43 protein-coding genes and 2 pseudogenes are annotated in these 43,496 nt (G+C 68.6%); 18 read left to right on the top strand and 27 right to left on the bottom strand.

What is annotated here, in order from left to right; translation table 11 throughout:
• Positions 1-416 (bottom strand): annotated as a pseudogene (locus A5789_RS37210) (esterase family protein); the annotation flags it as partial.
• 272 nt (positions 417-688) lie between these two features.
• On the opposite strand from A5789_RS37210, the gene A5789_RS06015 reads away from it, so the two are divergent.
• Positions 689-1,756, top strand: coding sequence for an alpha/beta hydrolase family protein (locus A5789_RS06015; protein WP_231956634.1), 1,068 nt, complete (start codon positions 689-691; stop codon positions 1,754-1,756).
• A 12-nt stretch (positions 1,757-1,768) separates the two neighbouring features.
• Here the strand turns inward: A5789_RS06015 and A5789_RS06010 are convergent, their stop codons facing one another.
• Positions 1,769-2,374, bottom strand: a complete 606-nt coding sequence (locus A5789_RS06010) for a dihydrofolate reductase family protein (protein ID WP_063019283.1) — start codon at positions 2,372-2,374, stop codon at positions 1,769-1,771.
• A 24-nt stretch (positions 2,375-2,398) separates the two neighbouring features.
• On the bottom strand, positions 2,399-3,208 hold the full coding sequence (locus tag A5789_RS06005) for a metalloregulator ArsR/SmtB family transcription factor (RefSeq protein WP_064906709.1): 810 nt from the start codon (positions 3,206-3,208) through the stop codon (positions 2,399-2,401).
• A gap of 814 nt (positions 3,209-4,022) precedes the next feature.
• Between A5789_RS06005 and A5789_RS37655 the strand changes: the two genes are divergently transcribed.
• Positions 4,023-4,328, top strand: a complete 306-nt coding sequence (locus A5789_RS37655; protein ID WP_227462814.1) for a hypothetical protein — start codon at positions 4,023-4,025, stop codon at positions 4,326-4,328.
• Between the two features lie 158 nt (positions 4,329-4,486).
• Here A5789_RS37655 and A5789_RS05995 read toward each other — a convergent pair whose 3' ends face one another.
• The 3 genes from A5789_RS05995 to A5789_RS05985 all read right to left on the bottom strand — a co-directional run bounded on the left by A5789_RS05995 (position 4,487) and on the right by A5789_RS05985 (position 6,417).
• Positions 4,487-5,077, bottom strand: a complete 591-nt coding sequence (locus A5789_RS05995; protein WP_082940490.1) for a hypothetical protein — start codon at positions 5,075-5,077, stop codon at positions 4,487-4,489.
• Between the two features lie 243 nt (positions 5,078-5,320).
• On the bottom strand, positions 5,321-5,509 hold the full coding sequence (locus A5789_RS05990) for a hypothetical protein (protein WP_064906711.1): 189 nt from the start codon (positions 5,507-5,509) through the stop codon (positions 5,321-5,323).
• Positions 5,506-6,417: an alpha/beta fold hydrolase gene (locus A5789_RS05985; protein ID WP_064906712.1), complete on the bottom strand. Its 912-nt coding sequence runs from the start codon at positions 6,415-6,417 to the stop codon at positions 5,506-5,508. The genes A5789_RS05990 and A5789_RS05985 overlap by 4 nt, the downstream gene beginning before the upstream one ends.
• 103 nt (positions 6,418-6,520) lie before the next feature.
• On the opposite strand from A5789_RS05985, the gene A5789_RS05980 reads away from it, so the two are divergent.
• The gene (locus A5789_RS05980) at positions 6,521-7,093 is read left to right on the top strand and encodes a TetR/AcrR family transcriptional regulator (protein WP_030515804.1); all 573 of its coding nucleotides are present in this window, start codon (positions 6,521-6,523) and stop codon (positions 7,091-7,093) included.
• A 188-nt stretch (positions 7,094-7,281) separates the two neighbouring features.
• On the opposite strand, the gene A5789_RS05975 is transcribed toward A5789_RS05980, so the two are convergent.
• A complete protein-coding gene (locus A5789_RS05975) occupies positions 7,282-8,148 on the bottom strand; it encodes an alpha/beta fold hydrolase (RefSeq protein WP_064906713.1) in 867 nt (288 codons plus the stop codon).
• Positions 8,149-8,152: 4 nt separating this feature from the next.
• Positions 8,153-8,947: a dienelactone hydrolase family protein gene (locus tag A5789_RS05970; RefSeq protein WP_064906714.1), complete on the bottom strand. Its 795-nt coding sequence runs from the start codon at positions 8,945-8,947 to the stop codon at positions 8,153-8,155.
• Between the two features lie 168 nt (positions 8,948-9,115).
• Between A5789_RS05970 and A5789_RS05965 the strand changes: the two genes are divergently transcribed.
• Positions 9,116-10,096, top strand: coding sequence for a YafY family protein (locus A5789_RS05965; RefSeq protein ID WP_064906734.1), 981 nt, complete (start codon positions 9,116-9,118; stop codon positions 10,094-10,096).
• A 57-nt stretch (positions 10,097-10,153) separates the two neighbouring features.
• Positions 10,154-10,780 carry a hypothetical protein gene (locus A5789_RS05960; RefSeq protein WP_064906715.1) on the top strand — a complete coding sequence of 209 codons (627 nt, stop codon included), beginning with the start codon at positions 10,154-10,156 and terminating at the stop codon, positions 10,778-10,780.
• Positions 10,781-10,829: 49 nt separating this feature from the next.
• Here the strand turns inward: A5789_RS05960 and A5789_RS05955 are convergent, their stop codons facing one another.
• The 4 genes from A5789_RS05955 to A5789_RS05940 form a co-directional block, all read right to left on the bottom strand.
• Positions 10,830-11,822 carry a M56 family metallopeptidase gene (locus A5789_RS05955; protein WP_064906716.1) on the bottom strand — a complete coding sequence of 331 codons (993 nt, stop codon included), beginning with the start codon at positions 11,820-11,822 and terminating at the stop codon, positions 10,830-10,832.
• A complete protein-coding gene (locus tag A5789_RS05950) occupies positions 11,819-12,217 on the bottom strand; it encodes a BlaI/MecI/CopY family transcriptional regulator (RefSeq protein WP_030515798.1) in 399 nt (132 codons plus the stop codon). The genes A5789_RS05955 and A5789_RS05950 overlap by 4 nt, the downstream gene beginning before the upstream one ends.
• A 107-nt stretch (positions 12,218-12,324) precedes the next feature.
• The gene (locus A5789_RS05945) at positions 12,325-13,071 is read right to left on the bottom strand and encodes a hypothetical protein (RefSeq protein WP_064906717.1); all 747 of its coding nucleotides are present in this window, start codon (positions 13,069-13,071) and stop codon (positions 12,325-12,327) included.
• A 400-nt stretch (positions 13,072-13,471) separates the two neighbouring features.
• A complete protein-coding gene (locus tag A5789_RS05940; RefSeq protein ID WP_063019435.1) occupies positions 13,472-14,926 on the bottom strand; it encodes a hypothetical protein in 1,455 nt (484 codons plus the stop codon).
• 71 nt (positions 14,927-14,997) lie between these two features.
• Between A5789_RS05940 and A5789_RS05935 the strand changes: the two genes are divergently transcribed.
• Positions 14,998-15,885, top strand: coding sequence for an IclR family transcriptional regulator (locus tag A5789_RS05935; RefSeq protein ID WP_063019433.1), 888 nt, complete (start codon positions 14,998-15,000; stop codon positions 15,883-15,885).
• Here the strand turns inward: A5789_RS05935 and A5789_RS05930 are convergent.
• On the bottom strand, positions 15,882-16,928 hold the full coding sequence (locus A5789_RS05930; protein ID WP_063019430.1) for an alpha/beta hydrolase family protein: 1,047 nt from the start codon (positions 16,926-16,928) through the stop codon (positions 15,882-15,884). The genes A5789_RS05935 and A5789_RS05930 overlap by 4 nt on opposite strands.
• 249 nt (positions 16,929-17,177) lie before the next feature.
• Between A5789_RS05930 and A5789_RS05925 the strand changes: the two genes are divergently transcribed.
• From A5789_RS05925 to A5789_RS05915, 3 genes are all read left to right on the top strand, one after another.
• Positions 17,178-18,602, top strand: a complete 1,425-nt coding sequence (locus A5789_RS05925) for a condensation domain-containing protein (protein WP_064906718.1) — start codon at positions 17,178-17,180, stop codon at positions 18,600-18,602.
• Positions 18,603-18,709: 107 nt separating this feature from the next.
• Positions 18,710-20,164, top strand: coding sequence for a glycosyltransferase family 39 protein (locus A5789_RS05920; protein WP_193615493.1), 1,455 nt, complete (start codon positions 18,710-18,712; stop codon positions 20,162-20,164).
• Between the two features lie 10 nt (positions 20,165-20,174).
• Positions 20,175-21,107 carry a glucosyl-3-phosphoglycerate synthase gene (locus tag A5789_RS05915; RefSeq protein ID WP_064906720.1) on the top strand — a complete coding sequence of 311 codons (933 nt, stop codon included), beginning with the start codon at positions 20,175-20,177 and terminating at the stop codon, positions 21,105-21,107.
• Here A5789_RS05915 and A5789_RS05910 read toward each other — a convergent pair.
• Positions 21,082-23,163 carry an acyltransferase family protein gene (locus A5789_RS05910; RefSeq protein ID WP_064906721.1) on the bottom strand — a complete coding sequence of 694 codons (2,082 nt, stop codon included), beginning with the start codon at positions 23,161-23,163 and terminating at the stop codon, positions 21,082-21,084. The two genes, A5789_RS05915 and A5789_RS05910, sit on opposite strands and share 26 nt — an antisense overlap.
• Before the next feature lie 188 nt (positions 23,164-23,351).
• On the opposite strand from A5789_RS05910, the gene A5789_RS05905 reads away from it, so the two are divergent.
• From A5789_RS05905 to A5789_RS05890, 4 genes are all read left to right on the top strand, one after another.
• A complete protein-coding gene (locus tag A5789_RS05905; RefSeq protein WP_063018990.1) occupies positions 23,352-23,951 on the top strand; it encodes a TetR/AcrR family transcriptional regulator in 600 nt (199 codons plus the stop codon).
• Between the two features lie 9 nt (positions 23,952-23,960).
• Positions 23,961-24,425 carry a nitroreductase family deazaflavin-dependent oxidoreductase gene (locus A5789_RS05900; protein WP_064906722.1) on the top strand — a complete coding sequence of 155 codons (465 nt, stop codon included), beginning with the start codon at positions 23,961-23,963 and terminating at the stop codon, positions 24,423-24,425.
• Positions 24,426-24,485: 60 nt separating this feature from the next.
• Positions 24,486-26,909 (top strand): beta-glucosidase, encoded by a 2,424-nt coding sequence (locus A5789_RS05895; protein ID WP_227462812.1) that lies wholly within the window; start codon positions 24,486-24,488, stop codon positions 26,907-26,909.
• Positions 26,910-27,023: 114 nt separating this feature from the next.
• Positions 27,024-29,087, top strand: a complete 2,064-nt coding sequence (locus A5789_RS05890; protein WP_155525646.1) for a neutral/alkaline ceramidase — start codon at positions 27,024-27,026, stop codon at positions 29,085-29,087.
• 9 nt (positions 29,088-29,096) lie between these two features.
• Here the strand turns inward: A5789_RS05890 and A5789_RS05885 are convergent, their stop codons facing one another.
• On the bottom strand, positions 29,097-29,711 hold the full coding sequence (locus A5789_RS05885) for a TetR/AcrR family transcriptional regulator (protein WP_064906725.1): 615 nt from the start codon (positions 29,709-29,711) through the stop codon (positions 29,097-29,099).
• Between the two features lie 100 nt (positions 29,712-29,811).
• On the opposite strand from A5789_RS05885, the pseudogene A5789_RS05880 reads away from it, so the two are divergent.
• Positions 29,812-30,644 (top strand): annotated as a pseudogene (locus A5789_RS05880) (alpha/beta fold hydrolase).
• A gap of 25 nt (positions 30,645-30,669) precedes the next feature.
• Here the strand turns inward: A5789_RS05880 and A5789_RS05875 are convergent.
• The 4 genes from A5789_RS05875 to A5789_RS05860 all read right to left on the bottom strand — a co-directional run bounded on the left by A5789_RS05875 (position 30,670) and on the right by A5789_RS05860 (position 34,113).
• Complete coding sequence (locus tag A5789_RS05875) at positions 30,670-31,737, bottom strand: DoxX family protein (protein WP_064906726.1); 1,068 nt, start codon at positions 31,735-31,737, stop codon at positions 30,670-30,672.
• Positions 31,738-31,820: 83 nt separating this feature from the next.
• Positions 31,821-32,306: a universal stress protein gene (locus A5789_RS05870; protein WP_227462811.1), complete on the bottom strand. Its 486-nt coding sequence runs from the start codon at positions 32,304-32,306 to the stop codon at positions 31,821-31,823.
• A gap of 9 nt (positions 32,307-32,315) precedes the next feature.
• The gene (locus A5789_RS05865) at positions 32,316-32,747 is read right to left on the bottom strand and encodes a MarR family winged helix-turn-helix transcriptional regulator (RefSeq protein ID WP_030515781.1); all 432 of its coding nucleotides are present in this window, start codon (positions 32,745-32,747) and stop codon (positions 32,316-32,318) included.
• Positions 32,740-34,113 (bottom strand): MFS transporter, encoded by a 1,374-nt coding sequence (locus A5789_RS05860; protein WP_030515780.1) that lies wholly within the window; start codon positions 34,111-34,113, stop codon positions 32,740-32,742. Before A5789_RS05860 ends, A5789_RS05865 begins: the two co-directional genes overlap by 8 nt.
• Before the next feature lie 106 nt (positions 34,114-34,219).
• On the opposite strand from A5789_RS05860, the gene A5789_RS05855 reads away from it, so the two are divergent.
• The gene (locus A5789_RS05855) at positions 34,220-35,638 is read left to right on the top strand and encodes an amino acid permease (RefSeq protein ID WP_064908281.1); all 1,419 of its coding nucleotides are present in this window, start codon (positions 34,220-34,222) and stop codon (positions 35,636-35,638) included.
• Position 35,639: 1 nt separating this feature from the next.
• Here A5789_RS05855 and A5789_RS05850 read toward each other — a convergent pair whose 3' ends face one another.
• The 5 genes from A5789_RS05850 to A5789_RS05830 all read right to left on the bottom strand — a co-directional run bounded on the left by A5789_RS05850 (position 35,640) and on the right by A5789_RS05830 (position 38,665).
• A complete protein-coding gene (locus A5789_RS05850; RefSeq protein WP_064906727.1) occupies positions 35,640-36,293 on the bottom strand; it encodes a hypothetical protein in 654 nt (217 codons plus the stop codon).
• Between the two features lie 30 nt (positions 36,294-36,323).
• On the bottom strand, positions 36,324-36,881 hold the full coding sequence (locus A5789_RS05845) for a TetR/AcrR family transcriptional regulator (protein WP_030515777.1): 558 nt from the start codon (positions 36,879-36,881) through the stop codon (positions 36,324-36,326).
• A gap of 131 nt (positions 36,882-37,012) precedes the next feature.
• A complete protein-coding gene (locus tag A5789_RS05840) occupies positions 37,013-37,294 on the bottom strand; it encodes a hypothetical protein (protein WP_030515776.1) in 282 nt (93 codons plus the stop codon).
• A 163-nt stretch (positions 37,295-37,457) separates the two neighbouring features.
• Positions 37,458-37,673 (bottom strand): hypothetical protein, encoded by a 216-nt coding sequence (locus tag A5789_RS05835; RefSeq protein ID WP_036524801.1) that lies wholly within the window; start codon positions 37,671-37,673, stop codon positions 37,458-37,460.
• Between the two features lie 191 nt (positions 37,674-37,864).
• Entirely contained in the window at positions 37,865-38,665 is an 801-nt protein-coding gene (locus A5789_RS05830) for an SAM-dependent methyltransferase (protein WP_064906728.1), read from the bottom strand.
• A gap of 431 nt (positions 38,666-39,096) precedes the next feature.
• Here A5789_RS05830 and A5789_RS05825 point away from each other — a divergent pair, with 431 nt between their 5' ends.
• A complete protein-coding gene (locus A5789_RS05825; RefSeq protein ID WP_030515774.1) occupies positions 39,097-39,327 on the top strand; it encodes a DUF397 domain-containing protein in 231 nt (76 codons plus the stop codon).
• Between the two features lie 126 nt (positions 39,328-39,453).
• Positions 39,454-40,353, top strand: a complete 900-nt coding sequence (locus A5789_RS05820; RefSeq protein WP_064906729.1) for a helix-turn-helix transcriptional regulator — start codon at positions 39,454-39,456, stop codon at positions 40,351-40,353.
• A 108-nt stretch (positions 40,354-40,461) separates the two neighbouring features.
• Here A5789_RS05820 and A5789_RS05815 read toward each other — a convergent pair whose 3' ends face one another.
• A complete protein-coding gene (locus A5789_RS05815; RefSeq protein WP_227463053.1) occupies positions 40,462-40,740 on the bottom strand; it encodes a hypothetical protein in 279 nt (92 codons plus the stop codon).
• A 545-nt stretch (positions 40,741-41,285) separates the two neighbouring features.
• On the opposite strand from A5789_RS05815, the gene A5789_RS05810 reads away from it, so the two are divergent.
• The gene (locus tag A5789_RS05810) at positions 41,286-42,128 is read left to right on the top strand and encodes an acyl-CoA thioesterase domain-containing protein (protein WP_064906730.1); all 843 of its coding nucleotides are present in this window, start codon (positions 41,286-41,288) and stop codon (positions 42,126-42,128) included.
• 18 nt (positions 42,129-42,146) lie between these two features.
• On the opposite strand, the gene A5789_RS05805 is transcribed toward A5789_RS05810, so the two are convergent.
• Both A5789_RS05805 and A5789_RS05800 read right to left on the bottom strand, forming a co-directional pair.
• Positions 42,147-42,971 carry a hypothetical protein gene (locus A5789_RS05805; RefSeq protein WP_064906731.1) on the bottom strand — a complete coding sequence of 275 codons (825 nt, stop codon included), beginning with the start codon at positions 42,969-42,971 and terminating at the stop codon, positions 42,147-42,149.
• A 102-nt stretch (positions 42,972-43,073) separates the two neighbouring features.
• Positions 43,074-43,496 (bottom strand): CdaR family transcriptional regulator (locus A5789_RS05800; RefSeq protein ID WP_197516558.1); only part of this gene is annotated, 423 nt, incomplete at its 5' end.

Here is a 43,496-nt window from a genome sequence, read left to right as displayed (position 1 = left end):
TCGGCGCGCCAATCGGTGAAATAGCTGCTGGCACCGCCGAACGGCACCACCACGTTGACCTGCTTGTCGGCGAAGAATGCGGCGATATCGGTGCGATCGGCCCAGCTGCCGTCGCTGATCCCGCCGTTGGCTCCGTTGAGCAGATACAGCGTCGGCGCCGGCCGGTCCGGGTCGGCGGCGCGAATCAGTTGCACGCGAGTCACATTGCGCATGGCCGCCGAGTACACCCCGATATCGAGGATCCGGTCGTCGCGCCGGTGGATGTCGCTGATGTGCGAACCGTCGGGTGCGCCGGCCTCGGCGGGATCGGCGATCGCGCGCTCGTTCGAGGCGGTGATCGCCGCCGCCACGGTGATCACGGCCGACAGCACGGCGACGGCACGGGCGATGCGCATTCTCGGCGGACGGCTGACCATCCTCGCACTCCGATCTCGACATGTGTTCGCGGCCCGACTCCCCGACGGCCGACCACAGTCAACGACGCCGGCCGCTGCCCCGGCACCCGATAGCGCGGAATTTGTGGCCATTACCAGAGCGGGCGCGTCCGCGCTGGCATACGGGCCAAAGCCGGCACGCGGCGATTGCCGGGTAGCACCGCGGCGGCCTATCGTCGGCGCCGGCGGTTCCGCGGTTTCGGACCCAGGAAAGGCGGCGCGTGAATTCTGCTGTGTTGCATGGGAATTCTGGTGTGTCGCAGGGCATCGGCCGCATTTCGGTGCGGCTGGCCGCGGCGCTGTCGATGACGGCCGGACTCGCCTGCGGTTCGGCCACCGCCCAACCGCCCGCCACCGCACCCGATTCGCCTGTGCCCGCCTCGGTTTCGGCCACCCAAGCCCTGACGGACGCCCGTCCCTCCGCCGACGGGTCCGTCCTGACGACGGTCACGCCAGGTTCAGCACGCGCCCTCACGGTCACCGTCCATTCCGCGTCGATGAACATTCCGATCCGGCTGGAAGTGCTTCCGGCGCCGGACCGCTCGCGGCCGGCACCCACGGTGTACTTGTTGAACGGCATCGACGGCGGCGCCGACGGAAACTGGATCAACCGGACCGATATCGCGCAGTTCTTCGCCGACAAGCAGGTGACCGTGGTGGTGCCGTTCGGCGGTGCCAGCAGCTATTTCACCGATTGGCGCGCCGACGATCCGGTGCTGGGCCGGCAGCGGTGGCGCACCTTCCTGACCAAGGAATTGCCGCCGATCATCGACTCCGGATTCGGCGGTACCGGGGTGAACGCGATCGCCGGAATATCGATGGCGGGGACGTCGGTCTTCCAGCTGGCACTGGCCGCGCCGGGTTTGTACAAGGCGGTCGGCTCGTACTCCGGATGTGTGCGCACCAGCGACCCGCAGGGGCAGTTGATCGTCGACGCCGTGGTCGGAAATCGGATGGGGAACACCGTGAACATGTGGGGGCCGCCGACGGATCCGGCGTGGGCGGCCAACGACCCCTATGTGCACGCGGATCGCTTGCGCGGCACCGCGATCTACGTCTCCACCGGCACCGGAATCCCGGGACCGCTCGACACTTTCCAGGGCGCACACGGTGACGCGACGCAGCTCGCCTATCAACTCGTTTTCGGTGCGGCACTCGAAGGCGTCACGAATCTCTGCACTCACCAGTTGCACGACCGCCTGCAGCAACTCGGCGTGCCCGCGACCTTCGATTTCCGGCCGACCGGCACCCACTCCTGGGGCTACTGGCAGGAGGACCTGCACACCTCGTGGCCGCTGTTCGCCGACGCCCTCGGTGCGTGAGAGCTGCCCGAGTCAGCGCACGCGATCGTAGACGACGGCCATCTCGCCCAGTTCACCCGTTTCCTGGTGGGACAGTGACCATGTCGTCGCCGGCAGGCCGTCGTCGAACAGGCGCGGTCCGCCACCGGCGATCTCGGGGCAGACGATGAGGTACAGGCGGTCGAGCAGATCGGCGGCGAGCAGGTCCTTGATGACGCTCGCGCTGCTGTTGACCAGGATGTCGCCGGTGCCGGTGCCGGTGCCGCGCAGCTCGGCGATCACGTCGGCGGCGGGGGCGTTCACGATGCGCGTGCGGTCCCAGGGTGCGTCGGTCAGCGTCCGGGACAGCACCACCTTCTCCGTATCGACCAGCCACTTCGCATATCCGCGGTCGCGCGGGTCGGCGGTGTCGTCGGCGGCGACCGAGGGCCAGAAGCCGAGGAAACCCTCCGCGTTGAGCCGGCCCAGCACCGCCGTTGTGGCGTTCTCCCGCATCCGGGTGAGGTGATCGCGCGCGACCTCGGTGGTCGCATAGCGAACGATGGGGCCCATATCGGCGGGGCCGCCGGGGCCGCGGTACCGGCCGTCGAGGGTGATGCTGAGGTTGGCGGTCACTCTGCGGGCATGCGTGTCGCTCATGGCGGGCTCCTTTGTTTCGTCTGGTTATTCGGTGGACGTGGATGCGCCGACGGCGTCGGCGAGGTTGTCGAGGACTGCGGCCCAACCGGTTTCGATTCCGGCGATGAAGGCGGCCGCGTCGGCGGTCGTGTCGGTGATGGTCGATGCCAGGTGCAGCCGGGTGCCTTCGGCCGTCTCGGTGAGGGTGAGGGTGTAGCGGCCGGTGAAAGCCACCGCGCCCGCGTCGTCCAGGACGGACAGTTCGAAGACGAGGCGTTCGTTCTTCTCCGCCGCCAGCACGTGCCCCTGCGAGCGATACCGCTGCCCCTCGGGGTCGCGATAGTCCAGGACGGCCCGGCCGCCGGCTGCGGGTTCGAGCACGCATTCGGTGATGCGCATGGGCGCCGGCGCCCACCAGGCCGCCAGCAGATCCGGATCGACCCAGTGCCGCCACACGGTGCTACGTGGCGCGGCCAGGGTGCGCTCGAAGCTGAACGTCCGCCCGTCCGCCCACCGATCACGGTGCGCCGCAGCGGTTTCCGCGTCGATCGCCGCGCGGTAGCGGGCAACCACGTCCCGCTCGCCGGCATGCGCCTCGGCCGTCTCCGCAACCTCGCGCAGCCGCCGAGCCAGCTCGTGCAGCGGTCCCGCCTCGAGGGCGTACACCCGTCGTTGCCCCAACGGAAAGACGGTGACCACCCCCGCCCGAGCCAGCGTCTGCAGATGTTTGGTCGTCTGCGGCTGCCGCAACCCGGTCGCCTCCGCCAATTCCCCGACCGAGCGAGGTCGCTCGGCCAGCAGCTCGACGATCCGCCATCGCGCACCGTCGCCCAGGGCGGAGAAGATCTGATCCATGAGCTAAGTATTCACTTCAAAGAATATTCTTGTCAAGGAATATCTCGGGCCGTCCGCCGATGGTGTCGGCGCCTGAGAAGGTCTGTCGGGCGTTGCTCGTACATTCGTTCGCGACAAGATGGTGTCGGGCGCGATGGAATCCATGATGATGTCGGCGCCGGCGTCGTCGGTGTACCGGTGCGTCGCCTCGACGACATCGTCGTGGTCGGTGAAGATGACCGCGGCGGCGCCGGCTGCCAGCAGAGTGGCCCTCTTGGCGTGGCGGGTGACGGCGAGGGGGATTGCGCCGATCTGATTATCGAGGCGCGGTATTCGAAGCGGGGGCTACGTATCACGTCGGCGTCGTGTGCCGAGTCGCCGACCGAGATCTTGGGTCCGCTCGAACGCTATGACATTTGGCCCTGGTGGCCTGCCTGCACGGTGTCGCATGGTTGTCGTATGACCGGTGTGCTCGGGAGCGCGGGTGCCGCGGCAGTGGGAATAGCGGCTACGGTGGCCTACCGGCGCCTTCTGGCGCCTCGACTGATGACGTGGGGTGCGACCGCTGACGAAGTTGCCGGCCCCTTTCCTGGTGGCGACTTCGTCCCTGAGGGCGAGCGGGGAGCAACCATGGCCGTCACCATCGAGGCGCCCGCAGAGCAGGTATGGCCGTGGCTGGTTCAGATGGGTTGGGACCGCGGAGGCTTCTATTCCTGGGACCTCCTCGACAACGCGGGCCGTCCCAGCGCCCGGGAGGTTCACCCGGAGTGGCAGGGCCTCGGCGTCGGGGACCGTATGAAGTGCCTCGGCCTTCCCTCTTATGCGGTGGTAACCCTTGAACCGAACCGATTCTTGGGGCTGGCTCTACTGGCTGGCCGATCTCCGGGGACAGTTGCTCGATCCGAGCCGGCCGCGGCCCTCGGCCTATATGGAGGGGTTCTGGGGCTTTCGCCTGACCGAGCTGCCTGGCCGACGCACCCGCCTGGTCATCGGCGGCTACCAAGCCGCCCGCCCCAAATGGTTCGAGCGGTTGATGTACGACTGGGCCTTTCCCGTGGTGGTGTGGATCATGCAGGCGCGCATGCTGGCCGTGCTGAAGCGCAACGTCGAGAGGACGGCCTCTGCGCTCTCGATGGCCTGAGATCGACTCGAGCCGTTGGGCATCCATGGACCGTCTGTCCATGCCGATGAGCGAGCGGTCCGCCGGCCCGGCTCGGCTCGGTCGATCAGGCCTGGGCGTGAACTGTCAGCGTGGGATCGGAATCCGCTGGCTCGCAACGACTGTCGGTCGATATCCGTTCACCCCCGTGTTTCGGCGTCCTTAGCGATCGTGCGCAACGTGGCCCGCATTATGTGCGCCACGAACGGGCGGATCAACCACCAGTACCGCAGAAATCGCCGCCGCGATACAGGATCGGTGGTGACGGTGCGAACCTCGTAGCCGAGCAGGCTGGCATGCTCGCCATAAGCGGTGACGGTGAAGTTCGCCGCGATCTTCCCCCATCCCGGCTCGGCGAAGCCGGCAAAGTCCGCCTGTGGTACGTCGCGCCATTCGATATCCGGCCGCCAGAATTTGCCGACCGCACCGAACGCGATCTCACGTCCCGGGATCTCGCCGAGCAGCAGCCAGCCCGGCAGCCCGACCCCCTCACCCACCACCAGTCGCTGTGGAGGGGGGACCGCCCGGCCGCTCCAGCGCGCGGGCAGCCCGCGAACCCACATCGAGACCGTCGTCAGCGGCGTACGCACGCTCAGTAGATCCAGGCCGCGTGCTGCCTGATAGGTCGCACGCGGATCGGCGTGCACCACCAGATGCTCGATCAGGTCGGCGTCGAAGGCCGGCACCGCGGACTCGATAAGCATGGGGCCGACACCGGATCCCGTGGTCATAGATCCATCGTCGGCACAGTTCCGCAGTCGCCCCAGGGCCGAAGGTAACCTCGCCCTGAGACCTTGGGAGGAGATATTCGACCGATCGTTCTCACCAGCTGTTCAGTACATCCGATATTGCCGCGTTCCGGTCGTTCGGGAGCCGATCGAGGTTGGAGCCCCTGGCCCTGCTGGATCTGCTCGACGTGCACATCGAGCTGCCGCAACCCAGCCGATGTCATTGCACGCCAATTTGATTAGATGCTATCGGCCGGACCGGCGAACGCTGCGACCCAGCGCCGAGGACGCCGGCCCCGTGCGTTCCCGCAACTCGGATATCGAGAGTTCACCCAGGGGAGAATGTCCCTGCTCATGGCCGGACGTCTCGCTGCCGACGCGGTTGTCCACCTCGGCGTCGGCGACGGCGGGCGGGATCAGCGCGACAGGCGTCACTTGTGGTCGATCCGTCCGATCGGGTCGGCGGTTCCAGCCAGCTCGGCCTGCACCTTTTCCCATGCGGCAGTGTCGATTCCGAGGGTGCTGCGCAGATAGGCCCAGGCGGCCTCGCGGATCAGGGCGACGCGTTCGGAGCTTTCGTCGGTGGTGTCCGCGGCGTTGTAGGCGTGAATTCCGCCGAGCGAGTGTTCGCCTCCGAACACGGTGAGCAGGCTCTGTGCGCCGGGGCTGTGGGTGTACACATCGGTGAACCAGTCGGGTCCGCGGGTCGAGAGCTGGGATTGATCGTGATCACCCGCGACCACCAGCACCGGTGTGGCCAGACCGTCGAAGTCCGGGTTCATGAAGGAAAAGTTCGCCACGGCGAACGGGGTCAGATCGTCCCCGCCCAGGCCGGCAGTCGCAAGCAGCACACCGGCTTTCACGCGGGGGTCGGTCATATCGGGACCGGGCCGACCGTCCGCGCCGAGGACGCGAGCACCGAGCAACATGCTCACGGTCTGCCCGCCCCAGGAGTGCCCCGCGACGGCGATCCGCTCACGATCGATGCGCTCACCGAGGCCGGGAACCGCGGCGCAGACCTGATCGAGGTCGTCGAGTACCCGTACGACGTCGGTGACGCGGATGCGCCAGATATCCGGGTACCGCGGATCGTCGGCAGTAACGCCGAGCGTCCGCGCATCCAGGAACGTCGGCTGCACAACGACGAATCCATTGGCGGCCCAGTGGTCGACGAGCGGGTCGTAGGAGGACATGGACTGGCCGAAGCCGTGGGCGAGGACGACGATCGGCAGGCCGGATCCGCGGACAGGCGCGGACACGCGGACCTGCAGGTCGACGCCGCGCTCGGGCGCGGCCAGCGTGACGGGCGCGATGCTGACGATCGGGGTGGTTGGTGCGGACATGGGAAATTCCCTTCGAGGACGATAAACTCCTAATCGGAGCGTTGTTCCGAATATACGGAGCGATGTTCCGATTAGCAAGTACTGCCGGAGGAAGGAGCAACGGGTGAGTGAGCCGTCACCGACGACCGCGAAACGTGCGGATGCCCAACGCAATGCGAAAGCGCTGCTCGACGCCGCAGCCGCGGTCTTCCGCACCGACGGAGTAGACGCTCCCGTGCGCCGTATCGCCGCCGAGGCCGGGGTCGGCATGGGCACGATCTACCGGCACTTCCCCACACGCGCAGACCTTGTCGCGGCCGTCTACCGTCATCAGATCGACGCCTGCGCCGAGGCCGGCCCCGCTCTCCTCGCGACAGCTTCCTCGCCCTTCGCAGCCTTGCGCCGATGGGTGGACCTCTTCGCAGACTTCCTGGCGACCAAACACGGACTCGCCGCCGCGATGCGCAGCGACCCCGACGGCATCACCGCCCTGCACGCCCTGTTCCTGGACCGCCTGGTCCCCGTCTTCGAGAACCTCCTCACCGCCGCCCGCGGCGCGGGCGAGGTCACCACAGATTTCACCGCCTACCAACTGATGCGCGCCATCGGCGACATCTGCGCGGGCGCCGAGATGACCGACCCGAACTACGACCCCCGCCTCACCCTCCGCTTGCTGCTCGACGGCTGCCGAAGATAGGACCGACCACACGCCGCACGCCGCCGATCGAGCACCGCCGAGTGTTCGCCCTCATCGGCAGGAGCGGTCGTTCAGCTCGATTGCTGACCGTGTGCGAGCGCGGAGTAACTGAGCGCGGGCGGTGGCGACGAGACCGCCACGGCGAGATCGCGTGATCGTAAAAGCGCTCGCCGTGAACGGTTTTCGAATCAGCGGTGGGCGTCGAGTACCTCTCGCAACCGCTTCGCGAAAGCCTCCGGCTGACCCGCATAGCTGGCGTCGCCGCCGACGAAACCGCTGTGGTGGCTGGGGAAAACGGTGGGCTCTTGTCCGAGGAGGGCGGCTGTGGCCGCTGCGGTGCGGGCGGTCAGTACGCCTGCCGACTCCTCGCCGACCGCGATGAGGATGTGGGTGGGGGCCGCTGTCAGTGCCGCGGCGTCGGGGACGTAGCCGCTGACCGCCCAGGAGCGATCCGAGACCAGGGGATCGTCGCGGGAACCGTCGTCTTCGGTGGGCATGCCGAACTGCGCCGGGTCGGGGGTGGGCAGGGCGAAGAATTCGTCGGTGAATTCGCCCTGCCACGATGCCATCGCGATGAAGGCGGCCATCGCCGCGCCGAATCCCTTGGCCTCGTACACATCTCGTACGGCGATCTGTGCCCGGCGGGCCGCTTCCGCATCGGGCAGCACCGGCAGGATCGGCGGCTCGTGCGCGACGAGGGTGGTCACGTCGCCGGGGTGCGCGGCCACCAGGGCCAGTGCGGTCACGGCCCCGCCGCTGCTGGCGAAGATCTCCACCGGACCGCCGACCTGCTCGATGAGGGCGTGCAGATCCTCGGCCTGCACGACGGGCGAATGGTCGACCCGCCCGTCCTTGCGCACGCTGCGCCCCAGCCCGCGCGGGTCGTAGGTGATCACGGTGCGGTCGGGGAAGTAGGTGGCCAGGGTCGCGAAACCGTCGGCCGTCATCGGCTGGCCGGCCATGAGCAGCGGCGCGCGCCCGTCGGCGGTGGGCAGCGGACCGCGGACGTCGTAGGTGAGATCGGCCTCGGGGGTACTGAGGATCTGTGTCTGCATGCTCCTAGGACGAGGCGCGCGCCGGAAATTCATCGGTCACCGAACCCAATTTCGCGGCGAACAGCTCGGTCACGCGCTGCCAGGAATCGGCCGCGGCCGCCGCGTCGTGCACCGGCCGCCCCGGGAAGAAGTAGGCGTGCTGTGCACCGGGGTAGACGACCAGTTCGTACTCCGCACCCGCCTGCGAGAGCGCGGCGTCGATGGCCGTGCGCTGCTCGGCGTCGATCACGTGGTCACGTTCGGCCAGCAGGATCAGCAGGCGGGTGCCGCGTTCGGTGATCGACGAGGTGTAGGACAGCAGCGGATCCGGGATGCTCAGCGCGGTACCGGCCACCGGCAGCCAGCCGGGGTAGAAGATCGCCGCGGCGGCCAGATCCAGCCGGGTCGCGGCGAAGTAGGTGATGTGCCCGCCGAGGCTGAATCCGAGAGCGCCGGTGGTGTCGCTGCCGTCGCCCTGTTCGCGGGCGAAGGCCACGGCCGCACGCAGATCGGCCTCCACGCCGTCGCGGGTGAGCGTGCCGAGCAGCTCGAAGGCCCGCGCCCGGTTCTCGTCGGATTCGGTGAGGCCGGTGGCGGTCTCGGGTCCGCATCGGTGATACAGATTCGCGACCACCGCCACATATCCCAGCGCGGCCACCCGGTCGGCCACCGCCCGCACTTCGGCTGTCAGACCCCACAATTCGGCGCCGACCAGCACCACGGGTAACCGGCCGCCGCGCACCGGCCGCGCCAGATATACCGTCATCGGTGAACCGTCCACCTCGACCTCGGCATGCCGGCCCACGATTTCCTCGGTCATTCCCGCCTCCACTGTGCCGCGACCTGCCGATCAGGTTGCGGCACAGGCATTCTGCCGCAGACCGGTCGCTGTCCCCAGCGCTGAACCGGCGACGTGGCGGATCACGCGCTCGGCGAGCGTCGCGCATAACGGTCGGAAACTGTCCTAGTTCCGAGTCAGAATGACGTGGTGACCGATACGACGCAGCGCCTGCTCACCCTGCTGTCGCTGCTGCAGACACCGCGCGAGTGGTCGGGCAGCGAGTTGGCGCAGCGGCTGGGTGTCAGTCCCCGGACCGTGCGCCGCGATATCGATCGGCTGCGCGAACTCGACTATCCGGTTCAGGCGACGATGGGGGTATACGGCGGATATCGGCTGGCCGCGGGGACGGCGATGCCGCCGCTGCTGCTCGACGACCACGAGGCGGTATCGACCGCGATCGGGCTGCGGACCGTCGCCGCGCATGCGCTGCCCGGTGCGGACGAGGCGGCGGTGCGTGCGCTCGCCAAACTCGAGCAGGTGCTGCCGACCCGGCTGCGGAGCCGGGTCCGCTCGGTGAGCGCCGCAACCGAAACCCTTGCCCCAGCATCGGATTCGCCGGTCGACACCGGGATACTGACGGTGCTGGCGGCCGCGATCGGCGGGCGGGAGCAACTGCGGTTCGGCTACCGCTCGAGCGCCGGTGCGCGGACCCGGCGACTGGTCGACCCGCATCGTTTGGTGGCTGCGGGACAGCGCTGGTATCTGGTCGCCTTCGATCGCGAGCGCGACGATTGGCGGATCTTCCGGATCGACCGGATCGAGAATCCGCAGCCGATCGGCTTGCGCACCGAGGCACGGCAATTGCCCGCCGAGGATGCGGCCACCTACGTCCGCGATTCGTTGTATTCGCTCACACCGGTGTACCGCGCGGAGGTCACCGTGTTCGCCCCGGCGGACGATATCCGTGCGTCCGCGGCTGCGCTCGGCGAGGTCGAGGAAGTCGACGACCACACCTGCCGGCTGCACACCGAGGCCGACACCATGCAGTGGCTGGTCTTCCGGCTGCTGCGACTCGGTTGCGACTTCCGCGTCGACTCCCCGCCCGAGGTCGCCGACCACGTCCGCGAACTCGCCGCCCGATTGCAGCGCGCCGCACCCGCGCACTCGGGGATGAAAAAGCTACGGTGACAGGATATATCGCAATTTCTCAGCAAGCTGTACCGGAATACTCGAGGAGAACTGGTTATGCGTCGACTGAGTGTCACCCATCGTCTCACCGCCGCAGCGGCGGCAGCAGCGGCGGCGGCCGCGGTGTTCGCCGGTCCCGTCGCGGCGGAACCGGCTGCCGTGGACTGGTCCGCGGCGACCGCCCATCTGCGCGCGGCGGCGGCCGGGAATCCGGCGGCCGAACAGGCGATCGATCGGCTGCTCGCCGCGGGACCGACCGTCGAGCAGGCGGCGCTGCCCGCCCAGCCGTTCCAGATTCCCGCCCAATCCGACATCGGGCGCGGCACCGGCCCCGGCGTCTACGGGTCGGGAATCGCGTTGAACTACGACGGCTTCCGCCTCGGCTTCTTCGGCGGGCCGGGCACCATCGCCCCGAATCAGGGCGGGGCGAATCTGCGGGTCGTCTGGTACAACCTGTCGAACGGGCGCAGCGGCACCCAAACGCTGATCGAACATAACGACGTGCCGGTGGACACCACCATCCGCACCCCTGTCTTCGATCCGGGGGCGGGGATGGTGGTGGCCGCGGTGTACGGGACGCTGTGGCACCGGTGGCCGGTTCCGGTTTCCGATGCCAACCCCGACGGTTTCCAGTACCAGCTGGGCACCATCTCCGTCCCGTCGTTCGGCGCCGTCTACAACTGAACGACCCTGCGCGGGGACCGGTTTCGAATGGGCCGGTCCTCGCGTCGTGTCAGTGGACGAAGGGCAGACAGCCCGCCATCCCGAAATGCACCAGCAGATATCCGGAGGCCGGCACCGCGGCGACCGCTGTTGCGAACAGCGCGAGTGGAATTCCGCGGCCGGCGCGCGTCGTGCGCGACTCGGAGCGCACCAGCCGATGCACCCGGTCGGCGACGGCGAGTGTGCTCGTGCCCAGCGCCGAATCCGGGAGCAGCGAGCCGATCTCGGCGTCCCCGGTGGCTCCGGACAGCGTGAGCAGTGCGGTGAGGACGGCGCTGCGGCTGTGGCGACCGGCCGCGCGGTCGTCGGCGCACATTTCCAGCAGCTGGGCGATGCGGTCGTCGGCGGCGGCGAACAAAGGAATGCGCGGCAGGGTGGTGGTCAGCGCGCGGGTCGACGCCCGGATCAGATGGTGCCGCCCGGCCAGATGCGCGTCCTCGTGGGCGAGTACCGCCGCCAGCTGCGGCCGATCCAGCGCGGCCACCGCGGCGCTGGTCACCACCACGGTCCCGGGTCGCCCCGCGACACAGTAGGCCGCCCGCTGCGGCGCATCGATGACCACGGCCGCGGCCGCGCCGGCGTCGTCGAGTCGCCGCCCGACGAGCGAGGCCGAGCGGGCGTGCCGGGCGCTGCTGCGTCCCGCGCGCACCACCGCACCGATCACCCGCACGCCGCGCACCACGACGAATCCGATCAGCGCGAGGGCCGAAATCAGCGCGGCGAACTGCGCGATCGGACCGTGGCTGCCGTCGGCGGTGGCGTGTACGGCGACCCAGCAGTCGTCGAACAGGTGGGCCATCGGCAGATCCCAGGTGTGGGCGACCTGCACGGTCAGGGCCACCGCGGCGGCCGCCCAGGCGCCGAGGACGGCGGCGATCGCGGTGAGCCAGGCCAGCACGCCGAGCGCGGGGACGCTGCCGTGCGCGGTGAGCCGGGTCAGGATCGGCGGGCCGAGAACGCAGACCAGTGCCGAATAACCCAGCAGGCACAGCGCGAGGGTCACTCGGCGACCTCGGTACCCGGCTGCTCGGTGTGGGCATTGCGGGTTTTCGCGCGGCGCAGCACCTTGCGCAGCGCGGCGGTGTCGTCGTCGGAGATCTGCTCGACGAAATGGGCGAGCACCAGATCGGAGCGGCCGCCGCCGAGCGCCTCGCGCATCAGCTGGGCGCTGTATTGTTCGCGGCTCAGGCGCGCTCGATAGCGATAGGCCTTGCCGTCGCGTTCGCGTTCCAGCCAGCCCTTGCGGTGCAGATTGTCCATGGTGGTCATGACCGTGGTGTAGGCGATTTCCCGGCTGCGCAGCAGGTCCTCGAACACGGTCCGCACGGTGATGGTGTCGGGAGCGGACCAGATGCGATCCATCACCACCGCCTCCAGATCCCCGAAACGATGTGCCATCGCACCTCTCCACCATCGACTACGTACCGGGATAGTACCCATTCCCGGCCCCCGGGAACGGCTGTGGCCCCGCCGGAACGACGGGGCCACAGGGTGGGAGAGCCGACTCAGGAGGCGGCCGGAGCAGGTGCGTTGAGGGTGTTGTACATCTGCACCGCGCTGGCGATACCGACCGGCACGCCGAGGATGGCGGCGCCGATCAGCGGACCCACGGTGGCACCGAGTCCGGCGCCGACCAGGCAGCCCGCCGCGCCGCTGCCGAGGAAGAACTCCGGCACCAGGGCGAAGCCGATCGTCGCGCCGAGCACGCAGCCGGTGATGCCGCCCACCGCGCCGCCGGCGAGGCTGCCGATACCGGTCGCCAGCCCGAACTGGGTGGCGGCCACGCTCAGGGCGGAGTTGAACTCGTCCTGGGTGTAGATCGGCTGGGCGGAGGTGACCGGTTGTTCGACGGCGGCCGACTGGGGCGCCGCCTGCTCGGCGGCCGCCTGCTGGGTCTCGGGCAGCGAGGCGGGTGCGGTGGCGGCCTGTTCGGCCTTGGGCGAGGTGGCCAGGGCGGTACCGGCGACCAGGGCGCCGTTGCCGTCCTTGACCTGGAACTGGGTGCCCACCGTGGTGAGCGAGCCCAGTCCGGTTTGAATGCTGACCGAGCCGTCCTGCGTGTTGCTGGTGTAGCGCACGCCCGGAAGGATGTCGGTGGTCAGTGTGAACGGGTCGGCGGCGATCGGTGCGCCGGCGGCGGGGGCCGCGGGCGTGCCGGTGGCGGCGTTGGCAGTGGTGGCGGTGGTGGCTACGGCACCGGTCACCATCAGAGCTATGGTCGCGCCGGAGACCAAACGGGTGGTCTTGTTCATCGGATCCTCATCGTGGTCGATCGGATAAGGCGGCGAGCGATCGGGAATTCCAGGGGGAGAATTGCCGAATTATCCGCTGCCGGTGCGAAATCCGGATTATCCGGATCGCGCGAACTTGAGATTAACGAGTGCCAACCCGGCGTAAAGGTGCGACGCAGAAACGTTTACGGTTGAGAAATGTTGCTAACCAAGCGGATACAGCTGCGTAATAAGCATTTAACGTGAGAAGCCAATGGGCCGAGCGGATTCCGGACATCGCTGCGACTATTCGACTATGTACGTACGCATTTAGTAGACGATCGCGCGTACCGGACAACCACAGTAGCAATCTTCGAGCGATCCGAAAGAACGCAGGGGCGAGACCGGTAGCGGTCTCGCCCCTGCGCGGTCGAATTCCCGTTCAGCTCGGTGTGATCCGGAACAGTCCGGTCGTGGTGCCCTGGTATTGCACGCGACCCGGCGCGATCGTGCCGACCATCTGCAGGGTGTCGTGCACGGTGCTGGTGCCGATCAACCGGCTGGAATTCTCCGTGCCGGTTTCCGCGTCGATCACGACGAGGTGATAGGTGTCGATCACCGCTCCGGCGCTGCCGGTATCGATGCCGGCGATCCGATTCTTGCGGGCGACGGTGTAGATCTTGCCGTCCGCCAGTGAAAGCCGGGGGACGGCGGCGGATTTCACATCGCTGCTCCATTTCCGGGTGCAGCCGTTACCGTCGGCATTCACGTCGATGCGGACCATGCCGCCGGTGAAATCGGCTTTGTCCGGCTCGCTCGGACCGGCGTTGTCGGGCAGCGCCGGATAGGGATAGCCGTAGGTGCTCGCCACGAAGACGCTGTTACCCGAGCCGATCGGCGAGTTCTCGGTGCCGTCCACCGCGGGCACCGAGCAGACTTGGCGGCCGGTGCGGGTGTCGTAGACGAGCAGATTCTCCTGCGGCACCGCATTGTCGGTGATCGCCAGATAATCGGTGCCGTCACGCGGGCCGAAGAAGGTCGGACTGGCCCCGCTGCCCCAGCTGAGCTGCCCGGGTTTGCGCGCCGGGCCGCGATCGTAGGGCTGCCGCCACACCTGGTGCGGAGTGCCCGCGGCATCCGCGATGAACAGATAGGTGGCGTGATCGGTGGTGACCGCGGTGCCCTCCGGGGCGGTCGAGATGCTGTTGTCGACGTGCTCGCCGGGCAGCGTGATCGATTGCGCGGAGCCGGTTTTCGGGTCGACCGCGCCCACCGAGCCGTTGGCGGTGGCGAACCACACCCGGCCGTCGCGATCGGGCATCAGCGAGGCGACGCTGTCGCAGCCGTTCCCGCCGCAGTGGCCGGTCACGGCGGCGCCGAGGGGCGTCGAGGAGGCGATGGCCAGCTTCCAGCCGTTGCCCTCCTTCGTATGCGCGACCCGTACCAGATTGTCGTCACCGTCGACCATCACCATGTGGTCGGCGTTGTCCAGATAGGCATAGACCCCGCCGAGCAGTCCGCCCTTGGGCAGTGACAGCGAGGTGAGCGGCTGACCGTTGTTCGGGTCGAGCAGGAATATCTTGGGCGAACGGTCGGTGACGGTGGTGCACAACGCCTGTGGCATGCCGTCGGCGCCCTGCAGAATGGTCGGGCACGCGGCGGCCAGTTCGCGGAACTGTGCGTTCACCGCGCCGGTACCGACGCCCGGCAGCGGAGTGCTGTCGGAGGATTCCGCATCGCCGTGCATGGTGGCGGTGCCGACCGGCCCGAGATACGGATCGACCGGAGGGGGTGGGCCGAACGCGGCGTTCGCGGTACCCGCGCCGATGGTCAGTATCGCCGCCGCGGCGGCCGCGATCGAGGTGACCGCGCCCCCGGTAAAGCCCTTACGTCGCACAAGCACTCCTCGATATGATTATTCGTATCGAATGATTCAATTATTCGTATCGCGACAGGTTAGGAGACCTCGTGCCGACTGGCAACACCGGACGGGCCGAAAGCTCGCCCCCGACTCGGCGGGTGGTGTCGGTGGTGGAACTGCTCGCCGCGCACGACGGCGCGCTGACCTCGGCCGAAATCGCCGATACGCTGGGATTGAGCCGTTCCACGATGGGAGCGATCCTGGGCACCCTGGAAGAAACCGGTTGGGTCCGGCGGCTTCCCGATCTCGGCTACGAGCCCGGTCCGGCGTTGCTGGTGCTGGGCGGGCGGCTGCGGGATCGCCTGCGTGATCACGACCGCCTCGAGGCGGAGCTGCGCCGGCTGGCCGAACGCGTGGGCTGCGGTGCCGCCCTTACGTCCATCGCGGGCAGTGAGGTCATCTTCGTCGCCGTGGCGGGCGGGCCCGGTCTGATCCCGGCCGGCATCGAGGCAGGCACCCGAATTCCCTTGCGCCCCCCGGCCGGCGCGGCCGTACTGGCCCACGCCGGCCTGCCCGCGCAACGCGCGTGGTTGCAGCAGGCGCCACCCGAGCGCCGGGCCGAATTCGAGCAGGTGCTGGAAACCGTTCGCGCACTGGGATATTGCGCGTGGGGCCTGGACGCGGCCAGCCTGCCGACGCTGCGGGTGCTGGCCGAGGTGGTCGACCATCTGTCCGACCGTCCCGCGGACAAGGCGTTGCGTGAGCGGGTGTTGGCACTGCTGGCCACGATCGGCGGCGCGGCGCACAGCCGGGCTGATCTCGACAGCGATCGCGCACTGCCGATCAGCTATCTCACGGTCCCGGTCCTCGACGGCGACCGGGTGGCGATGGAAGTCCAGATCGGCCCGCTCAGTGCCGCCGTCGGTGCTGCCGAGCGCGCCGAGTACGTGCGCGAAACAGTCTCCGCCGCACGGAGAATCGCGGCGGCGGGCTAGCGGTTCAGAGCCTGCTCGAACAGGGGCCAGGAGCGGTGCAGATCGTCCTGCCAGTACCCCCAGGAGTGGGTGCCGTTCGCGCGCAGGTCGAATGTCGCGGGAATGTTCAACTGCGTCAGCCGGTCCCGCAGCGCGATCGCGCAGTTGTGGGTGGCGGCCTCGAGCACCCCGCCGTAGACGAGCTGCTCGATGAGTTTGCGGGTATTGCCGTGAATTCCGGGCCCGTCCGGATTGTCCAAGGGGCCGGGAATTCCGTTGCCGGTCGAGACGTAGATCGCCAGCCCGCGCAGCCGATCCGCGTTCACGTACGGATCGTGGGCCGCCCACAGCGGATCGTCCGGCGCACCCCACAGATTCAGCGGATCACCGCGCCAGCGCAGCACCACACCGTCGACGAACGCCTGGCCCAGCGGATCACTGGTGCGCGCGCAGCCGCTGTAGGACCCGACCGCCCTATACAACTGCGGCGCGGCCAGGGCCAGCTGGAATACCGAGGTGCCGGCCATGGAGATACCGGCCACCGCATTCGCTCCGGAGCCGTGGAAGGCCGAATCGATGATCGGCGGCAGCTCCGCGGTGAGGAAACTCGACCACTTCTGCCGGCCGAGTACGGGATCGTCGGAGCGCCAATCGGCGAAATAGCTGCCGTTGCCGCCCATCGGGGTCACGACCGTGACCTGTTTGCCGCGGAAGAAATCGACGATATCGGTCTGCTCGGGCCAGCTGCTGGCCTCCGAACCGCCGCTGGCACCGTTGAGCAGATACAACACCGGCGCCGGCGCCGAACCGTCCGGCGCCCGAAGGACTTTCACCTCGATCTCGCGGTTCATCGCCGCGGAGTGCACCCGCAGATTCAGCATGCCGTCGGCTTCCTGCTCGACCCCGAGCAGGTGGGCGCCGTCGGCGGCGGGCTCGGCGGCGGCGGTGAGCGCGGCGATGCTCACCGGGGCGGGTGGTGGATCGTCGGCCGCCGCGGGTGCCGCGCACAGCGCCGCGGTCAGCACCGACGCCAGCAGGGCGGTGGGCAGTGAGCGGCGAATCATCCGCCTACCTCTCTCGTTTCGGCGGGACTGGACGGCGGTCAAGGTAGGCCCGCGAAGGTCGCGGTCGCAAGGTGTCGCGCCGACTGTTGGGACCGACGGCCTATCGGACTCGACCGGATCTGGGGAAGGTCACAAACTTCCACGGCGACGGTTGGCGGATCGGCGCGGGTGCCGTTGACTCGGTCCGCGTGATTCGGCGGCGCGGCCGGCGCCGGCGCGTCGTCACATCTGGACGAAACGAGGGTTTCCATGGTCGGTTTCGGTTTCTTCGACGATTGGCATCCGCAGCCCGGCAGACTGATCGCCTGGGCACCCACGTCGCAGTCGCGTGCGGCGGTCCTGGCCGCCCCGGAGCACCCGGTCGGCCCGTCGTACCAGCAGCGCGAATATCTGCGCGCGGCATATCGGCAGCGCGACAGCGGATCTCGCGCGTCCCGGCTGTGCATGATCGCGTTCGACTTTCCCAGCCCGCTGGACCGCGACGCCATGACCCGCACGATCACCGCGTTCGCCCGGCGCCACGACACGTTCTGGAGCTGGTTCTCCTGCGAGCCCGGTGAGCGGATCGCGCGCCACGTCGCCGACCCGGCCGATATCGACTTCGAGCCGCGCGACTACGGCGAGATCACCGACAGCGACGCCGTCCGCGACCATGTGCAGCGCCACGCTCGCGACGTATTCGATTGGGACTGTTTCGGTTTCGGTGTGATCGATCGGGGCGACTCGTTCACCGTCTACGCGGCCGTGGACCACCTGCACACCGACGGTGTGGGGCAGGCGCTGTCGTGCGTGGATCTGCTGCTGCTTTACGGCAACGAACTGTCCGGCGGACAGGTGCCCATCGCACCGGTCGACGGGCACCTCGCCTACTGTGCGCGGGAACTCAACTACAACGCCGAGCTCACCACCGAATCCGCGCCGGTGCAGCGCTGGCTGGAGTTGCTGATCCGCCACGGCGGCGTGGTGCCGTCGTTCCCGATGGACCTCGGCGTGGCGCCGGGCGCGAGCGGATTCACCCGCGGCGCGCAGATCACCGTGCCGCTGTTCGATGAGGCGGAGGCGCTGCGGTTCGAGCAGGTGTGCCAGGACTTCGGCGGGAAATTCCTCGGTGGCGTGTTCGCCGCGATCGCGCTCACCGAATACGAATTGACCGGCAGGGACAAATATTTCGTGTTCACGCCGGTCAACACTCGCTCGACTCCGGGGGAGCAGGGGGCGATCGGCTGGTACACCAGTCTGGTGCCGGTCGCGGTGGCGGTGCGGCCGGACGAGACGTTCACCTCGCTGGTGGGCCGCGCCCAGGCTCAGGCCGATGCGGCGAAGGAGCTGGCACAGGTGTGCGTGCACCGGGTGCTGGAGCTGGCCGCCGACGATCCGCGCATCCGCACCCGGCTCGGCTTCTCCGCGCCGATGGTCTCCTACGTGGATGTGCGGCGGATGGCTGGCGCGGAGATGTTCGACCGCATCAACGGCGGACTGTACGGCAACCGGGCCAGTTCCAGCGAGGTCTACCTGTGGATCAACCGCTTCCCCGACGTCACCCAGCTGAGCATGGTGTTCCCGGATACCCCGCGTGCGCACGAGGCCGTGGCGCACTACCTTTCGACCCTGACGAAACTGTGCCGCGATATCGCTCTGACCGGCACCGAACGGGTCGATGCCGCATTACTGTGACACCTCGCATCGCACCGGGCCGTCGACCGGCGAGGTGCGTGCTGAAAGACCTTGTGCCGGAAACGGTCTCACGGTACAGAGCGGCGATATGGGTCGGTGTGGTCGCGGTGCTCACCGCAGCGATCCTCGTGGCCCGGGCCGCGCGGTACGACTGGTTCGGCGACGAGTTGTACTTCGTCGCCGCCGGATATCATCCGGCCGCCGGATACGTCGATCAGGGACCGCTCGTTCCGCTGCTCGCGCGTGCCGCGCACGCTGTCGCGCCCGATTCCCCGACCGTGCTGCGACTGCCGGCCATTCTGGCCGGAGTGGCGGCGATCGTCGTCACCGCGGCGCTGGCGCGGGAGTTCGGCGGCGGCCGCGCCGCGCGGATTCTCGCCGCGATCGGATACGCCTGCTGCCCGTATGTGGTCACTCAGACCGCGTCGCTGTCGACGTTCGCCCTCGACAGTACGGCCGTCGCCGTTCTCACCTGGCTGTCGGCGCGCTGGGTGCGGACCCGAGCGGACCGGCTGCTGCTGATCGCGGGAGTGGTCGCGGCGATCGATCTACAGGTGAAACTGCTGTTGCCCGTCGTCGTGGCCGCCCTCGTCCTCGGCATCGCCTGCTGCGGACCGCGTGAGCTCATGCGCCGGCCCGCACTGTGGGCCGCCGCCGCCATCGCGGCCGTGTCGGCGGCGCCCGCGCTGCTGTGGCAAGAGCGCCACGGCTGGCCGCAGCTGGCCATGGGGGCGGTGATCCGCGACGAGCAGCATGCCGCGACGGGCGGCACGGCCGGATTGCCGGTGCAGCTGGTGACCATGGCCGGAGTGCTGGGTGTGGTGCTGATCGGCTGTGCCGCTTACGGTTTCGCGAGTCGCCGGTTGCGTGACCACCGCTTCCTGGCGGTTGCCACCTGCGTCGTGGTGCTGTTCGTGGCCGTCAGCGGCGGGCGCCCCTACTACGTCGCCGGACTGCTGCCGGTGCTGTTCGCGGCGGGCGCCTGCGTGCTGGCCGAGCGGTTTCCGGTGCGATGGCCGCGAGCCACCGCGTTCACCGCCGCGACGGTGTCGATCGTCATCGCGCTCGCGGTGGTGCTGCTGCTGCCGTCCGGCAGCCCACCGCGACCGGTGACCACGCGCGCCGAATTGTCCACGCGCATGCGGGTTTCCGGGACTACGGGCTGGGACACCCTCGTCGCCGGCGCGGCGCTGGCCGTCGAACGAGCCGGTCCGGATCACGCCCGGACCGCGATACTGACCCGCACCTATTGGCAGGCAGCGGCGCTGGATCGTTTCGGGCCGCCCGGACTGCCGCCGGTCTACAGTCCCGATCGCGGTTTCGCGGAGTTCGGCCGCCCGCCACCCGGCACCACCACGATCATCTATGTCGATACCGACACCGCCGAAATGCGTTTGCGCCGAACATTTTCCACCGTCGAGCCCCTTGTGCGCCTCGACGATCCGCGCGGGTTCCCCGGTATCGACGCCCACGTGACCATCTGGCGGTGCGCCGAGCCGCGCGACACCTGGGCGCGGCTGTGGCCGGAGCTGACGACCGACATTCTGGACCCGGGTATCTGAGGAGATATCGATGACCTATGCCGCACCCGCCGGCGGAACCGCTTCTTCCGCACACGATGTCGGCGTGAACGACCTGATCCGGGCCAAAGGCGACCGGACCGTGTCGGTCGTGATCCCGGCCCTGAACGAGCGCGCCACCATCGCGGGAGTGATCGGTTCGATTCGGGATCTGATCGGCGGACTCGTCGACGAACTGGTCGTCGTGGACTCCGGCTCGACCGACGACACCATCGCCCGCGCCCGCGCCGCGGGTGCGAGTGCGGTGTACACCCGCGAGGAGGCACTGCCGGGAGTGCCGGTGCGGGCCGGCAAGGGGGAGGTGCTGTGGCGGTCACTGGCGGTGACGACCGGCGATATCGTCGTATTCATCGATTCCGACCTGCACGATCCCGACCCGGGCTTCGTGCCCGCGCTGGTGGCGCCGTTGCTGCGGGATCCGGGCATTCAGCTGGTGAAAGGGTTCTATCGCCGACCGCTCGGCGACGATCCGCACGGCGACACCGACGGCGGCGGGCGGGTGACCCAGCTGGTGGCCCGGCCGTTGCTGACCGCACTCGCTCCCGAGGTGGGCGATGTGCGGCAGCCGCTCGGCGGTGAATACGCCGCCACCCGCGCACTGCTCACCGCGGTTCCGTTCGCGCCCGGTTACGGCGTCGAGATCGGCATCCTGCTCGACACCCTGCACCGCTACGGCCGCGCGGCGATCGACGAGGTCGATCTGGGGATCCGGATTCATCGCAATCGGCCGACCCACGAGCTGGCCGTGATGAGCCGTCAGATCATCGCGACCCTGCTCGCGCGCCTCGACATTCCCGATTCGGGGGTGGGGCTGACTCAGTTCCGGCCCGAGGCGGCGGGGTGGCGGCGGGTGACGAGTCCGGTGTCGTCGGCCGAGCGTCCACCGCTGGCCTCGCTGTTCACCACCAACCCAGCAGGGGGCTGAGCTGCCGGCCGAGTTCGGGGGCCAGCGACCGCGCGAAGCTCGCGGTGAAGTGGTGCTCGTCGTGGTAGACGAGGATATTGCCGATTTCCACCGGGCAGACGTCTCGTTCGCAGACGGCGTCGGTGAGGTCGATGGGGAAGACGTTCGGGAAGGCGGCGGCCGCGTCGAGGGCCGGGTTGACCGGTGAGAGTGCATCGGCGCGGTGCATTCCGCAGCTGATCCGATCGCCGTGGCGGGCCAGGCAGTCGATGGCGCGATAGCGCACACCCTCGCGGCGCAGCCACGGGGTGTCGCGGATCGCGATCACCCGGATTCCCTTGTCGGACAACGTCTTCCAGACGTCCTGGTAGTCGGGCGGGGTTTCGTCGCCGCCCGCGTCGACCGGCCGGGTGCCGGTGGTGAAGACCCACTCGGGCCGCTCGTTGCCCAGCAGGTCGATCACCTCGTGGGACCAGTCGCGGCAGTCCGGATTCGGTTCGCCCTTGTACATGGCGTTCTGATCGAGAGTGAGCGGACAGCCCATCTTCAGATGCACCAGGATCTTGAAATGGTGCTGCTCGGCCAGCTGCTGCAGCGCCGGCATCCAGTGCTCGGCGTGGGAGTTGCCGACCACCGCCAGCGTGTGCTGGGCATCGGCCGGCCCGTAGGTGCAGCTGACGACCTCGCGGTGATCCCAGTCGGCGATGCATCCGTCGACGGTCGGGCGGGGCAGTTCCGCCGGCGCCTCGTACAGTGTCGGCCGCATGCGCGCCTGCGGTACCGACGCGCCGCCGACCAGTGCCTCGGCGCCGGGATACTGCACCGGGTCGAGGGCGCCCACCGCCCGCGGCGGATGAGTCTGCACGACCGCGCTCCAGGTGACCGCCGCGGAGGCGACCACCGCCGCCGTCACCGACAGCGCGACTCCGGCGGTGCGGCGATACCGGGGGCCGAACGCCGGCGCGGTGGTCTCCTGCCGGGGGCGCAGGCGCAGCGGCTGCTCGATATAGCGATGGGTGAGGTAGGCCAGCCCCAGGGACACCGCGATCACCGCCGCACCGCCGGCCACCCCGGCGCGAGAGCCGCCGCGTTCGGCGAGCAGGAAGATCAGCAACGGCCAATGCCACAGATACAACGAGTAGGCCAGGTCGCCGAGCCGGACCAGGGGAGGCGAGGCGAGCATTCGGGTGAGCCGTGGCTGTTCCTCGGCGGCCACCCCGGCGCCGGCGAGGATCAGCGCCACGGCCGCACCGACCGGCAGCAGCGCCGGCGGGCCCGGGAACTGATTCGCCCCGTCGGTGATCCAGCCGCCCACCGCGACGACCAGCAGGCCCGCGGCCGCCAGCACCGCGCGCAGTACCCGCGGCACGCGCAGCGAGGCGGCGGCCAGTGCCAATCCGGCGCCGACCAGTAGTTCCCACGCCCGCGCGGCGCTGTCGTAATAGTTCCAGCCCTGATGGGTCGCCGAACCCTGCGCGGCGTACAGGAACGAGGCGAGCGCGGCGACCACGATCACCGCGGCCAGCGCCGGGCGCATCGCGTGCTCGCGCCCGAGTCTCCGGCACACCCATACCGTGGCGGCCACCACGAGCAGGGCCGCGAGGTAGTACTGCCCCTGTACTGACATCGACCACAGGTGTTGCAGGGGGCTCACCGACGGATCGGCGGCCAGATAGTCCGACCAGGTCGTCGCCAGCCGCCAGTTCTGGTAGTAGAGCAGCGACGCCAGGGTCTGGCCGGCCAGATCACCCCACTGCGTGTACGGCCGCAGCGTGACGGTCGCGACCACGACGGCGCCGAGCACCACCACGAGCGCGGGCAACAGCCGGCGGGCGGTGCGCCGCAGAGTGAGGCCGATGCCGACCTCACCGCTCGACTCGGCCCGGCGCAGCAGCGAACCGGTGAAGAAATAGCCCGACAGCACCAGGAAGATGTCCACCCCGCCCGACACCCGGCCGAACCAGATGTGGAACACCACCACCAGCGCGATGGCCAGTCCGCGCAATCCGTCCAGGTCCCGGCGGTAGCCGAGCGCTCGCGCGCGATCGACGGCCGCCTCCGTCACCGTCGCGGGCATGGCGGCGCGGCGGTGTAGAGGGGATGAACGGAAGGGGTGCATGACACGACAATTCCCTATCACACCGTCCTGACCCGGGACCAACTCCGCGAGCGTGGCGCACGGCGGGTCGACGGCCTCTTGTGGAGGTTCCCACCGTCGCGGTATAATTTGGTCATTCGCCCAAGGCGAACGACCAAGGAGGTGCGTTGGTCACCGCGGAAGAACAGGGCCGCGAGACGCGGGCCCGGCTGATGGACGCCGCGACGGAACTGATCGCCGAACGCGGCTGGGGAGCGGTGACGACCAGGCTCGTCGCCGAACGGGCCGGGGTGCGGGCCGGGCTGGTGCACTATCACTTCCGATCGGTGGACGACCTGCTGATCGACGCGGCGCTGCGGATGATGCGGCGGCTGGTCGACGACGTGCCCACCGACCTGCTCGGCGACACCGCGGCCGGCATCACCGCACTGCTGTCGCTGATCGGCGGCTACGACGACACCGACACCGATACCCGGGTGTTCAGCGAAATGCTGCTCGCCGCCACCCGGCACGAACGGCTGCGCGCGGGCCTGGCCGCCGTACTCGCCGAATTCCGCGCCGCGATCGCCGCCCGGCTGCGCGCCGACGAATCCGTCCCCGATCCGGAGGCGACCGCGGTCGTGCTGGTGGCCGCGCTGGACGGCCTGGTTCTGCATCGCCTCATCGACCCCGGAACCCGCGCACTCGACCTCGGGACGCCGCTGCTGCGGATCGCGGGCGTGCGGGGCGACTCGGGCGACGAGCGGCCCCGGTTCACTGTCGACTAGGAGATCACCATGGCATTCGCCGAATTCGCCGCCGGGCTGGGTGCGCGGGCACTGCACACCAGGATCCTGGTCCGCGCCCCGATCGGGCTGTATCGCGCGGGTCTCGGATTCGTCTTCGGGCACCGGCTGCTGATGATGGAACATATCGGCCGCACGAGCGGCGCGAAGCGGCACGTGGTGCTGGAGGTGGTCGACCACCCGGGGCCCCGCGAGTGCGTCATCGTGTCCGGCTTCGGCACGCGCGCCCAGTGGTACCGCAACATCCAGGCCGACTCGAACGTCCGGCTGTGGGTCGGCACCCGGCGCGCGGTACCCGCGACGGCCACGGCGATGACCGAGGCCGAATCGGCGGCGGCGCTCGCGCACTACATCCACGACCACCCCCGGGCCTGGCAGAACCTGCGCGCGGTGATCGAACGAGCGACCGGCGCGCCGGTCGACACGCTGCCGATGGTCCGGTTGCGGTTGCGCTAACCCCGACGCGCGCCGGGTAATACGGCGCCGACCCGCCGATATCCCGTAGCGTCGAGGCCGATGCGCAGTCGAGACGAAACGGGGCAGCCGATGCACGACCGGATCGAGCAACTGGCAACGCAATTGGATCCGGCGGCCGAACTACGACTCATCTCCGGAGCCGGAATGTTCCGTCTGGCCGGGGATTCCGCGATCGGCCTCGCCGAGATGCCGGTATCCGACGGGCCGTCGGGTGTGCGCGGCGAGAACTGGGACGAACGTGATCCCTCGGTGAGCCTGCCGTCGGGAACCGCGCTGGCCGCCACCTGGGACCGGGACCTGCTCACCGAGATCGGGGCCCTGATCGCGGCGCAGGCCCGGCAGAAGAACGTCTACGCCGTCCTCGGGCCCACCGTGAACCTGCACCGATCTCCGCTCGGCGGAAGACATTTCGAATGCTTCTCCGAGGACCCGATGCTGACCGCGGAGATGGCGGCCGCGTATGTGCGTGCGGTGCAGGCACACGGCGTCGCCGCCTGCCCGAAACACTTCGTGGCCAACGATTCCGAGACCGACCGGTTCACCGTCGACGTCCGCGTCGCCGCGCGCGCCCTGCACGAGCTGTACCTGTATCCGTTCGAACGCGCGGTGCAGGCCGGGGCGTGGATGGTGATGGCCGCCTACAACAGCGTCGACGGCATCACCATGACCGAATCGCCGCTGCTGGACGAACCCCTCAAGGGCAGTTGGGGATTCGACGGCGTGGTCGTCTCGGACTGGACTGCCGTGCGCAGTACCGAAGGCGCCGCGCGCGGCACCGACCTGTGCATGCCGGGCCCGTCGCCGCTGTGGGGTCCAGCCCTCGCCGACGCGCTCGCGGCCGGCACCGTGCCGAAGTCCGCGATCGACGACAAGGTCCGGCGCATCCTGCGTTTCGCCGATCGCGTCGGCGCCCTGGCCCCGCACGAGCCCGAGCCGGTGCCCGACTTCACCGCCACACAGGCCCACGATCTGGTGCGCCGCGCCGCCGCGGCCGCGATGGTGCTCGTGCACAACGACGGTGTGCTGCCGCTGCCGCCGCGGACCTCGGTGGCGTTGCTGGGGCCCGCCGCCGCGCAGCCGCGGTACATGGGCGGCGGCAGCGCGACCGTGATCCCCGACCACACCGTCACGCCGGTCGAGGGTCTGTCGGCGGTGCTGCCGGTCACCCACACGCCGGGGGTGCGCACCGGTGACGACCTGATACCTGCGCCGCTGGACCTGGTCACCGACCCGGCCACCGGCACACCGGGGCTGTGCCTGCGCTATCTGGACGGGGAGCGTGTCCTCGACACCCAGCACCGCACGGCGGGCCGGCTGGTGCTGTTCGGTGATCCGCACGCGGCGGCCGCGTCGGCGATCGAACTGCGCGCGCGACTGCGCGCCGATGTGGCGGGCGAGTGGCAGCTCGGTGCCGCGGCGCTCGGTCACTGCGTGATGGAACTCGACGGCGCGACCGTGATCGACACCGATATCGCCTTCGACGGTTCGGATCCCGTTGCGGCACTGCTGGATCCGCCGCAACGCCGCGTGGCGTGCGAACTCGCCGCCGGCCAGGAGGTCGACGTCCGGATCACGGTCGGATCGGGTGCGTCGGCGGCCGCGGGGCTGGGCATGATCCTGGGCGTCGGGTTGGTCGTGGCGCGGCCGGAACGCGCGCCTGAGGAGGAATTCGCCGCGGCGGTCGAGGCCGCGCGCCGCGCCGAGGTGGCCGTGGTGGTCGTCGGCACCACCGAACAGCTGGAGAGTGAGGGGCGCGACCGGACCACCCTCGCGCTGCCCGGCCGTCAGAACGACCTGGTCGCCGCGGTCGCCGCCGTCAATCCGCGCACCGTGGTGGTCGTGAATTCCGGTGCCCCCGTGGAGATGCCGTGGCGTGACGACGTGGCCGCGGTGCTGCTGTCCTGGTTCCCCGGTCAGGAATTCGGCGCCGCACTGGCCGACGTGCTGACCGGCGCGGCCGAACCCGGCGGCCGGTTGCCGACCACCTGGCCGAAGGAACTCGCCGACGTGCCGGTCCGCGACACCACGCCGGACTACGACGGCACCCTGAACTACGACGAGGGCGTGCACATCGGCTACCGCGCCTGGCTGCGGGCCGGTGTGCAGCCGGCGTATCCGTTCGGCCACGGACTCGGCTACACCGTGTGGGAGCTGAGCGATCTCGCGGTGGACGGCCACGACGTCGAGGTGACCGTGGCCAATATCGGCGAGCGGACCGGTAAGCAGGTCGTCCAGGTCTATCTGTCCCGTGAGGACAGTGCGATCGAGCGGCCGGTGCGATGGCTGGCCGCGTTCGCCAGCGTCACCGCCGAACCGGGCGGGGTGCGCCGGGTGCGAATTTCGCTGCCGCAGCGAACCTTTCAGGACTGGACCGACGCGGGCTGGGACACCGAACCCGGTCCGTTCACTGTGCACGTCGGTACCTCGGTGATCGCACTGCCGCTGACCGCGCCCATCGAGTAACCCGGCCCGGTGGGGAAATCGGGCTGGCGTACTGGACGAGTGACCAGTAATCTCCGGTGCACACGGTTGGAGGAGGCGGTCGCAGCGTGGCGGCCGGAATCGAAGGAGCGATCAGTGACGTTTACCCGGCGATCGATGCTGGCCGGCACCGTGACCGCGGCCGTGGCCGCGGGAGTGGGGGCCACCGCTTCCGCGGGGGCGGCACCGATCCGGGTCACCGGCGACGAGGCGGGATATCTGGTCGGCGCCGGCATCGCCGATGTGACCGGCGCGGTCGCCGGGCAGGGCATGATGGGCTACTCCGAACTCGACCAGGTCGCGACCGGGCTGCTCATGCGGACCTGGGCGCGCGCCTACATCGTGGTCGACCGGGCCAGTGGCGAGCGGGTGGCCTTCGTCAACGCGGATATCGCATGCCTGTTCCAGTCGGTCCATCTGGTCGTGATGCAGCGGCTGGCACAGCGATTCGGTGCCCTGTACACCGAGCGCAACGTCAACCTGAACGCCACCCACAATCACAATTCCTGCGGTGGCACCGCTCGCGAATACGCCTATTCCCTTGCCGCATACGGCTTTCAGAACAATTCCCATCAAGCCGAGGTGGACGGTATCGTCGCGGCGCTGGTGGCGGCGCACGAGAATCTGGCGCCGGGCACGCTGTCGCTCGGGCACGGCGAACTGCACGACGCCTCGGCCAACCGCTCCCGGGTGGCCTTCGACCTGAACCCGCCGGACGACAAGGCCGCATTCCCGAATGCGATCGATCCGCAGGTGACGGTGCTGCGATTGCGGCAGGGCGGCAAGGACATCGGCGCGATCACCTGGTTCGCGACGCACGGGACATCGCTTACCGACGCCAATACGCTCATCTCGGCCGACAACAAGGGCTATGCCAGCTACCGCTGGGAGCACGACGAGATGGGAGTGCGTCCGGGCGCCGGAAAGCCCGGCTTCGTGGCGGCGTTCGCGCAGACCAACGCCGGTGATATGACGCCGAATATCGGACTCACGCCGTGGCATCCGTCGGGGCCCACCGAGGACAACCGGCTCAACTGTTCTCTCATCGGCGAGCGCCAATATCGCGCGGGCCGTGCGGCTTTCGATGCGGCGCGGCCGATGCGCAGCGGGGGAGTGGATGCCGCGCTGCGTTATCTGAACATGGCCGATACCGCCATCGACGGGTCCTACACGCCGGACGGCAAACCGGCCCGCACCGCGCCCCCCATGATGGGCGCCGCGGCCGCCGCGACCAGTTCGGAGGACAACTGGAAGACCCAGCTGTCGTTCCTGCAGGAAGGCAATGCGGATCCGGTCGTCGCCGCGCTGGGCGGACTGGACGGCCCCATCGAGCAGTGGATGCGGGATGTGCAGGCGCCCAAGTTGATCGTGGCGCCGCTGGGTGTGCTGCCGCCGCGCCCGTGGGTCCCGCTGACGGTGCCGATCCAGATTCTGCGGATCGGCGATCTGGTGCTGGCCTCGGGGCCGGCGGAATACACGGTGGTCTCGGGGTTGCGGATCCGGCGGGTGGTGGCGCACGCCCTGTCCGTCCCGCTGGAAAACGTGCTGCTGCAAGGCTATTCGAACGGGTACTGCGGCTACGTGACCACGCCGGAGGAATACGCCTCCCAGCAGTACGAGGGCGGGGAAACGCTGTTCGGCCGCTGGACCCTGCCCGCCTATGTGCAGGAATTCGATCGGCTGGCCCGTGCGGTGGCCGCACGCGTCGACCTCGGCCGCGGCCCGGCCCCGCTGGACTGGACCGCGGGCGTGCAGCCGAATCTGCTGCCGCCGGTGCCGGCCGATGTGCCGATGACCGGGCGCGCATTCGGTGAGGTGATCACCGGTCCGAAGCCCGGCTACGGTCACGGCGATACGGTGACGGTCGAGTTCTGCGGCGCCCACCCGGCCAACGACTTGCACACCGGCGGAAGCTATTTCGAGGTACAGCGCGCCGAGGGCGAGCAATGGCGGGCGGTCTTCGACGACAACGACTGGTGCACCGAACTGCACTGGTCGCGCCCGCCCGGCCAGCCCGCGGCCTCGCGGATCGCCATCCACTGGACCGTGCCCGCCGGCGCGGAAGCCGGGCGCTACCGCATCGAATACCGCGGTGACCGCCGCGACGGTGACGCCGCCGTTCCGTTCACGGGCACCACGGCCGAATTCAGCGTGGGCTGATCGGTTGGTTCATCCCTCGGACATCGTTGCGGGGGAGTGGGTTTCGGTGAGCGTGTCGAGATAGGCGGCCATCGCTTGCCCGGCCGATTCGATCGGGGCGGTCGAGCGCAGGGTGCGGCTGAGTATGAACGCACCCTCCAGGGCGCCGAGGACCGCGATCACGAACGTATGGGCCGCGGGGGCGGGCAGTCCGCGTGCGCGGAAGTACGCACTGCCCTGGTCGATCCAGGACTGCATCACCTCGGCGGTCACCTCCCGCAACGCCGGTTCGCTGTCGGCGATCTCGCCCGCGACCGTGCCGACCGGGCACATGTTCATCCAGCCGGACTGCTCGATCTGTTCGGCGGCGGCGGTGAACGCGGCCACCACTGCCACCCGCAGGTCCGGGTACGGGTCCATCAGCAGCGGTAGCAGCTGGATGTAGGCGGCGCCGCTGGTACGGAGCGCGGCGGCCGCGATCTGCTGTTTGCCCTGCGGGAAGTGGTGATACAGCGACCCGATCGGGGCCCGCGCGGCGGCGGTGATCTGTTTGACGCTGGTAGCGCCGTAGCCCTGGCGGCGCATCAGTTCCGCGGTCGCGGTGACGATGCGCTCGACGGTCGGGGTTGACACGGTCTCGGACATCCTCCCATACTAGAACACACGCTCTAGAGCGAACGTTCTACGGGGTGAACGCATTGTTCACAGCGTCGTCGCGCGATTCCGATGCGGAGGTGGCAGGGGTATGCCGGTCGTCGAAGTTCCCGCCGGTCCGATTCATTACGTCGAGGAGGGCCAGGGGCCGCCGGTCGTGCTGTTGCACGGACTGCTCATCGATCACACGGTGTGGGACCGGGTGATGCCGTTGCTGCCCAGCGGTTTTCGCTATGTGCGGCCGGTGCTGCCGCTCGGCTCGCATCCGGAACCGATGCGGGCGGACGCGGATCTGAGTATTCGCGGCCAGAACGTGGTGCTCGCTGATTCCTCGACGCGCTGGACCTGCGCGAGGTCACCCTGGTGCATTCCGACTGGGGCGGCGGGCTGTTCCTCACCGCGTACGGCCTCGACAAACGGGTCGCCCAGTTGATCGTGTTGCCGTGCGAGGCCTTCGACAACTTCCCGCCCGGACTGCCCGGGAAGCTGGCGGTGCTGGCGTTGCGCGTCCCGGGCGCGCTACCGATCGTGCTGCGTCAGTTGCGCATCGGGCTGTTGCGCCGCTCGTCGCTGATCTACGGGCAGATGGCGCGTTATCCGGTACCCGACGAACTGATGCGCGGCTGGACCGAACCCGCCCTGCGAAATCCGGATATCGGCCGGGACGTGCGCAAATACGGCCGGGTGTTGCCACCGGCCGCGCAGCTGATCGCCGATACCGAAGCCTTGCGGAACTTCCCCGGACGTGCGCTGGTGCTGTGGTCCCGGCAGGCCGCGCCGATGCCCCGCGACCACGGGCGCCGCCTCGCCGAACTGTTGCCCGCGGGCCGGCTGGTGGAGATCGACGACGCGTACGTGCTGTCGATGCTCGATCAACCCGAGGCCGTGGCCGCGGCGATGACGGCGTTTCTCACCGGCGCCTGATCCGGCGCCGGTGAGAAACGATGTGTCACTTGCCGTTTCGAGCTTCGGCCAGACGCTCGCGAGCCGTCTCCGCACGCTCGCGGGCGGCTTCGGCCGCCTTCTCGGCGCGCTTGCGGGCCTGGCGCGCGAAGATCGACCCGCGCTGCTTGGCCACCTCGGCCCATTCGCCACCGTGCTCGCGGGCGGCTTCGGCCCATTCGCTGCCGCGGTGCTTCGCGATCTCGGCCCATTCGCCCCGGTGATCGCCCGCGGTGTCGGCGAGTTCCGCGCTCTTGCGCTTGGCCAGCTCGGCCCAGTCGCCGCCGTGTTCGCGGGCGGCCTCGGCCAGATCCGCGCCCCGTCGCTTGGCCAGCTCGGCCCACTCGCCGCGATGGTCGAGAGCGGTGCCGGCCAAATCGGCGCCTCGGGTGCGCGCCAGCTCCGCCCATTCGGTGCCGTGTTCGCGGGCGGCCTCGGCGAGTTCACCGCCGCGCGACTGGGCCACCGAAGCGAGTTCGGCGCCGCGCGACTGCGCCACCGAGGCCAGGTCGGCGCCCTTGTCGGCGGCCACCGCCGCCAGTTCCCGGCCGCGGACGGCCTGCTGCTGCAGGCGATCCCGCACCGTGTCGGTGGTGGCGGCGGTGAACGGGAGGGCGGCGGCGGCTTTACGCGCGGCCCGGCGACCCCGCCAGCCCAGCGAGGGCTTGCCCTCGGTGTCGGCCGCGGCGATGAGCAGGCCACCGAGCAGACCGACGTCCTTGAGGAAGGCCGTGCGCTTGGCGGCACGCTGCTGCGCATCCGATTCGTTCCAGAAGTCCTGCTCGGTCACGGTGGCCGGGATGACGGTCACTGCCAGCGCCAGCGACGAGAGCCGGGGTGCGCGATTCAGCGCGAGCAGCGTTCCGGCGCCGACCCGGACGATGGCATTGATCCGCACCACTTTCGCCGGATCGGAGGGCAGTTTGGCCGATACCGAATCCGGCAGCCGCTGTTCCCCATGGGATACCAAGGTGGTGGCGGCCTGCGCCCGGGGCTCGGGATGCATCAGAGTGTCGACTCCGTCGACGACGAACACCGATGCCAGCAGCGGTCGGGCAAGGCGGCGAATCAACATAGTGAAAACCCTTTCCTCAACGGTCTCGTTCCGGCGGGTTCCCCCGATGCCGCGTCCCAATCACTTCGGGACGCCGACGGAGCTCAGGGCACGACAGTAACCGGCCAGCGCCCCGCTTTCACCAGACGCACCGCGACCGAGCCGATAATTCGATGCCCGGCCTTCTCGGACGCGCCGACCACGACGCCGTCGGCCTTCAATTCGTCGGCGGCCTCGGCCAGCACCGTGAACGGATCGCCACGGCGGGTGATGAACTTCCAGCGGGTGCGGTAGACGTCTTTGACCTTCTCCGCGTGCTCGCGTACCTGCCGGGCCAGATCCTCGGCCATCTCGGCGGTCGCGCCCTGGACGTCGACGCCGTAGGCGCCGGCCATGGCCATCCACGGCTGGACGTAAACCATTGCCAGCAGGGAGTTCTGACGCCGGGCCAATCCGGCCGCATAGGCGGTCGCGCGCCAGGAGGCATCCGAACCATCGATGCCGACCATGATCACCCGGGGCCCGTCGGTGCCCAGTTCGAAACCCGACGACAGGCCGGGCGCCCACTCCGGTGTTGTCTCTTCGGCCACGACCCGAGCCTAGAGCAGCCGCAACAGATCGTGCAGGGTGCGCAACTGCTCGGCGGACAGCGCGGTGAGCGTGGGCGGCGGCGGATCGGGAGTGGCCATCGCCTGCGCGATCACCTCCCGCCCGGCATCGGTGATGGTCACCAGCTTGCGCCGCCGATCGTCCGGAGCGGTTTCGCGCGAGACCAGACCGCGGGCCTCGAGATCGTTGACCACCACGGTGGTGGCCGGCGCGTCCATGGTGGCCACCCGGGCCAGTTCCTTCAGCGGCAGCGGACCGGGCAACAGTCGCCGCAACACGCGGAATCTGCTGAACGGCATGCCCATTCGATCGACCACCGCGCGCTTCCAGGTGTCGCGGGTGTCCTTGACGACATCGGTCAGCACGCGCCAGACCTCGTCGGGCGTCGGCTCCGCGGCGACGGTGAGCTCGTCGTCAGACACGGGCGGGCTCCTTGTGTTCGAGCAGGGGCGCGATCCGGTCGCGCGAGCGCAGTGCCCATCCGGTGTTGGCGGCGATGCCCAGCACCCCGACGCCCGCCGCGAGAGCGGCCACCACCCACCACAGTCCCGCCCCGGACAGCAGCCCGCACAGCGCGACTCCGACGCTGACGCCGATCTGGCGGCTGGTCGAGGCGACCGCCGAGGCCGCGCCCGCCCTATCCATCGGCATCCCGCTGACCGCGGCGGTGGTGATCGGCGGGTTCACGGTGCCGAAACCGGCGCCGAAGATCGCGAACATCACGACGAGCTGCCAGACCGGGGTATCGGGCCGCAGCGTGGTCAGCAGCGCCGCGGCCGTCGTCATCAGAATTCCGGCGGCGACCAGCGAGGGCCGGGTGCCGAAGCGGCCGACCAGCCGGCCCGACAGCGGCGAGCAGATCAGCATCCCCAGCGCCATCGGCAGGTAGAGAAGTCCCGTGTGCACAGCCGAATAATGCCGTACGCCTTGCAGATACAGCGAAGCGCTGAAGAGGAAGGCACCCAGTCCGGCGAACGCGCAGATCGCGGTGACGGTGGCCGCCGCGAACGGCACGCTGCGGAAGAACCGCAGATCGATGAACGGCGACCGGTGCCGCCGTTCGGCGTAGAGGAATCCGGCCAGTGCCACGGCCGTGATGCCGAAGATCTCCGGGCGATGTTCGATCAGCCCGAAGACCAGCGTGAACATCACCACCACAGCCAGCACCTGGCCGAGCGGGTCGATCCCGCGTGCGGTCCGCGACTTCGATTCCGGGACGTAGAGCGTGGTCAGCACCAGCGCGACCGCGCAGATCGGCAGATTGATCCAGAACACCGACTGCCAGCCCAGCGCGTCGATCAGCACGCCGCCGACCATCGGGCCGATCGCGGTGGAGATGCCGACCACCGCGCCCCAGACGCCGACCGCTCGCGCCCGTTCGACGCGGCCGGTGAAGACCGTGGTGATGATCGACATCGCGACGGGATTGAGCATCGAGCCGCCGATGGCCTGGATGAAGCGCGCCCCGATCAGCATGTCGATATCGGGAGCGACGCTGCACAGCAGTGAGCCCAGCGCGAAGATGCTCAGTCCGATCCGGAACATGCGCTTGCGGCCGAAGCGGTCGGCGGTCGCGCCCGACAGCATCAGCAGGCTCGCCAGGGTGAGGGTGTAGACGTCGACGATCCACTGCAGCCGCGACAGGGGCGCGTCCATATCGCTGCGGATCGTCGGAATCGCGACGTTGACGATGGTCGCGTCCATCGACGAGATCAGCAGGCTCAGGCAGCAGGTGACCAGCACGATCGTCTTGTGACGCGGCGTCAGCCCGGAAACAGTTGTAGACACACAATGATTGTGCGCCCACAACTATTAGGCGGCAAGAGCTGTGAACTAGTTCACTGCACGGTTGCACCGGTCGCGCCCCGGCCCCGACCCGGTACGGTGCTGCGATATGACGACCGACCGCAAACCCGAGGGGACGGACGCGCCCGCCCTCGCGTCCGCGGGTGAAGAGGGCTACCAGCGCGGCCTCAACCCCCGAACCATCCAGATGATCGCCATCGGCGGGGCGATCGGCACGGGACTGTTCTACGGATCCGGTGGGGCCATCGAACAGGCCGGTCCGGCTCTGATCCTGTGCTATCTCGCCGCCGGCCTGGCGATCTTCGTGATCATGCGCGCGCTGGGGGAGCTGCTGACCTACCGGCCGGTGTCGGGCAGCTTCGGTGAATACGCGCACGAGTTCCTCGGTCGCTTCGCCGGCTTCGTCACCGGCTGGACCTACTGGGCGGTGTGGGTGGCGACCTGTATGGCCGAGATCACCGTCGCCGGCAAATACGTCAAGTACTGGTTCGCGATCCCGGAATGGGTCACCGCGCTCGTCGTGCTCGGCGTGCTGTTCGCCGCGAACCTGATCTCGGTGAAGCTGTTCGGCGAGGGTGAGTTCTGGTTCTCCACCATCAAGGTGACCGCGATCGTCGCGATGATCGCCATCGGTATCGGCGTGCTGATCTTCGGTTTCGGCCACGCCCCCGATCCGACGGTGACCAATCTGTGGGCCGACGGCGGTGTCTTCCCGAACGGATTCGGCCAAGCGCTACTGGCGTTGCAGATCGTGCTCTTCGCCTATGTGGGCGTCGAACTCGTCGGTGTGACCGCGGGCGAGGCCGCCGATCCGCGCCGCACCCTGCGCCGGGCGATCAATTCGCTCCCGCTGCGCATCGGTCTGTTCTATGTGGGCGCGCTGATCGTGATCATGTCGGTGTCGAGCTGGAAGGTCTTCCACTCCGGGCGCAGCCCGTTCGTGGAGGTGTTCGAGCAGATCGGTATTCCGGGGGCTGCCGGGATCATCAATTTCGTGCTGCTGACCGCGGCGCTGTCGTCGTGCAACTCCGGCATCTACTCGACCGGCCGCATGGTGCGCAGTCTCTCGCTGCGTGGTGAGGCTCCGGTCGCGCTCGGTGGCCTGAGCAATCGCCGGGTGCCGTTCGCCGGCATCCTGCTCTCGGCGGCGATGATGGTGATCGGCGTGATCGTCAACCTGGTCTCCCCGGACAAGGCGTTCAACTACATCACGTCGGTGTCGACCATCGGCATCATCTTCGTCTGGGGCATGATCCTGGTCTGCCACATGATCTACCGGGCCCGTGTGCGCCGCGGCGAACTGCCGGCCAGCGACTACCGCCTGCCCGGGGCGCCGGTCAGCTCGGTGCTGGCACTGGCCTTCCTCGGACTGGTCGTCGTACTGCTGTTCTGGACCGACAGCGGCCGGACCGCGCTGGCGGTCGGCCTGGGGTGGGCGGTGGTCGTCTGCGCCGGATACCCGGTGGTGAACCGGTTGGGCCGCCGCCGGGCATCCGCGGTGAGCTGACCTACTTTCCGTCCGGATGGCCGACCGCCGCCAACGCGGTGGTCCAGTCGGCCGCGATGGCGTTCTGCGCGTCGGTCAGGCCGACCGCGCCGGAGCAGATCAGCGAATGCAGTTTGTTCTCCACCGAATCCTTGGGGTTGTTCGGCCCCGACCCGGCCTTGTGGTCGGGGGAGGGCGGTTCGACCCATAGATTGCGCGGATCGTTCGGATCGCCGCCGAGCTCCAGCGAGATCAAATGGTCGTATTCGGCATCGTGCAGATTGCCGGTGTAACCGTAGGATTCGGCGTTCGCCTTCTTCTCCCGGTCGGTGATACTCGCCGGCGGGCGGATGGATTGGGTGTATCCGCCTACGCAAATCGTGGACTTGACGGTTTCGGCTGTGACCTTCGGATTGGTCGCCCCCGGCGTGCAGTGCGGATCCGGAAGTGGCTGTCCGTCAGCGGTTTTGCCGAAATGGCAGCTGCCGGGTGCCGGTTGCGCGGCGACGGTGTAGGTGCCCGACGGGCCGGGGCCGACCGCGGGGGCGCCCTGGTGGGCTATGGGAACCGGATGTGCCGCCTGGCTCACCGGTGACGAATTCTGGTGGGAGCACCCACATATCAGCAGCGGCGCCGCGAGTATCGCAGCGGCCAGGAGGGTTACGCGTGTATTCATGATGTCCTCGGGCCGGCCTTCATCAGGCTCTCATTGTGCCCGTTCGTAGATGGCCAGCGCGATATCCTCTGCCGCGCGGCGGCATTGCTCGTCGGTCAGGTCGACATCGCCCATCATCCCGATACTCCATGAGATGGCCAGCAGAGCTTGGCGGGCATGGAAGACCGCCAGGGGTTCGTGGTCGGGGGCGGTCATCGCGTCGGCGACCGCGCGAAAGTGATAGCGCAGGTCCGATCCCACCCCGAGCCGGCGGAACGCGGGCTGGTTCTCGTACATGAACCGGGTCATCTCCCGCCCGGTGCGGTGCAGCACGGCGCCGTAGCGGCGCAGGATTTCGCGGCCGGTGCCGGGTCCGGGCGGTTGGTCGGCGGCCCAGGCCAGCAGGTCGTCGATGCCCCTGCGCAGATCGTCGGCGAGGCTGACGACGATGTCTTCTTTGGATCGGAAGTGGTAGTAGACCGCGGCTTTGGTGATGCCGAGCCGATCGGCGATTTCCCGGATCGAGGTGTGTTCGTAACCGTTCGCGGAGAACAGCTCCATCGCGACCGAGCGGATTCGGTCCCGTGTGTCGGTCCGCCTGCCGGCCACCGGAGCCTCCCATCTCGACCGAGGGACGGCACCGGATCCGCCGGTGGTCCGCGTTCAGCCTACTGGGGCGGCGTCCGGAGGCGGGGGCCGGAACACACGGGTTCCGGGTGAATCGTCCGGAATGTCGGGAATCACTGCGCCAGAATCGAATTCATCAAGGTTCCGGCGCTGGTGGCCACCAGGCCGCCGACGAGGGCCCCGGCCACCATCTTCGGTGACTCCAGCGGGCCGCCGTTCCACTTCTCCCAGGCGAACCGGCCGCCGGCGAAGATGATCGCGCTGGTCCCCGACAGCAGCATGAACCAGGTGAAGTAGCGCACCAGTTTCAGGAGTTTGTCCGCCGCCGGAGGTGTCTCGGGCGTCGGGTTGCCGACCTGGGCCACTATGACGTCGTGCATCGCCAGAAGGATCATGATGCCCTCGTTCCACAAGATGGTGTGGTGCGGGTACCACCATCGTAGGGCGCGTATTCGTCCTGGTGACAGGCGATTGCGAAGCCGAGTGCGGAATCGCGCTGTCGGGGACCGGTTTCGATGCGTTCAGCCGTCTTGACGGGGGTGGCGAACGCGGGGCGATCTACTCGTCGTCGAGTCCGGCGGACAGATACGCCGCGGCGGCGATCCACTGCCGGCACGACAGGTGCCGGTCGTGTGCGTAGAGAATCGCGCGGGCGCGGGGGTAGGTGAGTTCCCGGGGTTCGGTGGCGCAGTCACCGACCTGATCGGCGCCGGACGTGCGGTGCTCGGATGTGCCGTGATCGCATGTACCGGAATGCTGGAGCAGTTGGTTCATGGAATGCCCTCGACCGTTGGCGAAAGATTGCGGAAGCGAACTTTTCGGCACGGCCTCCCGCTGCTTCCGGCCTGCCTGCTCCGGCGTGGTCCGGCCATGTCGTGCGGTCGAGTTTACGGCGCTGCAAGGAGCAAATGCAAGTACATCTGCACACTCGTCGGTGATCGGAAGTGTTGTGCCCCAAGGGGTGATCAGGGTTTGCGCGCCACCGCGCCGTAGCCCGACACCGGCACGGTCGGCACCGGTTCGCCGGCCGGCCGGCGCCATCGAGTCAGGGGGACGAAGCCCGGTTCGAGCAACTCCAGCTCCGAGAAGATGGAGCGCAACTCGCAATGGTCGCGCGGGAAATACGGTACGGCCGTGACGTTTTCGTAGGTCGCGCACATCCGGACGAAATCGGCGCTGTCGGTGGTGCCGTCCCAGTAGGCGAGGTAGCTGCCGCGGCAGACCCGCGCCATCGAGTCGGCGACGACAGCGCGGAGTTCGCCGATGCGTTCGCAGTGGCCGAGCACGCCCATGAACATCACCGCGACCGGACGGTCGAGATCGAGAATGTCTGCGGCACGGGCGAACAGCCGATCCGGTTCGCGCAGATCCGCATCCAGATAGACGGCTCGCGGATCGGTCAGCAGCGTCCGGCCGTGGGTGAGCACCAGCGGATCGTTGTCCACATAGACGACCCGGGCCGCCGGATTGCGCCGGCACGCGACCTCGTGGGTGTTGTCCGTGGCGAGCAGCCCCGCGCCGATGTCGAGGAACTGGGTGATCCCGAGGTCGCCGGCGAGATGTTCGACCGCGCGCCGGAGAAAGCGGCGACTCTCGGCCGCCAGGGCGGTAATACCGGGATCGAGTTCCGTTGCCGCGCTGCCGACCCGGCGATCGACCTCGTAATTCTGCCGTCCACCCATCCAGTAGTTCCAGATCCGCGCGGTGTGCGGGATATCGGTCCGAATCTCACGCTCGCGGCACGGCTGCTGCTGTCTTGGCGGCACCGATTCCCTCCTGCTCCCGGTTCCGACGCTCGAGTCCCGTCCGGCGGTTGCCGATGCCGGGTGCGCGAGAGGGTAACCGAAACGGTCGCATTCGGTGTGCGGATCGGCTGGGAATGTGCCATCCGCCCCGGTCGAGGCCCGAAACCGACCGGTCGGACACCGTTTTCGGGTGCTCGGAGGCCGGTTCGAAAGATGACGAGTCAATCGAAAAAGGATGGAAAAGCCCTTGTCGCCCTTGGTTTTTTGCGATTTTCCGGAGGGCTCGATCCGAGCCAACCCCCGTGCTATCGTTCAAAGCGTCGGTTTCAAATGCAAGTACATTTGCTCGAACACATGCAAGAGCTGAAGATAGGCATCAGCTCGATCAATCCGGATCGCCGAGTGTGGGCCCCTGCTGCCGAGCTCGGCCACCACGAACCCTGGAGACAGTCATGACCGATTCCACTGCCACCACAGCCGGCCGCCTGTCCGAAGCCGCGTGGCGCAAGAGCACGTTCAGCAATCCGAGCGGGAACTGTGTCGAATTGGCCGATTTGTCCAATGGCCTGGTTGCCGTGCGCAACTCGCGTGATCCCGAGGGGGCGGTGCTCGTCTACACCCGCCCCGAGATCGACGCGTTCCTCCGGGGCGCGAAGAGTGGAGAGTTCGACGATCTGGCCTGATCGGCGGTAGCATGGCACTCGGCGCGGTGTCGGTACGCGACGAGGCAGAGTTCCTGATGTTCGACCAGCTGCTCTCGATGGCTGTACCCTCATTGCCGGTGATCGTCGAGCATCGGAGTAGACCTCATGATGGCAGAGCCCGTCCGGATCGGCCGTGTGGATTCGCTTGTCGCCGAACGCGGTCCGACAGCGCTTCGGATCGCGGTCGGCGGACAGCTCCGCAAACTGCGGGAAGCCGCCGGTATCACGCGTGAGGCGGCCGGCGAGCACATCCGTGGCTCGCACGCGAAGATCAGCCGACTCGAGTTGGGACGCACCGGTTTCAAGGAACGCGACGTTCGTGATCTGCTGACGCTCTACGGCGTCGACAACGCCGAAGAGCGTGAGATGTTCCTCGATCTGGTGAGCCGCGCGAACCAGCCGGGGTGGTGGCACAGCTACAACGATCTGCTGCCCCAATGGTTCGAGACCTACCTGGGTCTGGAACACGCGTCGAAGTCGATCCGTACCTTCGAAGGACAGCTCGTTCCCGGTCTGCTGCAGACCGAGGAGTACACCCGTTCGGTGGTCGCGCTCGGTCACGAGAACGCCGAGGCCGCTCGCCGAGTGGAACTCCGCAAGAAGCGCCAGGAAATCCTGGACCGCCCCGGAGCGCCGACGCTGTGGGCAGTCCTCGACGAAGCGGTGCTGCACCGGCCGATCGGCGGTGAGCAGGTGCTGCGCGCACAGCTCAAGCACCTGGTCGAGGTCTCGATGAAGCCGAACGTGACCATCCAGGTGCTGCCGTATGCGGCCGGCGGCCACGCGGCGGCGGGCAGCTCGTTCACGATGCTGCGCTTCGCCGAACCCGAACTGCCCGATATCGTGTATCTCGAACAACTCACCAGCGCACTGTATCTGGATCGCCAGCAAGATCTGGAGCTCTACCGCCAGGTCATGGACCGGCTCAGTGTGCAGGCCGAACCGCCGGAGCGGTCGCGGGAGATGATGAAGAAGGCCGCGGCCGGCCTGTCCGACTCCGCCTAGACCCGCCGATCCGGCATTGCGATCTATCGATGCCTCGAACACAGCAATGCCTCGAAGACAGCAGTAGCCGCCGACCCCAGGGTCGGCGGCTACCACTTCCGTCCCGATCTATTGTTTGATGCAACTGGATGCGATGCGCCAGAAAGCTTCCGGTTGCATCGCGTCGAAATCCCAATCGTTCACCATCGCGTGCGCGGTGGTGACGATGCGATCGATATCGAAATCGTCGCGTGTGGCCGCGCCGGTGGACTCGACCGCACTGATGACGAAAGATGTTGCGGTTTCCCGCGAATTGTTGTGATGCCCGGTCCGGTTCCTGTCCATCACTCCGAGCCGACCGAGGCCCATTGGCTGGTTCATACGAACGCCCCTGACGCCAGGCCGCATGGTTTCCTTCGGCGAAAATTGGCTTCCGGTTCACCCTACGGCTCACGGGTAGTCCCCTGCATTGCCTTGCAGCCCGAGTCTAGGGTGGCCGCGAGATCAGATGCAAGCACATCTGCAACATCGAATCCCCGGTCAGGGGCCGGTTTTCGGCTGCTGACGGGTTGCTGCCGACCTTCGCGGGAGCCCTCTGTCCGGTAGGTGATCCGGCGCCGATTCCCATAGCGGGGGTGATATACCGACCGGCACGCCGGCCGGAGCGGGCAGGTGGCTTGCTGCACTGTTTCCACACGGACCGGACGGCTGGTTCCCTCGCCGAAAAAATATGGTATCGGCGCCGGAAAACGACACGCCGATCTTGATCGAAAGCGCTGCCGAGCGTGTCGGCGGTGTCCCGCGCAGCGGCCCCGGCGTGGAACCGGTTCTCGTTACCGTGCTATATCTGCCTGGACCAGCAAGATCAGTCGCCGACGGCGAGCGCGGGCTGTCGCCGACGGTGACCGCCCGCGGTGCTCACGGGCGGCGACCCGAGGAGACAGGCACGCGCGGTGGACAGCTCGTACGGATATTTCGCGGTGGACGGCGGGGGCTTCACCCCGAACCGGATGGCGGCCAGCCAGTGGTCGGCCGATCAGGTGGTCGGGCCGGCGCTGTGCGGGCTGCTGGCGCGAGCTCTCGACAACGAGCACGCCACCGACGGTTTCGTGCCGGTGCGGTTGACCGTGGACCTGTTCAAGCCGGCGCGCATGCACGAGCTGTCGGTCTCCACGACTCGTGTGCGCAACGGGAAGCGCATCCGGCTCGCCGATGCGGTCGTCATCCAGGACGGCGAACCCGCGGCACGCGCCTCGGTGGTCTTCCTGCAGCCGTCCGAGCAACCGCCGGGCGAGATCTGGACCCGGGAGCAGCAGCCGGTGCCGCCGTCGCTCGAGGTGGCGCCTCCCTCCGATCTGCCGAATGCGCCGCTGTGGCACAGCGATGATTCGGCGCACTGGTCACGGGTGCCCTCGGAACACGAGAACGGCAGCCGCAAACGCAGCTGGCAGCATCCGGTGAACGTGGTCGACGGGGAGCGGCCCTCGCCGTTCGTGGTGGCCGCGATGGCCGCCGAGCAGACCAGCATGGTGACCAACTGGTCCAGTGCCGGGGTGGGCTTCATCAACACCGATCTGACGCTCGCCCTGGTGCGCATGCCCGAGGGCGCCGACATCGGTCTCGAGGCCGATAATCACTTGAGCCGCAACGGAATCGCCGCCGGCATCGCGACCCTGTTCGATCGGCACGGCGCGTTCGGCAGCGCGATGATCACCGCCGTTTCCAATGCCGCCCGCCAGATCACCGCGAGTCATCTCGACGGCGTGATCGCCGCGGCCGGCGGCGCTCGCCGCTAGGCCGGCGGCCGGCGGCGCTCACCGGTCACGGTGGGCGGCCCATCGGCGGGCGGCGTCGCGCAGGCCGTGGGTCCACACGTTGGGACTACGGTTGGCCGTCGCGGTCCATTCCGCGGCCAGCGCGCCGGAGAAGATGCGCAGGTCGCGTTCGGACGCGGAGTGCCAGGCGGGGACCCGCGCGGCCCAGGACTCGGCGGCGGCCGGATCGTGGCCGGCGAAGACGAGCCAGACGATCCAGCAGCCGGGGTCGATCCACGGCGCACCCCGCGTAGCCCACGGCCAGTCCACGAGCCGGGCCTCGGCATGGTCGATGATGACGTTGCTGTAGTTCCAGTCGGTGTGCAGCAGGGCGTCACCGGCGAACACCGCTGTATCGGCGTCGTCGTCGAGATACGCGCCCCAGCGGACCTCGGCGTCCTTGAGTTCCACCTCGGCGGGCGGGTGCAGCCGGTTCAGCGCGGACATCGCGGCCGCGGTGGCGGCGAGATCGGCGTCGACGCGGTAGTCCGCGAAATGTCCTGCGATGAACTCGAATCCGAGCAGATCCCACCCGCCGGCCGCGATCTGCCACCGTAACCTCGGGCCTACCGGAGTCACGTGACGAGCCAGCGCGGCCTCACGGTGCTGGGTCCAGACCTCCGGATCTCGTTGCGGCACACCCTTGATGAAGGTCCGGCCCTCGGCCGTCTCGATCACTGTCGCGAGTTGGCTGCTGAATCCGGCGATCACCGAATTCGCCCGCGCGACCGGACCGGTCACCGCTTCGACCGCCGCCCGGGTCGCCGCGGGTAGTTGTTCCCAGTTGCGCCGGCGCGAGGATGTCTGCGCCCGATCGACTGTCACCCTCGAAGAATTACCCCCGATACCCTGCTCTGGCAAGGGAACTCGATCATTCCACAGCCGCTTTCGGCAGCGTTCTTTCACCTGTGTTTTCAGGTGCCGTTTTCATGCGGTGGTGTAGGTGCGGGCGACGAGTGCGGAGCGGAGGTACCAGAGTCCGCTGGCTTGGGTGGGGTCGAAGCCGGTGAGTTGGGCGATGCGTTTGAGGCGGTAGTCGACGGTGTTGGTGTGGACGTGGAGGAGTCGGGCGGTGCGTTGGCGGTTGAGGTTGTTGGCGATGTGTGTTTGGAGGGTGGTGAGGAGTTCGGGGTGGTGGTCGAGGGGGTTGAGGAGGGTGCCGAGGTGGTCGCGGCCGGGGCCGGGGCGGGTGAGTTGGTATTCGAGGGCGAGGTCGTCGAAGCGGTAGAGGCCGGGGATTGATCCGAGGCGGGTGACCATGTCGAGGAGTTGGTGGGTTTGGTCGGTGGCGGTGGGGATGTCGTCGAAGGTTCGCGGCCGGCGGTGCGCGCGGGCCGGGTGGACGGGTTC

It is taken from the genome of Nocardia sp. 852002-51101_SCH5132738 (assembly GCF_001665695.1).
Taxonomy (GTDB): domain Bacteria; phylum Actinomycetota; class Actinomycetes; order Mycobacteriales; family Mycobacteriaceae; genus Nocardia; species Nocardia nova.
The sequence above is the reverse complement of the archived record's forward strand: the minus strand, read 5'-3'. Positions and strand labels throughout refer to the sequence as shown.

Coding starts and splice junctions, on each gene's coding strand:
- A5789_RS06010 (WP_063019283.1), bottom strand. CDS start 2,374: ATGAGCGACACGCATGCCCGCAGAGTGACCGCCAACCTCAGCATCACC.
- A5789_RS06005 (WP_064906709.1), bottom strand. CDS start 3,208: ATGGATCAGATCTTCTCCGCCCTGGGCGACGGTGCGCGATGGCGGATC.
- A5789_RS05995 (WP_082940490.1), bottom strand. CDS start 5,077: ATGACCACGGGATCCGGTGTCGGCCCCATGCTTATCGAGTCCGCGGTG.
- A5789_RS05985 (WP_064906712.1), bottom strand. CDS start 6,417: ATGTCCGCACCAACCACCCCGATCGTCAGCATCGCGCCCGTCACGCTG.
- A5789_RS05975 (WP_064906713.1), bottom strand. CDS start 8,148: ATGCAGACACAGATCCTCAGTACCCCCGAGGCCGATCTCACCTACGAC.
- A5789_RS05970 (WP_064906714.1), bottom strand. CDS start 8,947: ATGACCGAGGAAATCGTGGGCCGGCATGCCGAGGTCGAGGTGGACGGT.
- A5789_RS05960 (WP_064906715.1), top strand. CDS start 10,154: ATGCGTCGACTGAGTGTCACCCATCGTCTCACCGCCGCAGCGGCGGCA.
- A5789_RS05950 (WP_030515798.1), bottom strand. CDS start 12,217: ATGGCACATCGTTTCGGGGATCTGGAGGCGGTGGTGATGGATCGCATC.
- A5789_RS05945 (WP_064906717.1), bottom strand. CDS start 13,071: ATGAACAAGACCACCCGTTTGGTCTCCGGCGCGACCATAGCTCTGATG.
- A5789_RS05930 (WP_063019430.1), bottom strand. CDS start 16,928: ATGATTCGCCGCTCACTGCCCACCGCCCTGCTGGCGTCGGTGCTGACC.
- A5789_RS05925 (WP_064906718.1), top strand. CDS start 17,178: ATGGTCGGTTTCGGTTTCTTCGACGATTGGCATCCGCAGCCCGGCAGA.
- A5789_RS05915 (WP_064906720.1), top strand. CDS start 20,175: ATGACCTATGCCGCACCCGCCGGCGGAACCGCTTCTTCCGCACACGAT.
- A5789_RS05910 (WP_064906721.1), bottom strand. CDS start 23,163: ATGCCCGCGACGGTGACGGAGGCGGCCGTCGATCGCGCGCGAGCGCTC.
- A5789_RS05900 (WP_064906722.1), top strand. CDS start 23,961: ATGGCATTCGCCGAATTCGCCGCCGGGCTGGGTGCGCGGGCACTGCAC.
- A5789_RS05895 (WP_227462812.1), top strand. CDS start 24,486: ATGCGCAGTCGAGACGAAACGGGGCAGCCGATGCACGACCGGATCGAG.
- A5789_RS05885 (WP_064906725.1), bottom strand. CDS start 29,711: ATGTCCGAGACCGTGTCAACCCCGACCGTCGAGCGCATCGTCACCGCG.
- A5789_RS05875 (WP_064906726.1), bottom strand. CDS start 31,737: ATGTTGATTCGCCGCCTTGCCCGACCGCTGCTGGCATCGGTGTTCGTC.
- A5789_RS05855 (WP_064908281.1), top strand. CDS start 34,220: ATGACGACCGACCGCAAACCCGAGGGGACGGACGCGCCCGCCCTCGCG.
- A5789_RS05850 (WP_064906727.1), bottom strand. CDS start 36,293: ATGAATACACGCGTAACCCTCCTGGCCGCTGCGATACTCGCGGCGCCG.
- A5789_RS05840 (WP_030515776.1), bottom strand. CDS start 37,294: ATGATCCTTCTGGCGATGCACGACGTCATAGTGGCCCAGGTCGGCAAC.
- A5789_RS05835 (WP_036524801.1), bottom strand. CDS start 37,673: ATGAACCAACTGCTCCAGCATTCCGGTACATGCGATCACGGCACATCC.
- A5789_RS05825 (WP_030515774.1), top strand. CDS start 39,097: ATGACCGATTCCACTGCCACCACAGCCGGCCGCCTGTCCGAAGCCGCG.
- A5789_RS05820 (WP_064906729.1), top strand. CDS start 39,454: ATGATGGCAGAGCCCGTCCGGATCGGCCGTGTGGATTCGCTTGTCGCC.
- A5789_RS05815 (WP_227463053.1), bottom strand. CDS start 40,740: ATGCGGCCTGGCGTCAGGGGCGTTCGTATGAACCAGCCAATGGGCCTC.